The organism is Streptomyces sp. YGL11-2, assembly GCF_050054615.1.
Lineage (GTDB): Bacteria > Actinomycetota > Actinomycetes > Streptomycetales > Streptomycetaceae > Streptomyces.
On the sequence record NZ_JBNHIN010000010.1, the window covers coordinates 140,944 to 198,212 of the forward strand.

A 57,269-nucleotide genomic window follows, 5' to 3' on the forward strand; every position below is an offset into this window, starting at 1 on the left:
CCACGACGCGCTGCTGGCGCGGCTGCGGGAGCACTTCGGCGACGCGGGCGGCCGGCCCGCGTCCCCGACTCCCCTGCGGATCATGGCCAATTCGGGGCCCCGCGGGCTCTCCGCGGGGCGCAACACCGGTATCGCCGCGGCCACCGGCGACGTCATCGCGTTCCTGGACGACGACGCGGTGGCCGAGCGGCACTGGCTGCGGCACTTCGCGGCGGCGTACGCGGACCCGGCGGTGCAGGCGGTCGGCGGGCGTACCGAACCGGTGTGGGCGTCGGGGCGCCGGCCGCGGTGGTTCCCCGCCGAGTTCGACTGGGTGGTGGGGTGCACCTACCGCGGACTGCCGCCGGGGAAGGTGCGGGTGCGCAACGTGCTCGGCGGCAACGCGTCGTTCCGCACCCGGGTGTTCGACCTGGTCGGCGGGTTCACCACCGGCATCGGCCGGGACGCCGGGCGGCGTCCGCTGGGCGGCGAGGAGACCGAGCTGTGCATCCGGATCACCCAGGCGCTCCCGGACGCGGTGCTGCTGATCGACGACCGGGCGGTCATCCACCACCGGGTGCCCACCGAACGGGAGCGCTTCGGCTACTTCCGCGGTCGGGCCTACGCGGAGGGGCTGTCCAAGGCGCTGGTGGCGCGGAGCGTCGGCGCGCGGGACGGGCTGGCGGCGGAGCGCCGCCACACGGCCCGAGTGCTGCCCGCGGGGGTGCTGCGCGGTCTGGGGGACGCCCTGCTGGGACGGCCCGGCGGGCTCGGCCGGGCCGGTGCGATCGTGGCGGGGGCGACGGCCGCGGCGGGCGGCTATGCGGTGGGCAGGCTGCGGTACCGGTCAACGGCGGTCCCCCGTACGGGAGTCGGGGGACCGCCGACCGCTCCGTCCGCCCCGACCGCGCCGGCGCACGGGGAGGCGGCGGCATGAGACCCCCCGGCGCGGGAACGGACTCCACCGGGGCAGCCGACACCACGACCCCGGTGCCGATCCTCATGTACCACGCGGTGACCCTCGCCCCGGTGCCCGCCATGAGGGAGCTGTCGGTCACCCCCGAGGCGTTCGCGGACCAGATGGCGGTGCTGGCCGCCCGCGGCTTCACGCCGCTGACCACCGGCGCGCTGGCGGCGGCCTGGCGGGACGGCGGCCCGCTGCCGTCCCGGCCGGTGCTGATCACCTTCGACGACGGTTACGCGGGCGTCCACCGCCATGCGCTGCCCGTCCTCGCCCGGCACGGCTACCCGGCCACCCTCTTCGCCGCGACGGGCTGGCTGCGCGGCCGGCACGCCACCGGGAGCGCGCCGGACACCATGCTCGGCTGGGACGAGATACGGGAACTGGCCGCGGCCGGCGTGGAGATCGGCGGGCACAGCCACCACCATCCATCGCTGGACGCGGTCGGCGAGGAGCGGCTGTGGCAGGAGGTGGCGCGCTGCCGGGAGATCATCGCCGAGGAGACCGGGACGGCGCCGGAGTCGTTCGCGTACCCGTATGGCCACTCCAGCGGGCGGGTGCGGCGGACGGTGCGGGCGCTGGGCTTCCGGCAGGCGCTGGCGGTGCGCAACGCGCTCGCCGAGCCGCGGCAGGGGCCGTACGCGCTGGCGCGGCTGACCGTCCGGCGGCACACCGGCATCGAGGAGTTCGCCCGGCTCGTCGAAGGGCGCGGGATCGGGCGGGCGTTCGCCCGGGACCGGGTGCTCACCAAGGGGTACGCGATGGTGCGCCGCACCCGGCAGGCGGTCCGGCGTGACTGACACGACCACGTGTGCCGAGGAGCGCACCGGCCCGGAGCGGGCGGGCGACGGGCGCGCCGCAGGGCGGGGCGGGCACGGCCCGCTCTTCCGCAACGCCTATGCGCTGATGCTGAACACCGGTGTCTCCGGGCTGCTCGGCCTCGGGTTCTGGCTGGTCGCCGCCCGTTACTACACGGCGGACGCGGTCGGCCAGGGCTCGGCGGCGATCGCCGCGATGAAGCTGCTGGCCGGGCTGACCGCGGTGACGCTGACCGGCACGCTCGCCCGCTTCATCCCGGTCGCCGGGCACACCACCGCCCGCCTGGTGCGGCGCAGTTACGCCGGCAGCGCCGCCGTGGTGGCCCTCGCCGCGGCCGCCTTCCTGCTCACCCTCGACGAGTGGGGCCCGTCCTACCGCTTTCTGCACGGGCCCTGGGGCGGCCTCGGCTTCACCGCGGCGGTGGTCGCCTGGTCGCTGCTGACCCTTCAGGACGCGGTGCTGACCGGGCTGCGCAGCGCGCTGTGGGTGCCGGTCGGCAACGTCGCGTTCTCGGCGGTGAAGCTGGGGCTGCTGGTGGTCTTCGCGGCGGCGCTGCCGGCCGCCGGGGTCTTCGTCTCCTGGGCCGCGGCGATCGCGGTGTCGGTGCTCCCGCTGGGCCGGCTGGTCTTCCGGCGGCTGATACCCGGGCACGTACGGGCCACCGGGCCGGGCGCCCGGCCGCCGACGCTGCGCCAGATGGCCCGCTTCCTGGCCGGCGACTGCACCGGCTCGCTGTTCTCGCTGGCCGTCGTCTACTTCGTTCCGGTCCTGGTCGCCGCGCAGGTCAGCGCGGCGGACAACGCCTACTTCTACATCACCACCACCATCGCGGGCACGGTCAACCTGCTCGCCCTCAACATGGGCGCCTCGCTGACCGTCGAGGGCGCCCACGACCCGGCCCGGCTGGCCCACAACACCCGGGCCGCGCTGCGCCGGATGACCCGGATCATGCTCCCGGTCTGCGTCGGCCTGTTCGTGGGCGCGCCCCAGGTCCTGGGGGTCTTCGGCCCGGAGTACGCCGAGGCGGCGACCCCGCTGCTCCGCTGGTGCGCGGTGGGGGCCGCGCTGCGGGTCGTCATGGAGGTCCACTTCGCGGTGCTGCGCGCACAGAACCGGACCTCCGGACTGGCCGGTCTCCAGGGCCTGTTGTGCGTCCTGGTGCTCGGCCTGACCGTGGTGCTGCTGCCGCGGACGGGCCTGACCGGCGCGGGGCTCGCCGAGGTCACCAGCCTGACGGTGATCGTCGCGGTGGCCGGTGTGCGGCTGCGGCGGGTGCTGCGCGGGGAGGCGGGTGGCGGGCTGGACGGGCGGCCGAGGGCGGCGGTGGTCCGGGCGCCGGTGCAGGCGGTCGCGCCGGACGGGGACCTGGCAGACCTGGCGGTGTACGGGGACCAGGGGGACGGGCCGTCCTGGGACGCGCCCCGGGCCGAGCCGGAGTCGACGCCCCACAAGCCGCGCGGCGACCGGGGGCGCCTGCTGCCGCTGGGCGTCGCGGTGCTGGCGGGCGCAGCCCTCGCGCTGTACTGGCTGCCGCTCGACGGTATGGGCGACGCCGATCTGGACCGGATGGGCGGCCTCGGGCCGCTCTCGGTGCTGCCGGCCGCCTCCCTGGCCGGTGTCGCCCTGCTGATCGCGGCGTACGGCTGCGCCCTGTGGCTGCCCCGGCCGCGCCCCGTGCTGCTGACCAGCGTCCTGCTGCTCACGGTGTTCTCGCTGCACGCCCTCCCGGCCGTACTGGAGAGCGTGCCCCGCTTCCCCACCGCCTGGCAGCATCTGGGCTTCCTCGACTACCTGGGGCGGACCGGCACCGCCGTACCGGACCTGGACGCCCGCTGGAGCTGGCCGGGGTTCTTCGCCGGGGCCCGGTTCCTGGCCGGGGCATGCGGCGTCACGGACTTCACCGAGGTGCTGCGCTGGTGGCCGACGGTCCTCGAACTCCTCTACCTGGCACCGCTGTTCCTGCTCCTGCGGGCCGTACGGGCGAGCTGGCGGGCGAAGTGGTGCGCGGCCTGGCTGTTCGCGCTGTGCGGCTGGGTCGGCCAGGACTACTTCTCACCGCAGGGCTTCACCTATCTCCTCTACCTGGTGTTCACGGCGATCCTGCTGGTGTGGTTCCGCGCGCCGGGGCCGCCGTCCCCGGGGGACCGCATCCCGGGCGAGGCGGCGACCGCCCCGGCCGGCCGCGGCCGGCGGGTGACGCTGCTCGCGGTGCTCGTCGCCCTCTTCGCCGCCGCGGTCGCGGGCCACCAGCTCACCCCCTTCGTCATGCTCGGGGTGCTGACCGTGCTGGTGCTCGCCGGCCGGTCGGAGCTGCGCGGACTGCCGCTGCTGTGCGGGGTGCTGGTCGCGGCGTGGGTGGGGTTCCTGGCCGAGCCGTACTGGTCGGGGCACTTCGACGAGCTGTTCGGCGGCCTCGGGGGCGTCGGCGGCAACGTCGCCTCGTCCGTCACCGACCGGATCGGCGGCGACCCCACCCACCAACTGGTGCTCTACACCCGGGTGGCGCTGGCCGGCGGCGTGCTGGCGCTGGCCTGCTGGGGGATACTGCGCCGGCGGGCGGCGGGCTATGCGGACCGCTCGCTCCTCGTCCTGACCGCCGTGCCGTTCCTGGGCTTCGGCATGCAGTCCTACGGCGGCGAAATGGCGCTCCGGGTCTTCCTGTTCGCGCTGCCCGGCGCCTGCGTGCTGGCGGCCCTGGGACTCTTCCCGCGCGATGCCGGGGCGGCCCACGGCGGCCCGCGCGCCGCCCTCGGTCCGCTCGCCGCCCTGCTGACGGGACTGCTGCTGGCGTTCGGCTTCCTCGTCGCCCGCTGGGGCAACGAGCCGTTCGAACGCGTCAGGCCCGGCGAGGTCGCGGCGATGGACTACGTCTACGCCCACGACCGGCCCACCGCCCGCCTGCTGTGGCTGAGCCCCGACCCCGCCACCAGCGTGACCCCGGAACTCCCCTGGGGCGCACGGGACATGGAGCGGGTCCAGTACCAGCCGGTGCCGGCCCCCCGCGACCCGTCCCGAGTAGCCCCCGTGCTCGACGCCCTGCGGAGGGCCGGCCCGCAGTCGTATCTGGTCGTCAACCACGCCCAGGCCGAGTCGCTGCGGCTCGACTCGGGCTTCGGGGAGCACTGGGAGCAGCGGCTGCGCGCCGCCTTGGACGCCCGCCCCGATCTCCGCCGGGTGGTGTCCAACGCCCATGCGGCGGTCTACGAGTTGACCCGCCGGCCGCCGGGTGTGGTCCCCTCCCCCCGCCCCGGCCCGGCCGGACCGCTGGTGACCTGGACACCGTGGTCGGTGCTCGGCGCGCTGGCGGCGCTCGCGGTGGTCCTGCTGCTGTCCGCCCGCGAGGTGCTGCGGATCGCCGCCCCGCCCGGCGAGCGCCGGCTCCACCGGCTCCAGGGCCTGTTCTGGTTCGCCCTGCCCCTGCTGGTGGTGTTCCTGGCGTCGCTGGTCCAGCGCTTCGCGACGATGTCGTAGCCGTCGCGGCGGGCGCCGGGGAGGGACACCGGGGGTGCGGCGAGGGGGTCAGGAGCGGCGGTCGAGCCAGCGCACCGCGTAGGCGTCGAGCGTCACCGTCCGCCCCTCCACCGTCACCGTGGCAGGCCGGTCCGCGGTGTTGACGAGCATGACCGTGTGGTCGCCGCCGAGCACCAGGACCGCCGGGTCCGCTTCCCCGCCGCGCACCGTGCGGACGGGCGGGCGCACCCGACCGTCCGGCGGGAAGGCCCGGGAGAACCGCATCAGCAGGTCCAGCATCGGCAACTCCCGCCCGCCGCCGTCCTTTTCGGTACTGCTCCACAGGCAACCGGGACACGGGGCGTCGGAGTCCTCGCTCTCCGGGTTCCAGTAGAGCCCGCTGGTCGCGCCCCCGGCCGCCATCTCCATCAGCGCGGCGGCCCGCACCGCGAGCCGCTCGGGCCCGCTCCATCCGGGGTCGTGCCGGGCGCCCTCCTCCTCGCCCACCTCCACGTACCACTCCGCCCACCACAGCGGCAGCCCGGTCTCCTTGCGCACCCAGCGCCCCACGTCGGCGAACTTCCGGGTCGCCAGGAAGGGGTCGTCCTGCGCGTAGTGCCCGTCCTTGGTGTAGCTGGAACCGTCGACGACGACGTAGTCCGCCCCCGCCCTGTGCCGGTTCCAGTAGCGGAGCGCGTCGACCGTCCGCCGGTCGAGGCTCCCCCAGGGGCCCTGGACCTCGGACGCGTACGTCCGGTCCCCCGGCAGGTAGCTGTCCATCACCAGATACGGCCCGCCCACCTGGATGCCCTTGTCCACCCCTTTCAGCTCCCGGTAGACGAGGTTGTACAGCCGGGTGTAACCCTCGTAGTCCCAGCGGCCCTTGTGGTCGTCGAAGAAGCCCTTGAACTCGTTCCAGACCAGGTAGTGCCGGACCTCGGGATACCGGCGGGCGATCTTTCCCGCCAGCGCGGCGAAGTCGGCGTAGTGCGCCGGATCGGGGGCCTGCTCCAGCCTGCTCCAGTCGGTGCTCCCGGACCGGCCGCCCTTCATCCAGTCGGGGGCGCCGCACAGCGTCAGCACGGGCGTGCCGCCGGAGCGCCGGATCAGCGCGATGCGACGGTCCAGATCGGCGAAGTCGTAGTGTCCGGGGCTCGGTTCGGGGCTGTCCGCGCCCCACCCCATGATGTGCTGGTTCTGCGGCATGGGGGTGCCGGACAGCAGCCGGGTGACCCGGTCCGTGGCGGTGCCGCTCCCCCGGTCCGCGCTGAACTGGGTATGGGTGAAGCCCCATCCGACGACCGGCCCCGCCGCCCGTTGCGACATCCCGCGCTCACCGCCCCTCCCGCACATCACCAGCAGCAGCGCCAGCGCCGCCAGCCCGACCACCACCGCGACCCCGACGGCCGTACCCCGCCGCCCGTGCAGGGCCGCACCGGCCCGTAGGCCGATCCGACGGAGCCGGCCGCGGTGCGCCGGATGCCCCGGGCGGCCCTGACCTTCCCCAGCACGACGTCGCACGACGGACCACAGTAGGGCGGCCGGGTCCGGCGCGGCCAGGGCGCACCGAGGGCGTATCCGGCGCCGGATCCGCCGTATTCGGACGGACATTCGGCCGGGTGCCCGGCGGTGCGGCACGTGCCGGGCAACGCCGGATAATCCATGTACGCGGCGGCCCGTGGTGGCGGATCATGGCGGCATGTGTGCCGATCACGTCCAGCCCTCCCCCACCGAGGCATCGCTCCCGCTCCGGCTCACGATGGACGACAGCGATTCGCCGTCCGACGTCGTCGACGCGCTGTTCCTGGGGCGCTTCGCCAACGGCGAGCAGCCGTACGCCCGCAGCCGGTCGGTGGACCGGGTCAGGGCCGGGCTGACGCTGCTGCCGCCCGGCGTCCGGATCCTGCGCGCGGCGCGCGACGACGACCGCAGCGCCACACTCGCCGAGGGCGACGGCTTCACGCTGCTGGTCTCCCGCTGGAACCGCGGCGCCGACGTCACGGTCACCGCCGTCACCGACGCGCTCGCCGAGAAGGTGCTGGCGCAGGCCGCGGACGGCGCCGAGGACGAACCGGAACCGCAGCCGGAGAACGTCCCGATGGGCTTTTGGTACTTCTCCCCGCGCCGCGGCCCGCACCGCACCTCCCGCCAGATCACCGCCGGCACGTGGGAGGAGATCCGCCCCAACTACACCGCGCCGGTGGCCGACGCGATGGACCGGCTGATGAAGGTGGCGCCCGAGGAGATCGCCGGCCGACTGCTGTTGCTGCACGGCCCGCCCGGTACGGGCAAGACCTCCGCGCTGCGGACGCTCGCCCGGTCCTGGCGCGACTGGTGCCAGGTGGACTGCGTACTCGACCCGGAGCGGCTCTTCAACGACGTCGGCTACCTGATGGACATCGCCATCGGCGAGGACGACGTCACCGGCCGGAGCCGCTGGCGGCTGCTCCTCCTGGAGGACTGCGACGAGCTGATCCGCGGCGAGGCCAAGCACACCGCGGGCCAGGCGCTCTCCCGGCTGCTCAATCTCACCGACGGCCTGCTGGGCCAGGGCCGCAACGTCCTGGTCGGCGTCACCACCAACGAGGACCTGGAGCGGATGCACCCCGCGGTGGTCCGCCCCGGCCGCTGCCTGGCCCGTATCGAGGTCGGTCCGCTGACCCGCGGGGAGGCCGTCGGCTGGCTGGGCACGGAGGAGGGCATCGGCCGCGACGGCGCCACCCTGGCCGAGCTCTACGCGCTGCGCCGCGGCACCCGGCCCGCCTCGGTCCCGGCCCAGGACACGGGCGCGGACGCAGGGCTGTACCTCTAGCGCGGCGGCGGCCGTCCCGGGCCTTCGCCCTGTCAGCCCCCGTACGGCTCCCCGGCGCTCCGGGTGATCGCCAGGATCGCCATGTCGTCGTCGCGGGGGCCGCCGGTCCAGTGCTCGACGTCGCGGAGGAGGGCGTCGATGGCCTGGTCCGGCCGGCGGAACGGGCCCCGGCCGCCGAGTCCGGCCGCCGGTTCGTAGAACTGTCCGGAGCGGTTCCTGGCCTCGGTCACGCCGTCGGTGATCAGCAGCAGGGTGCCGCCGGGCGGGAACGGCCAGGTGTCCGGCTGCGGCCGCGGCACGCCCAGTCCGCTCATGCCCAGCGGAAGGCCGGGGTCGGCCGGATCCAGCGCGCACACCGCGCTGCCCCGGAGCAGATAAGGCGCGGGATGGCCGCAGTTCAGCAGCCGTACGCGGTCCGCGCCCGGGGTGATCTCACCGAGCAGGGCCGTGACGAACCCCTCCGTCCGGACGGCCTCCTCGCGGTGCGAGCCCTCCTTGAGCAGGGCGTGTTCCAGGGCCCCGGCCAGCGCCGTGAGGTCGGGCGCCCGGTCCGCCTCCACGCGGAACGTGCCGAGCAGTACGGAGACCACGCCGACCGCGCCCATCCCCTTGCCCCGCACGTCCGCGATCAGCAGCCGGGTGCCGTAGGGCGTGTCCTGCACGGCGTAGGCGTCCCCGCCGATCTGCGCCTCGACCTCCGCCGCGTGGTAGACCGCCGCGACGGTCAGCGGGCCGATCCGCGCCGGCGGCTGGGGCAGTACGGCGCGCTGGGCGGCCTCCGCGACGGAACGGACCCGTTCCAGTCGGCGCCCGTAGTGGGCGACCACCCGGTTCACCCCGACCCCGACGAGCGCGATGAGCACCACGTTGATCAGGGTGCGGGTGCCGACCGGGCGGCCGAAGTACCCGTCCCTGATCGTCAGTACCACCTCGATCAGGACCATGGCCGCGCCGGCGGCGATGGTGCGCCGGAGCGAGAACAGGGCGCCCGTCACCATGACGCCGGCGGACAGCAGCGCGTCCCCGGCGTACTCCGTCGGTGTCAGGGCGTCCCCGACCGCCCCGGCGACGATCAGCGCGACCGGCACGGTCGCGACGTACCAGGGCAGTCTCCTGGAGGAAGGGTCCATCCGCGTCCCCTGTCCGACGCCGGCCGGGTCAAGCCCTGTCAGCGATCATATGCACCGTTTCCGCAGCGGGCCCGCCGGCTCTCAGGCGTACAGGTCACGGAGACGTACGGACAGGCAGGTCACGCACCCCTCCAGCTTCTCGAACTCGCCGACGTCCACGGGCACGGGCAGGTAGCCGAGGTCGGTGAAGAGCCGCGCGGTGCGGGGCGCCGAGGCGGCCATCAGGAGCCGGCCGCCGCCCAGGAGGACGACATGCGCACCGGCCTCCTCCGGGACGGGCCGGAAGCGCGGGAACGCGGCGGGGTCGTCGACCAGCGGCGGGTAGCCGATGACGGTGCCGTCGGGCAGGGCGGTGACGGCGGACTTCAGATGGAGCACCCGGCTGACCGGCACGGCGACCACCCGGGCACCCAACGGCTCGAAGACGGCACGGAGTTGGCGCACCCCCTCGGCGTTGGTACGGCCGCCGCGGCCCACGTACACGGTGTCGCCGACCTTGAGGACGTCGCCGCCGTCGAGCGTGCCGGGCGCGCGGATCTCGTTGAGCGAGCAGCCGAGCGCCTCGGCCGCCGCACGGGCCGCGGCGACCTCGGGCTTGCGGGAGTCGGCGCCGGGGCGGGCGAGCAGGGCGACATTGCGGAACACGACCATGGTGTCCTCGACGAAGACCGCGTCCGGGCAGTCGTCGGCGGGGTCCACCTCGGTGATCCGCCAGCCGTGGTCGCGCAGCACCCGGACGTACTCCTCCCACTGGGCGAGCGCCCGCGCCGGGTGCACCGGCCGCCGGTCGACATGGGTGACCAGGCCCTCGGCGAGGCGGGGGCCGGGGCGGCGGACGAGGGCGTGCCGGCTGGGCATGGGCGGGTCCTTCCGTCAGGAGGCGCGGCGCGGCGCCCGGCGGGCGCCGCGTCAGGCATCGGCTCCGTACGCGGCGCGCAGTGCGTTCTCGACGGCGGTGCGGGCGGCATGCCGGTCCAGGCCCAGGCGGTGGGCGCGGCGGGCGTAGGCGTCGGCCGCCGCGGCGGCCTCCCGGTCGGCGGCGTCACCGGCCGCCGCGACGAAGCTGCCGTTGCGCCCGCGGGTTTCGATGACGCCGTCGGTCTCCAGGGCGCGGTACGCCTTGGCGATGGTGTTGGCGGCCAGCCCCAGTTCTTCGGCCAGGCCGCGGACGGTGGGGAGTTTGTAGCCGACCGGCAGACCGCCGTCCCTGGCCTGGTCGGCGATCTGGGTGCGTACCTGCTCGAACGGGGCCTCGGCCGCCGCCGGGTCGATGGTGATCGTCAGGGTCTGCGGGGACACGGTGGCACTCCTGGTACTCGTGGTGGCGCGGGCGGCGGGTGCGCGGGCCCGGGCTCGCGGGGTGCGCGGTTTTGTGGCATCCATTGTGCGTCAGGAGCGGCCACCGTGCCGTGAGGTGGGACGCCTCGGCCTGCCTACAGCTCCAGCGTCGTGCCGGTGGTCCGCAGCCAGGTGTTCATGCCGAGGGCGAGTTCGGCGCCGGGGCGGATGTCGTTGCGCGCGCCGTCGGCGGTGGCCTCGGCCAGCGCTCCGGAGTCCAGCAGCGGGCGGACCGGGGCGTCCCGGTCGGCGGCCAGGTCCTTCAGCTCGGCGCGCAGCGCCTCGTTGTAGTGCGGGTCCTGGGTGCTGGGGTAGGGGCTCTTGACGCGGTCGGCGACCAGGTCGGGCAGGACGTCGCGGGTGGCGGCGCGCAGCAGCGACTTCTCGCGGCCGTCGAAGGTCTTCATCGACCAGGGGGTGTTGAAGACGTAGTCGACCAGCCGGTGGTCGCAGAACGGGACCCGGACCTCCAGGCCGACGGCCATGCTGGCGCGGTCCTTGCGGTCCAGGAGGATCTGCACGAAGCGGGTCAGGTGCAGGTAGCTGACCTCGCGCATCCGGCGCTGGTGGCCGGTGTCGCCGTCCAGGTACGGGACTTCGGCGAGCGCCTCGCGGTAGCGGCGGTGCTCGTACCCGGGCAGGTCGAGCCGTTTGAGGAGGGCCCGGTCGAGCAGCGCCTCGCGGACCGCGTCGCCGCCGGCGAACCGGCCGGAGACGCCGGCGGCGACCCAGGGGAAGGTGTCGGCGTTGACCGACTCCGGGTCGTGGAACCAGCGGTAGCCGCCGAACACCTCGTCCGCGGATTCGCCGGAGAGGGCGACCGTGGACTGCTCACGGACCGCCTTGAACAGCAGGTAGAGGGAGGTGTCGCCGTCGCCGAAGCCGTTGGGCAGGTCGCGGGCGGCGAGCACGGCGCCGCGGTGGCCGGGGTCCATCAGGGCGGCGGTGTCCAGCACGATGTCGTGGTGGTTGAGCGGACGTGCTCGGCCAGCGCGTGCGCGTACGGGCCGTCGGGGGTGCCGCGCAGGTCGTCGGGCGTGAAGTTCTCGGTGTAGCCGGTGAAGTCGACGGCGAACGAGCGGACCGGGCCGCTGCCCTGGGCGGCCAGCGCCTTGGCGGAGAGCGCGGTGATGGCGGAGGAGTCCAGGCCGCCGGAGAGCAGGGTGCACAGCGGGACGTCGGCGATCAGCTGGCGGGCGACGATGTCGTCGAGCAGCTCGCGGACGCGGGCGACGGTGGTGTCGAGGTCGTCGGTGTGCTCGCGGGCCTCCAGGGCCCAGTAGCGGCTGACGTGCACGCCGTTGCGGTCGACCCGGACGAGGTGGCCGGGGCGGACCTCGTGCAGGCCCTTGTAGACGGCGTGGCCGGGCGTCTTGGTGAAGGTGATCAGTTCGGCGAGACCCTCGGCGTCGACGGCCGGGCGTATGTCGGGGTGGGCGTGGACCGCCTTGGGTTCGGAGCCGAAGAGGACGCCGTCGCGGGTGGGGTGGTAGAAGAGCGGCTTGATCCCCATCCGGTCGCGTACCAGCAGGAGTTCCTCGGTGCGCGGGTCCCAGAGGGCGAAGGCGTACATGCCGTTGAGGCGCTGGGCGAACGCCTCGCCCCACTGGAGGTAGGCGTGCAGCACGACTTCGGTGTCGCTGCTGGTCCGGAAGGTGTGGCCGAGGGTCTCCAACTCGGCGCGCAGTTCGCGGTAGTTGTAGACCTCGCCGCTGTACGTCGTGACGATCAGGGTGCGGCCGTCGCGGTCGACCTGCATGGGCTGTCTGCCGCCGTCGATGTCGATGACGGCGAGCCGGCGGTGGCCGAGCGCGGCGTGGGTGTCGAGCCAGACGCCGCCGGCGTCCGGGCCGCGGCAGGCCATGGTCCGGGTCATCGCCTCAAGGGTGGGGCGCTGCGTCGTCAGGTCGTTGTCGTAGGAGATCCATCCGGTGATTCCGCACATGGTCGCGGCTCCTCCTTCGGTTGCGGCCGGCCGCCGCACTCCCGTCGGCGGCCCGCGTGATCACCGTACGCCCGGTTAGTTGCAGTGGCCACCTATGTAGGTGTGCGACCGTCCGGAACGCGCCAGATACGCACCGTTCACCGGATCGGCACCGGTGCACCCCCCTCGCGGACCGGCAAACCGGCGGCAACCTCGCAGGGCGGAGGGCTAAAAGGAGAGGCACGGCGGGGCGCCGCGGCGTACCGTGCGCGACCATGACGCTTACCGTGCGCGACTTCCGACCCGCGGACGCCAAGGCCGTCGCCGACCTGCGGCGGGCGGTCCTGCCGCATCTGATCTCGACCCCGCAGGGCGTCGCCCGGCAGGTCGCCGGCGCTCCCCCGGCGAAGCGGCTGCGGGTGTTCGTCGCCGAGCTGGCCGGCCGGGTGATCGGCCAGATCAGCGCGCAGCTCGTGCACGAGAGCAGCGTGCCGGGGCAGGCGGCGGGCACCCCCGTCGTCCACCCCGGCCACCGGCGGCAGGGCGCCGGCGGGGCCCTGCTGACCGCGGCCGAGGAGCATCTGGCCGCGGTCGGCGCCGAGCACCTCCTCGCCTGGGCCGTCGACGAACCCGGCTCGCTGGCCTTCGCCGCGCGCCGCGGCTACCGCCTCACCCGCCGGGCCGGCTTTCTCCGGCTCGATCTCGCGGGCACCGCGCCGCCCCCGCTCCCCGCCCCCTTGCCGCCCGGCGTCCGGCTGTGCACCGGCGCGGACTTCGGGGCCGATCCGTATCCGCTGTTCGCCGCGGAGGCGGAAGCCGCCGCGGACGAGCCGGGCGATGTCGCCATCGACGCCATGGACTACGAGACCTGGCTGCGCACCACCTGGGAGCACCCCGACATCGACCTGGACCTCACCTCGGTGGTGACCGTCGACGGCGAGGTCGCCGCCTTCACCCTGGTCGCCACCGACGGCCTCGGCCGCTGTGTCTCGGCGATGACCGGCAGCCGGCGCGCCTTCCGCGGCCGGGGCCTGGCCCGGCTCGCCAAGACCGACTCGCTGCGGCGCGCCCGGGACGCCGGGTGCACCGAAGCCTTCACCGGCAACGACGACGGCAACGCCCCGATGCTGGCCATCAACCGCGCCTTCGGCTACCGGCCGTTCACCGCCCAACGGCGGTGCGTACGGGACCTGGTGCAGGGGTGAGGGGGGCGGGGCCAGGGAGTCAGGGGTGGTCAGAGAGGCAGGGGGTCACGGGACCAGGGGGTCAGGGGCTGTCCGGATGGACGATCAGGGCGTACCGCTCGTCGCAGACCTCCCTCCCCCACAGCGCCGGCTCGTCCGACAGCTCGAACAGCTCCGTACGCGACGCCAACGGGGCGGCGAGCGCCGCGAGTTCGGTGGCGCGCAGGCCGATCGGGGCGGCCTCGCCCCAGCGGCCCTCCACCAGGACCAGCCGGCCGCCGGGGGCCAGCAGCCCCGCCCACCGGCGCAGCACGGACGCCGGATCGGGCAGCGCCCACAGGACGTGGCGCACCAGGACGGCGGCGAACCGGCGCTCCCCGACGGGCGGTTCGGCGGCCTCGCCCACTATGAACACCGCGTCGCGTCCCGCGAGCTTGTCACGGGCCAGCGCGACCATGGCCGGTGAACGGTCGACGCCGGTGACCCGGTGGCCCTGCTCGGCGGCGAGCAGCGCCAGGCTGCCCGTGCCGCAGCCCAGATCGAGGATCTCGGCGGGCGCGGCGGGCAGCCAGGAGCGCAGCCGGGCGGCCCAGGCGGCGCGGAGGGCGGGGTCGCGCAGGCCGTGGTCGGGCTCCTCGTCGAAGGTCGCGGCGGCGGCTTCCCAATAGGCAGCGTCCGCGTCGGGCAGGGGCGATTCCGCCTGGTCGGCGGGGGTGTTGGCAGTCATGCGTCCATGGTGCCCGCCGCCACTGACAACGGCCGGGGACCGCCGGGCGCGCGGCCGTGGACTGCGGCCGGGCGGGGCGGGAGAGTACCGTGGAAAGCGCTGGTGGTAGCCGGTGGCGGCCCGCGGCGGAGGGCCGCGGACGCCGGGCGTCGCACCGGCATGGGACCGGTCGTAGATGAGCGCATTCCCGAGCAGCCGCCTCACCGGAGACGGAGTCCTCGACTTCACCCGGACCGCCGTGGTGCTGGCCGATCGCACGGGCGTGGTGCAGGGCTGGACCGAGGGCGCCGAACGGCTCCTGGGGTATCCGGTGTCCCGGGCCGTCGGTCGGCCGCTCGCGGAGGTCTTCGGCGGGGCCGACCCCCGTCAGCCGTCGCAGGACGGCGCCTGGCGGGACCGGCTGGCGGCGGCGGACGGCTGGAGCGGGCTGGCCGCGGTACGCCGCGGCGACGGGCGCCGGCTGGACCTGGAACTGCGCGTGCTGCCGGTGCTGGACGCCGACAAACGGCCCTTCCGGCTGGTCCTGGCCGCCGAGATGATGCGGACCCCCTGGTCGGGGCTCGGCCGTTCGATGCTGGACGGGATTCTCGGGATGTCGCCGGTCGGGGTGGCCATGCTGGACCCCGATCTCCAGTACGTCTGGCTGAACGACGCGCTGGAGCGGATGGGCGGCTCGCCGCGCGCCGAGCGGGTCGGGAAGCGGATCGGCGAGGCGCAGCCGGGGCTGCCCGCCGAGTCCATCGAGGCGGAGATGCGCCGGGTGCTGCGGACCGGCGTCCCGTCGGTGGGCGTCGAGTACCTGGGCCGCCCGCGGTCCGATCCGCAGCGCGAGCACGCCTACTCGACGTCGTTCTTCCGCCTGGAGGACGAGGCCGGCCATGTGCTGGGCGTCTGCTACATGGTCCTGGACGTCACGGAGGGCTATCGCGCCCGGCAGCGGATGGCGCTGCTCAACCGCGCCGGGGAGCGGATCGGCAGTTCGCTGGACGTCTGGCAGACGGCGCAGGAGCTGGCGGACGCGGCGGTTCCGGACCTCGCCGACTTCGTCACCGTCGACCTGCTCGACGCGATGGTGTCCGGTGAGGAGCCCTCGTCCGGGCCGATCGACGCCGGGACCCTGTTCACCCTGCGCCGGGCGGGCCAGCGGTCCGTACGGGAGGGCTGCCCCGAGGCGGTGATCGCCGTCGGGGAGCCGGCCGCCTATGCCCCGTCGGCGCCCGTCGTCCTGAGCCTGACCGGGGGCGACTCCCTGCTGCTGCCGGCCCTGGACCTGGACAGCGGCAGCGACTGGCCGGCCGACGACCCGGTCCGTGCCGCGCGCCTGAGGGAGCTGGGCTTCCACTCGCTGATGGTGGTGCCGCTGCGGGCCCGGGGCGTCTTCCTGGGCGCGGCGACGTTCGCCCGCTGGCAGCCCACCGGGCCGTTCCAGCCCGATGACCTGGTGCTGGCCGAGGAGTTCGTGACCCGTGCGGCGATCTCCCTCGACAACGCCCGCCGGTTCACCCGCGAGCACGCCGCGGCGCTCACCCTCCAGCGCAGTCTGCTGCCGCGCGATCTGCCCGTACAGAGCGCGGTGGACGCGGCGTACCGCTATCTGCCGGCCGATTCGTCCACGGGTGTGGGCGGCGACTGGTTCGATGTGATCCCGCTGTCCGGAGCCCGGGTCGCGCTGGTGGTCGGCGACGTGGTCGGGCACGGGGTGCACGCCGCGGCCACGATGGGGCGGCTGCGGGCCGCGGTGCAGGCGCTGGCCGATCTGGACCTGGCGCCGGACGAGGTGCTGGCCCACCTGGACGACATGGTCAACCGGGTCGCCCATGACGCCAACAGCGACGACGGGGTGATCGGCGCGACCTGCCTGTACGCGGTCTACGACCCGGTGAGCTGCTGCTGCACGCTGGCCCGGGCCGGGCATCCGCCGCCGCTGCTGGTCAGCCCGGCGGGCGCCTGCCAGCTCGTGGAGCTCCCGACCGGCCCGCCGCTGGGGCTGGGCGGGATGCCCTTCGAATCCGCGGAACTCCCGCTGCCCGAAGGGAGTTTGCTGGCGCTTTACACGAACGGTCTGCTGCTGGGCAAGGCCCTCGACCTCGACGGCGGGATCACCCGGCTGCGGACCGCGCTGGCCGATCCGCAGGCCCCGCTGGAGGACATCTGCGACTCCGTCATCAGCAGCCTGCCCGGCGCCCGGCCGGTCGACGACGTGGCCCTGCTGCTGGCCCGCACCCGGGCGCTGCCGAAGGAGCAGCTGGCCGTGTGGGACATCGCCGCCGCCCCGTCCGCGGTCGGCGAGGCCCGCCGGTCCGCCGCCGGGCAGCTGGCCCGATGGGGGCTGGAGAAGCTGGAGTTCTCCACCGAGCTGATCGTCAGCGAACTGGTCACCAACGCCATCCGGCACGCCTCCGGGCCGATCAGGCTGCGGATGATCCGGGACGGGACGCTGATCTGCGAGGTCTCGGACGGCAGCAGCACCGCGCCGCATCTGCGCCACGCCAGGACCACCGACGAGGGCGGCCGGGGGCTGTTCCTCATCGCCCAGTACGCCGAGCGGTGGGGCGCCCGCTACACCGCCGACGGCAAGTTCATCTGGGCCGAACTCCCCCTGGAAACGGTGGCCGAGACCGTACCGGCGAGCGCCCTCATCGACGCGTTCGCCGACCCCGACGACCGGTGACCCCGCTCCCCGACCCCGACGGCCGGTGACCCGGGCGGCACCCGCCAGCACCCCAACCCCCGTTCCCCGGACCCCTGATGCCCGTTTTCCCCGGGCTTCCTGTGCCCCTGCTTAGAGCCGGCTTAACGCGACCATAAGGATCGCCTGGATCGGCCTCCGGGCGCCGAATCCGCTGCTCAGCGCGGCTAGCGTGCTGCTCGCAAGGCGGGTTCGGGTACCCGCCGGTGCCGTTCACCGGGGGGCGGCACCGCGGCGCCCGCGTCCCGACCCCCCACCTCCGCCTTCGCTCCCCCACCCCCGGACCCGACGCACCTGTTGAAGGAGCCCCCCACGATGACCGTTCGTCGCAAGGCCACCGTGTTCGCCCTGGTCGGCGTCGCGCCCCTGGCGCTCACCGTGCTCGCCGCCGCCCCGGCCGCCGCGCACGGGACGATGTCGGATCCGGTCAGCCGGGTCGCGGCCTGTTACGCGGAGGGTCCGGAGCACCCCAAGTCGGCGGCGTGCAAGGCGGCCGTGCAGGCCGGCGGCACCCAGGCGCTCTACGACTGGAACGCGGTGCGGGACGGCAACGCGGGCGGCAGGTCCAAGGAGAAGATCCCGGACGGCCGGTTGTGCGGCGCCGGCAACCCCGAGTACAAGGGTCTGGACCTGCCGCGCGCCGACTGGCCGTCCACGAAGATGCAGGCGGGCAACCACACCTTCCACTACAAGGCCACCGCCCCGCACAAGGGCTCCTTCGAGCTGTACCTCACCAAGGACGGCTACGACCCGACCAAGCCGCTGAAGTGGTCGGACCTGGAGTCCCAGCCGTTCGTGAAGGTGACCGACCCGACGCTGACCAACGGGGAGTACGTCTTCGACGGCAAGGTGCCCGCCCGCTCGGGCCGCCACCTCGTCTACAGCATCTGGCAGCGCTCGGACAGCCCCGAGGCGTTCTACACCTGCTCCGACGTGGTCTTCGGCAAGGACAGCGGCGGCGCCGGGTCGGCGACGCCGGCGCCCACCGCCTCCGCGCCGACCGACCGCCAGATAGCGGCGGGCGCCGGCAGGTCGTCGATGGACATGAGCGGGCACGGCCACATGGCCGGCGGTTCGGGCCGGCCGGCGGCGGCCGCGGGTGCGGACGCCGCGTCGGTGGCCGGCGGTGCGCACCCCGACGGCGCGGCGCGGCCCGTCGACGGCCGCCGGCTGGCCGAGACCGGTGGCAACGCCGCCACCGCCCCACTCGCCATAGGCGGCGCCGCGGTACTCGCCCTGGGCGCCGGGGTGCTGTTCACCACCGCCCGCCGCAGGGCCGTCCGCAACCACGGCTGAGCCGCTCCGGCACCGCGGCCGATCGCCCCGGGCCGCTGCCCCCGTCAGGCCGTCAGGCCCGTTCGGGCGGCAGCGGCTCGATGATGTCGTTGGCGACGTGCTGGTAGACGACCGAGCTGCGGCAGTCGACGACCTCGCGGCGCTTGAAGACCTGGTCCATGAGCAGGGCGTGCAGCCGGTCGACGTCCGGGACCGCGACATGGACCAGGAAGTCGTCGCCGCCCGCGACGACATAGACGTTGAGCACCTCGGGCAGCGAGGTCAAAAACGCCTTGAAGCGCTCGATGACCTCCCGGTTCATGGGCCGGATGCGGACCGTGAGCAGCGCCTGCACGGGGCGGTTGAGGGCGCGCAGGTCCACCGTGGCGCGGTAGCCGGTGATCACGCCGCGGGCGCGCAGGGCACGGACCCGCTCCAGGCAGGTGGAGGGGGCGATGTTCAGCAGGCGGGCGAGTTCGCGGTTGGTCTGCCGTGCATCGCGCTGGAGTTCACGGACAATCGCCGAATCAATGTCGTCCATGGGCCCCATAGTGCCGCACCCACCGAATTTCGTTCGGCGGGAGCTCAATGTGACCAATCGAACGGCTACCGTCAGCGCCCGTGTCCGTACAAGAATCATCCCTTTCCGCTTCCGCACGGCCGGATGTACGGCGGCTGGGCATCGGCAGCGGCACCGCGCTCTGCGCGGGCGCCGTCCTGGGCCCGGGTGTCCTGACGCTGCCGTCGCTGGCCGCCGCCGCGGCCGGCCCCGCCTCGATCCTGGCCTGGGTCGTCCTGTTGGCCATGTGCGTCCCGGTCGCCGCCTCCTTCGCGGCGCTCGGCGCGCGGTTCCCCGACGGCGGGGGCGTCGCCACGTACGTGCACCGGGCGATCGGCCCGCGGGCCGCGGCGGTGGTCGGGTGGTGGTTCTACGGGGCGGTGCCGATCGGAGTGGTCTCGGCCGCGTGGATCGGCGGGAAGTACGTGGCCGACGCGGTGGGCTGGGGCGACGCCGGCGCGGCCGCGGTCGGCGGGGCGGTGCTGGCCGGGTCGCTGGTGTCCAACGCGGTCGGGCTGCGGATGTCCGGGCGGGTACAGCTGCTGCTCGGCGGGCTGCTGGCCGCGGTGCTGCTGTGCACCGTCCTGGCCGCCGCCCCGCAGGTGTCCACCGCCCACTTCACCCCGTTCATGCCGGGCGGCTGGGTGTCGGTCGGCTCGGCGGCCGCGGTGCTGTTCTTCGCGTTCGCCGGGTGGGAGGCGGCCAGTCACCTGTCCGGTGAATTCGCCGATCCGGCGCGGGACCTGCCGCGGGTGACCCGGCGCACCCTCGCCGTCATCACGGTGCTCTACCTGGGGCTCGCGGTGGCCACCGTCGGCGTGCTGGGGCCAGCCGCCGCGGACACCGACACCCCGCTGACCGCGCTGCTCACCCGTAGCGTGGGCGGCGCGGCCCGTCCGGTGGCCGCCGCGGCGGCGCTGCTCCTCACCTTCGGGACGGCCAACGCTTATCTGGCCGGGGCCTCCCGGCTCGGCGCGGCGCTCGGCCGGGACGGGGCGGCGCCCCGCTGGCTGGCCAAGGGCGGGGCGCCGGGCGAGGTGCCGCGCCGCTCGCTGGCGGTGCTGGGCGCGGCGTCGGTCGTGCTGGCCGTGGCCGCCGGGTCCGGCGGCACCGATCTCGATCTGCTGATGCGGGCCACCGCCACCTGTCTGGCCGCGGTGACCCTGGCCGGGCTGGCCGCCGCGCTGGTGCTGCTGCCGCGCCGCACCCTCCTGTGGTACGGCGTGCTGGCCAGTTCCGTGCTGACGGCGGGGGTGCTCGCCTTCTCGGGGTGGCTGCTGCTGATCCCGGCGGCGCTGGCGGCCGCGTCCGGCTGCTTCCTGACACTGCGCCGGCCGGGGCGCGGCAACGGCTGACGTACCGCGGTGGACGGCCCGGCCGGCACCGGGGGTGCGGGCCGGGCCGCCGCTGTCCGCCGGCCGGGCCGGCCGCCGGTCAGGAGACGCAGGTGGTCGGGGTGGCGTGCGCCGGGTCCAGCGCGTTGGCCGTCTCGTGGAAGGCGGCCCGGTCGACCGTCCCGATGGCGACGTGCTCGGAGAGGTCCACCGGGCACAGGTCCTGGAGCAGCACGTTGTGGACGTCGGGACCGTTGAGGTAGCCGGATGTGTAGGGCGTGACGACCTCGTCGTACTTGGTCGCGATGACGGTGTAGTGGACGCCGGGGAGGGTGTCGCCGCCGGCGTTGAGGCGGTTGAGGATGTCGGAGCCGACGGCCTGGTCGGTCAGCCCCGGGGTGAACTTGTCGATGTACTGCTTGGCACCGGGGAAGAGGTTCAGCAGGTTGGTCAGCCCGTCCAGGGTGGTGCCGTGGTTGTCGGGGGCCAACCCGACCAGCGTGTTCACCTTGTCCGCACCGCCGTGGAACTTCATGTAGACGCGCGCCATCATGCCGCCCTGGGAGTGCCCGACGAGATCGGCCTTGGGCGCGCCGGTGGCGGCCAGCACCCGGTCCACGTAGGTGGCGAGTTGCTGCGCGGAGCCGTCGACCGGGCCGAGCCCGTAGAAGACCGGGACGCCGGGCAGCTGACCGTAGTCCAGGGAGAAGACGCAGTAGCCGCGGTCGACCAAGTAGGGCGCGAGACCGAGCCAGTTGTCGGTGCCGTTGCCGAGGGTGCCGTGCACCAGGACCACCGGGCGGGGGTGGGCGGCGGAGGGCTTGCAGGAGAAGTTGTTCCAGCCGCTGGTGACAGTGGGGGCAGCGGCGGCAGGGGTGGCGGTGGTGATGCCCATGGCCAGGGCGGCGACCGGGAGGAGGGCGAGCCTTCTCGGCCGGCGCATGCGTGACCGGCGCAGCTTCATACGATGCTCCTTGCGAGATGAGGGGACTCCGAAGTGCTCGGTGAGCCGTTCACCTGCGATCCGGATCGCAAGGGCCAACGTGGTAACTGACAAGTAAGTTACGGCCGGGTAAGCAGGACGTACCAGCGGTATGACGGTGAAGGAAACCGCACACAACCCTCACCGAACGCCCGGGTGCGAAACGCCGGTTGCGTGTATTTGGGCAGACTTCACGCGCCGTATGCCGATACGCCGCGCCCGAGAGGGCGCTTCCCTCTCGGGCGGGGTGGACGGAGCGGGGGGTGGGTGCAGGGACTAACTGCCGGACGGATCCAAGGGGTTGCCCGCCGGCCATGGGGCCCGGCGGCCGGTGGTGCGGGCCGGGCCGGGAGGCCCGGACGCCGGGGCGGTGCCGGTTCCGGGGGCCGGGCCGAGCGTGGCCGCGGGGCGTACGGAGCCGGTACCGAAGCGGGCCCTGGCGCGGTCCACGGCCGCCTCGATGCGGTGCGCCTTGTCGTCGGCCGGGTCGAAGGTCAGCTGGTGCGCGGCGAGTTCGGCGCGGCAGAGGTCCTCCGCGCGCAGCGCCAGGGACCGCACCCGCGCCCGCTGGAGGCCGAGCGCGGCGTGCAGGGCGTAGGCCGCCTCGGTCAGCGCGGGGCCGTGCGCGGTCGGCTCCTCCAGCCGCCGGGTGCGGGTCGTCGTGGAGCGGTCGGCGTAGCGGACGGTGAGGGTGAGCGCCCGGGCCACCTGCCCGCTCGCGCGCATCCGGGCGCCGAGTCCGTCGGCGAGCGAGAGCAGCGCCCGGCGGCGCCGGACGGGGTCCAACTCGTCGTGGGCGAAGCGGTGTTCGGCGCCCATCGAGCGGGCGGAGGCGTTGGGGGTGACCGGCGTCGGATCGATACCGCGGGCCCGCTCGGAGACCGCCCGGCCGGCCTTCGCGCCGAGGATCCGCTGGAGGGTGGCGGGCGGCGCGGCGGCGATCCGGCCGACGCTGTCGAGCCCGTACGCGCACAGGGCGCGCGCGGTCGCCGGCCCGACGCCGTCCAGCGCCGCGGCCGGGCGGCGGTCGAGGAAGGCGGCGACCTCCCGGGGGTCCGCGGGAACGGCCCGGATCCCTCCGGGCGGCGCTTCCCGGGCCGCCATACGGGCCAGCAGCGGATTGCCGCCGATCCCGATCGTGCACCGCACCCCGTGCCAGGCCAGCGCGCGCAGCCGGATCAGCTCGGCGATCCCCACCGCGTCCCGGTCGAAGTAGCGCAGCGCCCCGCGGACGTCGGCCAGCGCGGCGTCCGGCGGCAGCGCCTCGACCGCCGGGGTGAACCGGCCCAGCAGGCGCAGCAGTTGCTCGTACTGCTCGGCGCCGACCGGCTCGCCGTCGGCGGTCCGGAAGCGTACGTGGAGCATGCCGGCCGGCCGCGGGGCACCGGAGGGCTCCGGTGGTACGGCGGCGGGCGGCCCCGGTGCCGTGCTCATCCCGCACTCCCGGGGCTGGAGTGCCACAGCTTGCGGCCGGTGGCGGCGCGCTCGCCGGGCGGCTGGAGGTCGGCCCAGGGGTGCATCTCGTAGCCGGTCTCCAGGCGGATGGTGCGCCCGGCGGCGACTGGCTCGGGCTCCGGCGCGGTGCCGCCTCCGGCGCCCGCCTCGGTCGCGTCCCCGGCCGGCCGGTCCGGTGCGGCGGCGAGCCGGGCGGTGACCGCCTCCAGGCCTCCCTCGCGGCGCAGTTCGGCCAGTTCGGCGAGGTTCCAGGCCGCCGCGCCGACCACGCTGAGGCTGCGCGGCCCGCGCCGCTGGACCGTACCGCGCACCAGCAGCAGCCAGGAGTGGAAGACGGTGTGGGCGCACCTCTCGTGGCTGTCCTCGAAGAAGGCGCAGTCGACCAGGCCGGTGCTGTCGTCGAGGGTGGTGAAGATGACCCGGCGGCCGGAGCGGATAGGCGGGGTCTGGGTGGCCGCCTTGGCCCCGGCGACCAGCACCGTCTCGCCGTGCCGGGCGGTGCGCAGCAGCCGTGCCGGCACCGCGCCCAGCTCGGTGAGGAACTCCCGGTGGTCGGCCATCAGATGGCGGGAGGCGTCCATGCCGAGGACGCCCAGCTCGGCGCTGAGCCGTTCGGCGTCGCCGAGGTCGGGCAGGCCCGCCGGCGCGATCCGGTCGGGCGCGTCCTGGTCCGTGTGCAGCGCCAACTGGCCGCCGGAGGCGCCGCGTTGCCGGTGGTGCAGCTCGGCGATGTGCAGCAGCAGATCCCGCCGGTTGGCGCCGAAGGCGTCCAACGCGCCCACCCGGGCGAGGCGTTCGGCCACCGGGCGGCCCGGCCGGGCCCGCTGCCACAGGTCCTGGAGCGAGCGGTAGGGCTGCCCGTCCACGATCCGCCGCGCCTCGGCCTCGCTCATGCCGTGCACGTCGCAGAGCGCGAGCCGCAGCCCCCAGACACCGCGGGAACCACCGTCACCGGACACCAGTTCGATTCTATGGCGGACCGCCGACCGGTTCACATCCAGCGGCAGCACCGGCACCCCGCGCCGCCGGGCGTCCGCGAGCAGCAGCCGCTTCGGGTACATCCCGGGGTCGTGGGTGAGCAGCCCGGCGTAGAAGGCCGCGGGGTGGTGCGCCTTGAGCCAGGCGGACTGGTAGGTGGGCACCGCGAACGCCACCGCGTGCGCCTTGCAGAAGCCGTACGCGCCGAACGCCTCGACGATCTCCCAGGTGTGCGCGATGACTTCGGGTGCGTATCCGCGCCGCTCGGCCCGCCCGGCGAACCAGGCGCGCACCCGGCCCTGCTTCTCCGGGTCCGACAGCGCGCGCCGCTGCTCGTCCGCCTCGTCCCGCCGGCACCCCGTCATGATCCGCAGGATCTCGATGATCTGCTCGTGGAACACCACCACGCCGTAGGTCTCGCGCAGCGGTTCCGCCAGGTCGGGATGCGGGTAGCGGACCGCCGCGCGGCCGTGCCGGGCCTCGATGAAGGGCCGCACCATGTCGGCGGCGACCGGCCCCGGCCGGAACAGCGAGATGTCGACGACCAGGTCGTGGAAGGTGGCGGGCTGGAGCCGGCCGACCAGGTCGCGCTGGCCGGGCGACTCGATCTGGAAGCAGCCCAGCGTCTCGGTCGAGCGGATCAGGTCGTAGGTCGCCGGGTCGCCGGGCGGCACCTGCGCCGGGTCGTCCAGGTCGAGCCGGACCCCGGTGGCCCGACCGATCTCGGCGACGGCGTGCGCCATCGCGGACTGCATCCGCACCCCCAGCACATCGAGCTTGAGCAGCCCGAGGTCCTCCACGTCCTCCTTGTCGAACTGGGACATCGCGAACCCCTCGCCGCTGGTCGGCACGACGGGCGTGCGGTCCAGCAGCGTGGCGTCCGAGAGCAGCACCCCGCACGGGTGCATGGCGATCCCGCGCGGCAGCGCGTCCAGCGCCTCGACCAGCGGCCACAGCCGCTCGTCGGAGCTCTCCCGGACGCCGCGCAGCTCGGGCAGCTCGGCCAGCGCGGCCCGCGCGTCCCGGGCCCGGATGTGCGGGAACGCCTTGGCGAGCCGGTCCACCCGGGCCGGATCCATGCCGAGGGCGGCGCCCACGTCCCGTACGGCGTGCCGTACGCGGTAGGTCTCCGGCATCGAGACGGTCGCCACCCGCTCCGCGCCGAAGCGGTCGAAGATCGCGTGGTAGACCTCCAGCCGGCGGGCCGACTCGACGTCGATGTCGATGTCCGGCAGCGCGGCCCGCCGCTCGGACAGGAAGCGCTCCATCAGCAGCCCGTGCTCGACCGGGTCGGCGTGCGCGATGCCCAGGAGGTGGTTGACCAGGGACCCGGCGCCGGACCCGCGGGCCGCGACCCGGATGCCCCGCTCCCGCACGTCGTCGACGACCCGGGCGACCGTCAGGAAGTACGAGGGGTAGCCGAGCCGTTCGATGGTGCGCAGTTCGTCGTGCAGCCGGGCCCAGCGCATACGGTCGCGGTCGTAGCCCCGCAGCACCATCGCGGCGGCGCAGCGGGAGCGCAGCACCCGGGCGGCGGTGCGGTGTTCCGCGCCGACCAGCCGGGGCTCGGGGAAGTGGATACGGCCCAGCCCGATGTCGTCCTGCGGGTCCACCAGGCACTCCCCGGCGGCCTCCTCGGTCATGGCGAGCAGCCGGTGGGCGACGCCGCGCCGGAAGCCGGCCGCCTCGGCGATCCGGTCGGCGGTGCGGCTCATCGCGGCGGTGTCCTTGAGCCAGCGCTCGCCGCTGTCCCAGGTCTCGGGGCGGTGCCGGTCCACCGGCACCAGCCGGCGGGCGGAGTCCAGGACGTCGGCGACCGGACCCTGACCGGGGTCGGCGTAGCGGACCGCGTTGGTCAGTACCGCGCACACGCCCTGGTCGACGGCGAAGCCGAGGGTACGGGCGGCCAGCCGCAGCGAGCCGGGGCCGCTGCCCGGGCGCCCGTGGTCGACGGCCTCCAGGCGCAGCGCGTCGCCGTACAGCTCGCGCCAGGGGGCGAGGAGCCGGGCGGCGCGGTCCGGGCGGCCGGCGGCCAGCGCCCGGCCGACGTCGGAGTCCGGTCCGAGCAGCACGGTCAGCCCGTCCGTGGCGGATTCCAGGGCGTCTTGGGGAAGTACGGGCTGCTCGCCCCGGCCCGCGTGGGCGGCCGAGACCAGCCGGCACAGGGCGGCCCAGCCGGCGGCGCCGTCCCGGGCCAGGAAGACGGCGCGGGCGGCGGACTCGTCGAGGAAGGCGCCGCCGCGCACCGGGGTGCGGCGGCGGGCGGTGGGCCGGGGCGCCGGTTCCCGTTCCGCCACGGCCAGTTCGGCGCCGAACAGCGGGCGGATACCGGCCCCGGCGGCGGCCTTGGCGAACCGTACGGCGCCGGAGAGCCCGTCCCGGTCGGTCAGCGCGAGGGCGTCCATTCCGCGCTCGGCGGCGCGCTCGGCCAGCCGCTCCGGGTGGGAGGCGCCGTAGCGCAGGGAGAACCCCGAAGCGGTGTGCAGATGCGTGAACCCGGGCATCCGCACCTCCTGCGCCTCATCCGCCCCCTGGCCGACTCCGTGTCCCTCGTTTCACTCCCTCCACCATAACGCCAACTCGAACACTCGTACGAACGCGCGTCTCGGGAAGCCGCCCGCACCCATCCGTCGATCAGCCCACCCAATCTGCACGGCCCCACCACCGACCGGAAGATGTGGCCATAAAGCCCGGAAAACAGGGCCGGAATCCCGGAACGGAGCGGCGCATGGCCACGACCGACGGCGGCACCCGGATCACCTTCCTGGAGGAGGTGAAGAGCGCGGTGACGCCCCGGGCGGCGCTGCTGGTGATCGGTGTGCTGGGCCTGATGGTCGCGTTCATCACGTCGTACACCGGCGCCTTCCACCACCCGAAGCCGGACCGGGTGCCGCTCGCGGTGGTCGCGCCCGGCCCGGCCGGCGGGCAGCTGGTGCGCCAGCTGGACCGGCTGCCCGGCGCACCGCTGGACCCCCGCCCGGCCGCCTCCGAACAGGCCGCGCGGCGCCGGATCGACGACCGGACGATCGACGCCGCGCTGATCGTCGATCCACACGGCCGCACCGACCGGCTGCTGGTCGCCGGCGGCGGCGGGGCCTCGCTCTCCCAGGCCGTCGAGGCGGTCGTGGTCAAGGCGGAGCTGGCCCGGCAGCGGGCCGTCCGCACGGAGGACGTGGCGCCGGCCGCCGCGGGCGACAGCCGCAGCCTGTCGTCGTTCTACCTGGCCGTGGGCTGGTGCGTGGGCGGCTATCTGTGCGCCGCGATCCTGGCGGTCAGCGCCGGGGCCCGCCCGACCAACGGGCAGCGGGCCGTCATCCGGCTGGCCGCGCTGGCGCTGTACGCGATCGCCGCCGGACTGGCCGGGGCGATCGTGGTCGGCCCGGTCCTCGGCGCGCTGCCCGGCAGCCTCTTCGGACTGTGGGGGCTGGGCGCGCTGGTCGTCTTCGCGGTGGGGGCCACGACGCTGGCGTTCCAGGGGCTGCTGGGCGTCATCGGTATCGGCCTGGCGATCCTGGTGATCGTGGTGTTCGGCAACCCGAGCGCGGGCGGCGCCTATCCGTATCCGCTGCTGCCGCCGTTCTGGCACGCGATCGGGCCCGCGCTGCCGCCGGGCGCCGGCACCTGGGCGGCGCGCTCCCTCGCGTACTTCAACGGCCGGGCGCTGACCGGACCGCTGCTGGTGCTCGCCGCCTGGGCGGTGGGCGGGACCCTGGCCACCCTCGCCCTCGCGACGCTCCGCGGAACGGACGGCGAGCGGGCGGACGGCGAGCCGGGGAGCGGGGAGCGACTGCCTGCGTAACCGGGAGCGAACGGTCCGCGGACGGACCCGGCGCCCCGCGCCTGCCGCGCCCCTCCCGACGCGGCACGCACGGGGCTCCGCATCCCGCAACACCCCCTGACCACAGGGGCGTTGGGCGTCACATGTGCGTACCGCCGTCGATCCGGATCTCCGTGCCGGTGATGAACGCGCCGTCCTCCGAGGCGAGCATCGCGATGACGCCGGCGACGGTCTCCGGGCCCGCGAAGCCCTGCCCGATGGCCGGGGCGAGCTTCATGAACAGGCTCATGTCGGCGTCCTCGGGCAGCCCCGGGCCGCGCCCGGTGGTCATGTTGCTGGCGATGGAGCCCGGCGCCACGCACACGGCGCGCAGCCCCTGCTTGCCGTACTCGCTCGCGATGGCGTGCGTCATGGACTGGATGCCGCCCTTGCTCGCCGCGTACGCCGACATGTACGGGTGCGCGAACGAGGCGGAGGTGGAGCTGAAGTTGACGATCACCGGCGCCACGCCCGCCAGGAGGGCGGGCAGCGACTCGCGGATCATCAGGAAGGTGCCGGTCAGGTTGACCGAGATGATCTTGTTGAAGAAGTCCAGGCTGGTCTCGTGGGTGTGCGAGGAGCGCAGGATGCCGGCCGCGTTGACCAGGACGTCGAGCCCGCCGAGGCGCTCCACCGCGGCGGCGACGCCGGAGCGGACCGCGGCCTCGTCGGATATGTCGAGCGCGGCGGTCTCCAGGCGCCCGGCGGCGCCGTCCGCGGTGGCGCGTTCGGCGGTGGCCGCAAGGCCCGCGGTGTCGACGTCCACCGCCACGACCCGGCCGCCCTCGGCGAGGATCCGGTGGACGGTGGCCTGCCCGATGCCCGAGCCGGCTCCGGTGATCAGTACGCGGCGTCCGTCAAAGCGGTTCATGGTGCTGCTCCGTTCTCGAAGGCCCCTTCGCTGGGGTACGTCCGCACCGTACGCGCACTTGGCACGTTGTGCCAGATTCACATGTCATGCCGTTCTGTCACCGCGCTCCGTAAGCTGGCCCCATGCCCACCGCACCCCACCCCGAGCCGCGCCCCCGCCCCTCCCTCACGGAGCGACGCAAGGCCGAGACCCAGCTGGAGATCGCCCGCACCGCGGCGGCCCTGTTCGCGGAGCGCGGCCCCGGGGTCACCGCCGACGAGATCGCCCGCGCCTCGGGCGTCGCGCTGCGCACCTTCTACCGCTACTTCCGCACCAAGGAGGACGCGGTGGCGCCGCTGCTCGCCGTCGGCGTGCGGCAGTGGATCGACGACCTGGCCGCGATGACCGCCGGACCGGACGCGCCGCCCGTCCGCGAGGCACTGGAAGCGGCCGCCCGCCGGGCCCTCACCCCGGCCGGCGAACCGGCCGCCGAGGCGCTGCGCTGGACCCGCGGGCTGCTGCGGGCAATGCCCGGCGACCCCGGGCTGCGCGCGGTCTGGCACCGCGTCCACCACGACTCCGAGGAGGCACTGCGGCCGGTCCTCGCGCGGCTGACCGGCGCGGACCCCCTGGCGGTACGGCTGGCCGCCGCTGCCGCCAACACCGCGATGCGGGTCGCGGTCGAGGAGTGGGCCGCGGGCGAGGAGCGGCCCGACGGCCCGCACGGGCCCGGCGAACTGGTCGTCCGCGGGATGCGCGCGCTGACCGCGGGACTGCCGGAGCTGAACAAGTGTCACAAGTAGCCGGGCGCTTCACAACTGGCCCAGACCTTCGGCCAATCGCCGGAGATCGAATACCTCCCGAACGACCGGTCGGTGGCCGGATTCCCCCCTCCCTGACCCACCCGCACACCCGGCAGGGACACCAGCCCGGCCGCATCCGCACTGGCAGCACCCCGCCGCCCCCGCACCCCACCTCCAACACCCCGGCCTGATCGCGCCATTACCCTCAGCTTTCACCTAACGACCGAAAGTGAACGCCCCGCGTGCGTTTGAGATGCGGTTGGGCCAGACTCCCGTCCGGTATCTGAAACCTACGAGCAAAGGAGCTCGTTATGCGGTACATCACTGGTGCGATTGCGCTCGGCGCGGCGCTGGTCCTGGGGTCGCTCGCCACCACCGCACAGGCCGCCGCCGCACCGGTGCAGCCCGCGCGGACCGGCGGACTGTACGCCCAGAGCGAGTTGGTGCTGACGGTCGGCCAGGGCGACAGCCGCGAGACCGCCACGGCACTGCGCGCGGCGACCCTCAGCTGTATGCCGGGCGCGTCCGGCTCCCACCCGTACGCACGGGCTGCCTGCACCCAACTGCGCACGGCGTCCGGCGACTTCACCGAGGTGACGGCGACCGAGAGCGGCCGGATATGCCCCCAGATCTGGGACCCCGTCGTGGTCACCGCGGACGGCGTCTGGCAGGGCCGCCGCCTCTCGTACACGCACGTCTTCCCCAACGCCTGTGAGATGGCGGACCACGGCTCGGTCTTCGAGTTCTGACCGACCGCCCCGCGCCATCCATGACACAGGCCCCCGGACGACGCAACCGTCCGGGGGCCTGTGCTTCATCGTACGTGCGGGGGTCAGCCGATCTTGGTGCCGGTGGCCTGGAGGGCCGCCGGAACGGGCTGGAAGAAGGTCTCGCCGCCGTTGGTGCAGTCGCCGCTGCCGCCGGAGGTGAGGCCGAGCGCCTTCTCGCCGTCGAAGAGGGCGCCGCCGCTGTCACCGGGCTCGGCGCAGACATCGGTCTGGATCAGACCGTCGACCGTGCCTTCCTGGTAGTTGACGCTGGCGTTCAGCGCCTTGACGGTGCCGTCGTGGACCTGGGTGGTGCTGCCGCTGCGCTTCACCTTCTCGCCGACGGTGGCGTCCGCCGCCCCTGTGATCTTCTGGGTGCTGCCGTTGTAGAGGTCGACCTCGCTGGGGTGGTCGATGCTGGCGGCGCTGCCGGCGTACTTGGCGATCGAGTAGTCGTTGCCCGGGAACTTGGACGTCTCGGTGCTCGCGATCGTCTGGCCGCCCTGCTGGTCGGACCAGTCCTGGACGGCGTTGCCGCAATGGCCCGCGGTCAGGATGTACGGCTGGCCGTCCTTGGTCACGTTGAAGCCGAGCGAGCAGCGGGCGCTGCTGCCCCAGATCGCGTCACCACCGGCGATGAGGGGCTTGAACTCCCCCTTGGTCTGGCGGAGTTCGACCTTGTCGCCGAGGCCCTTGGCGACCTTGGTGAGCTGGGCCAGCTTGGCGCCCTTGACCGTGCGGTCGGCGGTCACCACGACCTTGTTGCTCTTCGGGTCCACGCCCCAGGCGGTGCCGGGGATCGTGGCCCTGGCCTTCAGCGTCTGCCGGGCCGAGTCGAGCTGGGCGAGCGAGTACTTGACGAGTCTGGCCTCCGCGCCCTTGGCCCGTACGGTCTTGGCCGCGGCCTGGTCGACGACGTTGACGACCAGCTTCTGGGCCTGGGCGTCGTAATACGCGCCGGCCGCGCCGGTCTTGAGCTGGGACGCCAGGGTGGTCGCCGCGGCCGGGGTGAGCTTGGCCACCGTGGGGGTGGGGGCCGGGGCGGCGTTGGCGTTGGCGAGGGTGACGGTCGCGGTGGTGGCGAGGGCGAGCGCGCCCGCGCCGGCCAGCATCGCGCGGCGGTTGGGTATGCGTCGGTGCTTCAACTCAGAGCCTCCCGTGGGGGGATGGGCCCGGACTGAGGGGAGCGCACGGGCCCGAGAGTGGGGAATCGGAGCACAGACGGCTCGGCCCCGCAACGGCACCTCGGGGAGTCGCGTCCATGCCAACGTGCGGAGCCGAGTATTCCCACCCGCCACACTCGTGCACAAGACCGAGTTCCGGTCTTGGGTACGGGAGTTCACCTTTTCGTCACACGACACTCACACCGATATCCGCACGCGCCGATCCCGAGTGCGGACATCAGAGGGCGTGCCGGGCCGCCGGCGGCGCGGGAAGTGTGAGGGTTGCCAATGTCCGGAAAACGACGGCGCGCAGCGCGCCAAATCGCCGTACGCGCGCCCCCTACGAGGACGGGTACGTACGGCGATCAGCGGGGGCGGCGGGGCCTACGACAGTTTCTCGGCCTCCGGGAGGTCCTCCAGCAGGGGCAGTTCACCGTCGGCGGCGCCGTTCTCCACCGGAGCCGGAGCCGGGGACGGGGACGGAGCCGTAGCCGGGGACGGGGCCATAGCCGGAGTCTCAGGCGCGGCCGGACCCGTCGCGCGCGCCCGTTCGGTCTCCGCCTCCGCCTGGGCGGTCTGCGCCTGGGCCTGGAGCCCGGAGCGCTCCAGGAACCGCAGCAGCTCCACGGGGAACGGCAGGACCAGGGTGGAGTTCTTCTCGGCGGCTACCGCCACCACGGTCTGCAGCAGCCGCAGTTGCAGCGCCGCGGGCTGGTCGGACATCGCCGCGGCGGCCTCGGCCAGCTTCTTGGACGCCTGGAGTTCGGCGTCCGCGTTGATCACGCGGGCCCGCCGGTCCCGGGTCGCCTCCGCCTGGCGGGCCATCGAGCGCTTCATCGTCTCCGGCAGTGAGACGTCCTTGATCTCGACCCGGTCGACGCTCACGCCCCAGCCGATGGCCGGGCTGTCCATCATCAGCTCCAGGCCCTGGTTGAGCTTCTCCCTGTTCGACAGCAGGTCGTCCAGTTCGCTCTTGCCGATGATCGAGCGCAGCGAGGTCTGCGCCATTTGCGAGACCGCGAAGCGGTAGTCCTCGACCCGGACGACCGCGTCGGCGGCGTCCACGACCTTGAAGTAGACCACCGCGTCGACCCGGACCGTGACGTTGTCGCGGGTGATGCCTTCCTGGGCGGGCACCGGCATCGTGACGATCTGCATGTTGACCTTACGCATCCGGTCGATGCCGGGGATGATCATGTTGAAGCCCGGTTCGCGCACCTCGCTGGTCAGCCGCCCCAGGCGGAGCACCACGCCGCGCTCGTACTGCTTGACCACCCGCGCCGCCGCCATCAGATACACCGCGCCCGCGGAGGCCAGCGCCACCCCGGCCGCGACCAGTTCTTCGACCATCACGGCTCCCTGAAGTGTGCCGTTGCGTCGCCCGAGTCGCTTTTGTCTCCCATGGTAGGCCCGGCCCGGGAGGCGGTCGAGGCTCGCGGCGGGCCCGCGGCCGGGCCGCCGCCCGCCGGCATACGGGGCCCGGTCCGCGCGTCAGCTGGTCAGGAGACGGTCACACCGTGCGCACCGAGCGCGGCGGGTGCGGGGCGCGGGGTCGGTCGGCGGTCCCGGGCAGGTCGGGCGGATTGACGCGCGAGGTCGCGACGGCCTCGCCGGACAGCCCCCAGCGGGCCAGGCCCTTGGCATGGCGGCCGTCGAGGATGACCTTCCGGAGCGCGGCGGCGTACGCCTCCACCAGGCCGCTGTCCTTCCTCGTGGTGGCGGCGATCTCCCCCTGGACGGTGGCGCCGCCGCCCGAGAAGGTCCCGTGATCTCCGTCTGCCCGGTGGCCACGTGGTGGGCGACGGACGGGTCGGGGCCGAAGTAGCCGTCGGCACGGCCCGATTGGAGTGCCAGGTAGACGTCCGACGGCTTCGGGAAGTACGTGATGTCGACCGGCTCGCGGCCGGCCTTCTCGTCCTGCCTGCTCCGGTCGACCAGGATCGTCTCCTGGTTGGTGCCGGAGCCGACCGCGACGGTCCGCCCCGCGACGTCCCGGGCGCCGCGGACCTTCCAGCCGCTGCCCTTCCTGGCCTCCATCGCCGGCTTGTCGAGCCCGGTGGGTGGCGAGGACGGCGGCGAGCGTGCGGTGGATCGACGCAGGTCTCCTCGTGGGCGGGGTGGGGTGGGGTGGGGTGGGCGGGTGCCGGGGTCAGGGTCAGGGGTCGTCGGGGTCACAGGACCTTGGAGAGGAAGGCTCTGGTGCGCTCGTGGCGCGGGCGGTCCAGGACCTCCCCGGGCGGGCCCTGTTCGACGATCCGCCCGCCGTCCATGAAGACGACGGTGTCGGCGACCTCGCGGGCGAAGCCGATCTCGTGGGTGACGACGATCATCGTGGTGCCCCGGCCCGCCAAGTCCTTGATGACGTCGAGGACTTCACCGACCAGCTCCGGGTCGAGAGCGGAGGTCGGCTCGTCGAAGAGCAGCAGATCGGGCTCCAGGGCGAGCGCCCGGGCGATGGCGACCCTCTGCTGCTGGCCGCCGGAGAGCTGCCCGGGGTAGGCGCCGGCCTTGTCGGCGAGCCCGACCCGGTCGAGCAGCCGCTCGGCGGTGCGCACCGCCGACGCCTTCGGTCGGCGCAGCGCGGAGACCGGCGCCTCGGTGATGTTCTCCAGCGCCGTCAGATGCGGGAAGAGGTGGAAGTCCTGGAAGACGAAGCCGATCCGGGTGCGCTGCTTGAGGATGTCGCGCTCCCGCAGCTCGTACAGCCGGTCGCCGGAGCGCCGGTAGCCGATCAGCGCGCCGTTGACGCTGATCCAGCCGCTGTCGACCTTCTCCAGGTGGTTGATGGTGCGCAGCAGGGTGGACTTGCCGGAGCCCGACGGACCCAGGACGACGGCGACTTCGCCGGTACGGACCTGGAGGTCCACCCCCTTCAGCACGTCGAGCGAGCCGAAGCTCTTGTGGACGGAGCGGACCTCGACCATGGCGTTCACCGCGCGGCTCCCTTGGTGTAGTGGCGTTCGACGTAGTGCTGGAGGACGGAGGGCACGGTGGTGAGCAGGATGTACCAAGCGGTGGCCGCCATCAAGCAGGGGCACCGCCCGGCCGTTCCGTCCGTAGATGACCTGGACCTGGTAGCAGAGTTCGCCGATCGCCCTCACGGAGACGATCGAGGTGCCCTTGCAGAGCGAGATCGCCTCGTTGCCGGCGTTCGGCAGGATCGAGCGCATCGCCTGCGGCAGCACGATCCGGCGCAGCCGGGGGATGCCGAGGGCGGCCGCCGCCTCCACCTGCCCGCCGTCCACCGCCAGCACCCCGGCGCGGACGATCTCGGCGGCGTACGCGGCCTGGTGCAGCGCCGGCCCGAGCACCCCCGCGCCCATCGCGCCGACCAGCCCCATGGTGTCGAGGTGGAAGACGCCGGGGCCGAAAGGGATCCCGAAGTCCAGCCGCTGGTACGCAGCTGGACGACCTGCGGGGCGGGCGTCCCGGCGAGGGCGGAGCCGGCGGGCGGATCACTGGTCAGCGGCATGGGGGGCCTCGGGGGTGAGTGCGGGGACGGGTACCGGCGGGGCGGTGCGGTCCCGGAGGAAGGTGAGCAGGGCGCGCGCGCTCGCGTCGTTCTGCCGGAAGGCGGGCGCGTTGGTGCGGGGGCGGGTGAAGGCCCCGCCGGCCCGCGCGTCGGTGTGCGGGCCGAGGGCGAAGCGGCGCGGATGCGGGCGGCCGGCCCGGTCCAGGATGCGGCCGTCGGCGGGGTCGACGGCCAGCAGGCCGGCGGGCGTCGCCACCGCGCCCTCGGCGTACAGGGCGTGCAGCAGCCGGTCCCGGGTGTGCGCGACGGTCGGCTCCGGCAGCCGTGCCTCCACCAGTGCGCGTGCCGCGACCGACTCCCCGGGCACGCTCGCGCCGGTGGCGCGGAACACCCCGTGGGTCTCATCGGCGGCGACGGTGAGGCCGGCGCCCAGGAAGCGCACCAGCCCGGCCCGGGAGAGCGCGAGCAGCTGCCGCAGCCGCGGTCCCGGCGGACCGGAGGCGAGATAGCTGAAGAAGCCGTGCCACCAGGGGCCGCGGTCGCCTATCCGGACCAGCTGCCCGTAGACCGACAGCAGCGCGAGGAAGACCGCCAGGTCGGGGCTGTGCGCGGGGTCGTGGCGGCGGGCGAGGTCGGCCTCGATGTAGCCGCGCAGCCCTTCCTGGAGGGCCGCGCCGTCCGCGTAGCGCACCCCGTCCAGCGGGTGGTCCAGCGCGTCCAGGTCGAGCCGGTCGGCCGGGTCCGGGACCGCGGCGGCGACCAGGGCCCGGAGTGCGGCGCTGCCCGGGTCGGCGGCGGCGTACTTCTCCTCGAAGTCCGGCCGGTGCATCCGGGTGCGTTCGGGGTGCGCGGTGAACAGCCGGTGGTAGTGGGCGAAGCCCAGCTCCTTGTCGATCAGCGGCCAGACGTCGCGCCGGAAGTCCGGGCCGCCGGGCCGGGCCAGCAGCTCGTCGACCTGCCGCGGCCCGAAGAACCGGGGCAGCGGCGGCCGTTCGCCGGACAGCCGGTAGCCGATCTTGGAGTGGTAGGGCACCCCGCGCCGCGATCCCACGTACAGGACCGGCTCGCGGCCCGAAGGCCGGTACGTCAACTTCCCGTCGGCGCCCGTGGTGTACGTGCCGCCGCGCCCCTCGGTCAGCAGCACCATCAGGTCGACGAAGGCCAGCCCGAAGCCGCGCACCAGCACCGGCTCGCCCGGCCGCAGCGCGCTCAGATCGCTGTCGGCGGTGAACGCCGGCGGCAGGTACGTCAGCCCGTGCCGGTCCGCGAAGCCGCTCAACTCCCGCTGCTCCTCGGAGAGTTCCGACTCCAGATGGCCGAGCGCCAGGACGACCAGGTCGGCCCGCAGCGGGGTGGGGCGGCCCGCCAGCCACACCTGCTGGCGCCCGTCGCGCGGCCCGGAGATCCGCAGCGCGGTGCGCCGGTGCTCGTGCACGGCGACCCGCGGCGGCAGCGCGGCCACCGCCTCCTCGTACACCCAGCGCAGATAGGCGCTCTGGAGCCGCCGCCCGGCGAAGTCCTGCGGCCCCAGCGCCGCGACGCCGCCGGCCACGTCCGGCGCGACCGGGATCTCGCCGGCCCGCACCGCCCGCGCCCACTCGGCGAGCGAGGGGCCGGGCCGCACCGGCCCCGCCAACTCGACGCTCTCGTCGGTGAACATGGTGACGTCCTCGGACAGGGAGTTCATCCACAGCAGCGGGGACTGGTCACGGCGCCAGATCCGGCCGCCGCCGGGCGGATGCGGATCGACCAGGTGCAGGTCGAGCGGCGTATCGCCGTACAGCTCGGGGGCGTTGGCGGCGATCCGTTCCAGGATCCCGGTGCCCCGCGGGCCGGCGCCCACGATCACCACCGACGGCCGTACGGCGCCGCGCGTGGCCGGCCTCACCGGGCACCGGCCGTACCGCGGGCGTAGTGCCGCTCGACGTAGTGCTGGCCGACGCCGAGGACGGAGGTGACGAGGACGTACCAGAGGGTCGCCACCAGCAGCAGCGGGACGACCTGGTAGGTCCGGTGGTAGACCAACTGGACGGAGTAGAGCAGGTCCTGGACCGCGATGACGCTGACGATCGAGGTGCCCTTCAGCGTGCCGATGAGCATGTTCCCGGCCGGCGGCACGATCGACCGCATCGCCTGCGGCAGCACGATCCGGCGCAGCCGCCGCCAGGGCCCGAGCCCCAGCGACTGCGCGGCCTCCAGCTGCCCCTTGTCGACGGACAGCACGCCGCCGCGGACGACCTCGGCGGCGTACGCGGCCTCGTGCAGGGTGAGCCCGATGACGGCGACGGTGACCGGGCCGAGCAGGTCGACCGTGCGGACGCCGAGGACGACCGGGTACAGCGCACCGATGTTGAACCAGAACAGCAGCTGCACCAGGATCGGCATCGACCGGAACAGCCAGACGTAGCCCCGGGCGACGCCGCGCAGCACGGGGTTGCCGGACAGCCGCAGCACCGCGAGCAGGGTGCCCAGCGCGAAGCCGAGCACCATCACCGCGGCGGTCAGCCAGAGGGTGAGCCCCAGACCGCGCAGCACCGCGCCGGTCAGGAAGTAGTCGGCGACCACGCCCCATTGGAAGGCGGGGTTGCGGACCACGGACGTGACGGCCAGGGCCGCGACGGCGAGGACGAGGACGGCCGCCGCCCACTGGCCGGTGCGGCGCCGCGGCACGATGCGCGGTACGGCACCGTCCGGTGCGCCGGGCGGGGCCGCGGGGGGTACGGCGGGGGCGTCGAGGGTGTCGGAAGACATGCGAAGGCTCCGTGGACGCTGTCGATCACGGGAGTCGCACGCCTTCACACGGGCGGAACGGGCCGCGCCCCTCAGCACGACCGGTCCTTGAGGCTATGGGGTGAACACGGCCCGCTGTCAAGGGTGGTTGGCCCGCCGTCCGCGCGGTGAGCGATGGATCACTTGGCGGTTGACGCGGAAACGGATGCCTGTTCCACTTGGTCCCATGCGTCCATGGCAGCGGCTGGTCACCCGCGACCACATCGACTTCGGTCGTGTGTGGTCCGCGTCCTGTTGAGCTGATCCCCTGCCCTGAAGCCCGCCGCCCCAGGCCGGGCCGTTTCGCGGTTCTCCCGGTCCCTGCGGCCCTCCCGGCCGATCCGGACCCCCCTTCCCGACGCGCGCCTTCACACCCCGCGCCCTCGTAGGGCGCACCCCTCCCCTCGCTCCATCCCGTTGCCCCGTCCCGCCCCCGCACTCCGCTCCCGGTTTCCCCCGTCCCGTAACTTCCCTTCCCCGGCGCGCTCGTACGCCGTCGAGCGGCGCCACCGGCCACGGAGGCGACTCGATGACCGCCGCGCCCCGGCCGCCGCGCACGGCCCGCCTGACGATCCGTCACACCACCGTCACCGACCCTCCCCCGGCCCGCGGCCGGGGGACCCCCAGCCCGCCCCCTGCTGGACGGGCTCACCCACGAGTACGGCACCCGCTACGACAAGCCCGTCGACCTGAGCCTGGAGTACCCGGCCGAGGAGTTCACCCCGCCCGGGGGCGCGTTCCTGCTGCTCCTGGAGGACGGCAGCCCGGTCGCCGGCGGCGCCTTCCGCCGCCACGACCCGGACACCGCCGAACTCAAACGGATCTGGACCCACTCCGCGCACCGCCGGCGCGCACTGGCCCGGCGCGTCCTGGACGCCCTGGAGCGGCACGCCGCCGACCGCGGCCACACCCGCGTCCACCTGACCACCGGCCCCCGCCGGCCCGAGGCCAAGGGCCTTTGTCCCGCCGCCGGTTACCGCCCGCTGTTCGACCTCACCGCGGCACCGGAGCCGATCGGCCCGCTGCCGTTCGAGAAGCATCTGGAGATCCCCCGACCATGACCACCCGCAGCCCCCGGGCCCGCCGACCCCTCCCCCACTCCCGGCTTCGCTCGAACAGGGGGACTCCCCTCCTCGCGTCCCGTACCGCAGCCCTGCTGGCGACCGCGGCGCTGGCTCTCACCGCCTGTGGTGCGGGCGGTGCGGCGTCCGGTGCCAGGGACGCCGGACCGGCCGCCGCCGACGCCCGCATCCCCACCGCGGACGTGGTCTCCGCGGTCCACAAGGACCCGGCCGCGGCACGGCTGCTGCCCGCCGGCGTCCGCGCCCGCGGCACCCTCTCCCTCGCCGCCGCCGTCGGCACCCCGCCCGGCGCCACCTACCTGCCCGACGGCACGACCCTGGCCGGCCAGGACATCGACTTCGCGGACGCGGTCGGCAGGGTCCTCGGCATCCGGCTCCACCGCGAGGTGGCGAGCTTCGAGGCGATCCTCCCGGCTCTGGGCAGCGGCAAGTACGACGTGGGCACCGGCAACTTCGGTGTCACCGACGAACGCCGCAGGACCATCGACTTCGTCACCTACGTCGACGACGGGCAGGGCTTAGCGGTCCGCGCCGACAGCCCGCTGAAGAAGATCACCGCGCTGACCCGGCTGTGCGGCCTGACCGTCGCCACCGGCGCCGGCACCACCTTCGAGACCACGCTGGAGGAGAACGCACACCGCTGCGGGGACGCCGGGAAGAAGCCGTACGTCGTCACGACCTTCGCCGAGCAGGGCGCGCTGTGGATCTCGCTCCGGCAGGGCCGCAGCGACGTGGTGATGAGCACCGTCAACGGGCTGCGCTACGCCGTGAAGCAGCAGCCGGGACTGAGGTTCCTCAACGAGTTCAGGCGCCTGGACGTCGGCTTCGCCTTCAAGAAGGGGACACCGCTGGCGCCCGCATTCCAGGCCGCGGTCAACCAGCTCAAGAAGGACGGGACCTACGACCGGATCCTGGAGAAGTGGGGCACCACCCCCTCGGCCATCGCCACCTCGCGGATCAGCCCGCCGGAGATCCGCTGACGACGGGGGCGGGCGGGCTGCCGGACCGCCCGCCCCCATGGGGCGGTACGCCCGGCGCCCCGGCTCGCCCGCCGGTCCGCGTCGACGAGCGGAGCGGTTTCCGCCGCGGTGTCAACGACACTCCTCTGGGTCAGTCACCCGATCATCGGGCTTACCCAGACCTGCGACCAAGACCGCCGACATATGCCCTTGGCCCACCCGCGCGCTCCCCGCAGATCCGAACCTGTCGACTCCGGCCACCTGCCGACATCCGCGGACTGGTACCGACCGTGACCCCCGTCGTACTGTCAGTTCACCACCGGGGCACGCAACCTGACGGTGCACCACCCTCTTTGCACCAGATATGTCACGAACCCCCCGTGCGGCGGCTATCCACTTGGCACACACTCGGCCTCATGAACGACGATAGGGGCGGACAGAACACAGACACCGCGGGTGAGAGGAGGCGTCAATGGGATCGGTGCGCAAGGCGAGTGCCTGGCTTGGCCTCGTGGACGACAACGATGACGAGCGCTACTACGACGACGACTACGCCGAGGGACCCGAGTCCGCGGACTCGGGTGGCAGCCCCTGGGTGACCGACCCCCGGGTCCGGGTGGCCGACGAGGCCGCCCAGGACCAGGGCACCCGCATCGCCACGGTCACCCCGGCCTCCTTCCGGGACGCCCGCAACATCGGCGAGCTCTTCCGGGACGGCGTTCCGGTGATCGTCAACCTGACGGCCATGGAGCCCGCCGACGCCAAGCGCGTGGTCGACTTCGCCGCCGGCCTGACGTTCGGCCTGCGCGGCTCCATCGAGCGGGTCGCGACCCGGGTGTTCCTGCTGACCCCCGCCGACTACAAGGTGGTCTCCGGCGAGTCCCGCGCGCACCGCAACGGCGGCTTCTTCAACCAGAGTTGACCGGCGTGGGGGTTTCGGCCGGGGGCCCGGGCGCCGGGCGCCCGCGGCACCGTTCCCGGCAAGGGCGGTTCCCACGAGCGGCGGCAGGGCCGCTCACCGGAAGGCGTCGAGCCCGGTGAGCGCCTTGCCCAGCACCAGCTGGTGCATCTCCGCGGTGCCCTCGTAGGTGAGCACCGACTCCAGGTTCGTGGCGTGCCGCATCACGGGGTAATCGAGCGAGATCCCGTTGGCGCCGAGGATGGTCCGGGACGTGCGGCAGATCTCGATCGCCTCCCGGACGTTGTTGAGCTTGCCGAAGCTGATCTGCTCGGGGCGCAGCTTCCCGGCGTCGAAGCGCCGCCCCAAGTGGTGGGCGAGCAGCACCCCTTTGTGGAGTTCCAGCGCCATGTCCGCCAACTTGGCCTGGGTGAGCTGGAAGCCGCCGATGGGCCGGCCGAACTGCTCGCGGGTGCGCGCGTAGTCGAGGGCCGTCTCGAAGCAGCTGCGCGCCGCCCCCATCGCACCCCAGACGATCCCGTAGCGGGCGTGGCCCAGGCACCGCAGCGGGGCGCCCAGCCCGGTGGCGCCGGGCAGCACCGCGTCGGCGGGCAGCCGCACCTCGTCCAGGACCAGTTCGCTGGTGACCGAGGCGCGCAGCGACCACTTGTGCTTGATCTCGGGGGCGGAGAACCCCGGGCTGTCGGTCGGTACCGCGAAGCCGCGGATGCCGTCGTCGGTACGCGCCCAGACCACCGCGACACCGGCCACCGACCCGTTGGTGATCCACATCTTGCGCCCGGTCAACACCCAGTCGGACCCCTCGCGCCTGGCGTGGGTCCGCATGCCCGCCGGGTCGGATCCGTGGTCCGGCTCGGTCAGCCCGAAGCAGCCGATGATCTCGCCGGACGCCATCCCCGGCAGCCAGCGCTGCTTCTGCTCCTCGGAGCCGAACCGCCAGATGGCGTACATGGCCAGCGAGCCCTGGACGGAGACCAGTGAGCGGATACCGGAGTCGGCGGCCTCCAGTTCCAGGCAGGCGAGCCCGTACTGGACGTGGGAGGCGCCGGCGCAGCCGTATCCGGTCAGGGACATGCCGAGGGCGCCGATCGAGCCGAGTTCGCGGGCGAGTTCGCGGATGCCGGGGAGTTCGCCGCGCTCGTACCAGTCGGCGATCTGCGGCAGTACGCGGTCGGCGGCCCACCGGCGGACGGTGGCGCGGACCGCGCGGTCCTCGTCGGTGAGCAGATCGTCGATGCCCAGGGGGTCGCCCGGGTCGAACGGCGGAAGCGAGGACGGCGTTGCGGACATGGCGGGGCCTCCGGCGGGCTCGGCGCGAAAAACTAGCAGTGGTAGTTACGCGCGTCCGACGGTACGGCCCCGGGCGCCGCGCGGGCAAGGGTCACCACCGCGCGGCAGGGCGTGCCGGGGCAGCGGCGGCCGGACCTCAGCGGCCGGTGCTCGCCGGGGCCGGCGCCCCCTCGCGCCCGGCGGCCGGCGCAGTGTCGCCGGCGGTGGTCTCGCCCTCGGCCCGTTCGGTGGACTCCGCGGCCCGGCGCGGCAGCCGCAGCGCGATCCCCGCGCCGACGAGCAGCAGCAGGGCGCTGGCGACGAGGGTGACCCGCAGCCCGTGGATGAAGGAGTCCCGGGCGGCCAGCCGCAGCGCGTGCCGGGCGTGCTCGCCCAGTCCGGCCGCGACCTTGTACGCCTCGCCGAGCGAATGCGACGCCGAGTGGGACGTCTTGGTGCTGACGCCGTCGACCCGGTCCAGGCCCGGTGCGTACGCGGCGTTCATGACACTGCCGAGCAGTGCGACGCCGATCCCGGCACCGAGCTGGTAGGCGGTCTCGCCGAGCGCCGCGGCACCGCCCGACTGCTCGGCGGGGGCCTCGCTCAGCATCGACTCGTACGCGCCGAACAGCGTCGACTGGAAGCCGAAGCCGAGCAGGACGAAACCGAGCGCCAGCTGCCAGAAGCGGTCCTGGCTGCCCAGCGCGGTCAGCGTCAGCACCGCGGTCGCGGTCAGCGTGAAGCCGCCGGCGACCATCGCCCGCGGGCCGAGCGCCTGGAGCAGCTTCGAGCCGGTGAGCCCGGCGGCCATCGCGGAGAAGACCAGCGGCAGCATCCGCAGGCCGGTCTCCAACGGGCTCAGCCCCAGGACGAGTTGGAGGTACTGGACGGCGATCAGCTGGAGCCCGACGAGGGCGAGCATGGCCAGCACGATGCAGCCGATGGAGGTGCCGAACGCGGGCCGGGCGAACAGCCGCATGTCGATCAGCGGATGCTCCCGGCGGCGCTGGCGGCGCACGAAGAGGATCAGCAGCAGGGTGCCGAGGGCGATCGGGAGCAGGGTGGTCGGACCCACCACGGGCGCACCGCTGCCCAGCCGCTTGACCCCCAGCACGATGCCCAGCACGCCGAGGGCCGCGACGACCGCGCCGACCACGTCCCAGGGGCCGTTGCGCTCACCCCGCGACTCCGGCAGCAGCCAGCGTCCTATCAGGAACATCGCGGCCATCATCGGGATGTTGATGAGGAAGACCGAGCCCCACCAGAAGTTCTCGACGAGGAAGCCGCCGAGCACCGGGCCGACCGCGGCGCCGACCGCGGCCACCGCGCTCCAGACGCCGATGGCGACCGCGCGCTCCCGCCGGTCGGGGAAGACCTGGCGCAAAATCGACAGCGTCGCGGGCATGATCATCGCGCCGCCGATGCCGAGCAGCGCGCGAGCCGTCATCAGGATCTGCGGATTGGGCGCGAGCGCGGCGGCGGCCGAGGCCAGTCCGAAGAGGCCGTAACCGAGAAGCAGGATGCGGCGCCGGCCGACGCGGTCGCCGAGCGTGCCGAAGAGGATCAGCAGCGACGCCGCGATCAGCGGGTAGATGTCGACGATCCAGAGCAGCTCCACCGGTCCGGGCCGCAGGTCCTCGGTGACGGAGGGCACCGCCACGTACAGGATCGTGGTGTCCAGCGCGACGAAGAGCAGGCTGACGCAGAGCACGGTCAGCACGGTCCAGCGGTTCACGCCGCCGCCTGTGTGCCGGGGAACTCCCCCCGTCCGCCCCCTGCCGGACGCGGTCGTCCCTGACATCCAGTACCTCCTGTCATGCGCTCGCCGTCATGCGCTCGCGGCCACGGACCGGGGCGCGAAGACGCCCCGGGGAAACCGGTGGCACGGGCGAGTGGAGACGTCAGACTACGCGAGTCCACCTGGGGCCCGCGTGGCCCACCTCACGGTGAGACGCTCCTCGCAGCCCCTGACGTTGCGCGACCCGCCCGGGTCGGGCGCTCTTTCGCCACCTGGATAATCGTCCCGATGAACGATCTTGCCTCAACCGCCGCCCCCGGCCGCACGCTGTGCCCGCCCGCTGTCCGGGCCGCGCTGCGCCGCGCCGCCCCCGGGCTGGCGGCGTACGCGGCGGTCCGGCTGCTGGGCCTGGCCGTGCTCATGGTCTGGTCGGCCGCCGACGGCAAGGACTGGCACACCCTGCTGACCGCCCGCTGGGACTCCCTCTGGTACACCGGGATCGCCGAGCAGGGCTACGGCCACACCGTCCACCTGGCCAACGGCGCCGTGCACTCCAACCTCGCCTTCTTCCCGCTGCTGCCCTGGCTGGAGCGGGGCCTGTCGGCGATCACCCCGCTGTCCGCGGCGGACGCCGGGATGGCGGTGGCCTGGCTGACCTCGCTGGCGGCGGCCTGGGCGCTGTACGCGACCGGGGAGCGGCTGCACGGACCGCGGGCCGGGGTGGCGCTGGCCGCGCTGTGGGCCGCGCTGCCGGTCGGGATCGTGCAGTCGATGGCGTACTCGGAGTCGCTGTTCACCGCGCTCGCGGCCTGGGGCGTGTACTGCGTGCTGACCGGCCGCTGGGTGTGGGCGGGCGTGCTGGCGTCGCTGGCCGGGCTGACCCGGCCGGTGGGCGCCGCGGTGGTCGCCGCGGTGTGGGTCACCGCGGCGGTGACGGTGGTGAACGAGCGGGCCGGCGGCGTCCGCTTCCGCGCCCTCCTCCGCGGCCGGCACCGCCGGATGCTGCTCGGCGTCCTGCTGGCGCCGCTCGGCTGGTGCGGCTACTTCCTGTGGGTCGCCGCCCGGCGGGGCTCGCTCACCGGCTATCTCGACGTCCAGAGCGGCTGGGGCAACGGCTTCGACGGCGGAATCGCCTTCGGCCACTTCATCGGCCGCCAGCTGACCGGGCCCGCGTTCGCCGCCGGCCTCGGGCTGCTGATCGGCGTCGCGCTGGTGGTCTGGCTGTATCTGCACGGCGTACGGCGGGGCCAGCCGCTGCCGCTGGCGGTGTACGGCGGGACGGTGCTGCTGCTGGCGCTCACCGCCAGGGGCTACTTCGGCTCCAAACCGCGGCTGATGATGCCGGCCTTTCCGCTGCTGCTGCCACTCGCCGCGGGGCTGGCGCGGTGGCGCCCGGCGCGGTCGTGGCTGGTCATCGGGCTGATGGCGGCCGGCTCGGCGGTCTACGGCGCGTTCTGGCTCAACGGCTCCGGCCCGCCGTGACCGGGAAGATCCCGCTCCGCGATCACCACCCCGGGAAAACGTGGCGCGACACCCGTGCGAATCGCGGATAAACTCCGCCGGCGAAAAACAGATAAGCATGCACGGCGCCGACACGCGGATGGCCGGAAGGGAATCCAGCGGCCCGGGAATTCTCTTCGAAATCCAGGTCACCGAACGGTGATTGAGACCCATTCCACATCACATCGTCATTACAAAGCGCACGGTTTGACCAAGTGCATACATCACACGCGGTAACGTCGTTTGAGTGCGTACCGATGACAAGCTCGACCAGATGGAGGAGCAGCTCCCGACCGATCGCGTCAAACCGCCCCGCATGACCCGGACCCGCCTGTGGCTGCTCTGGGGCACGCTGGCGGTGTACATCGCGATCGTCGCCGGAGTGCTGGCCAACACCTATCTGGTCACCCTCGACTGGCAGGTCATGTTCTTCCGGCCCTATAAGCAGTGGCCGTCGATCCATGCCTTCCTCGACTACTTCGTCGTGCTGGGACAGCGCGGCCCGACCGCGGTGGCGGTGGCCGCCTGGCTGGGTTGGCGCTGCTGGAAGCAGCGCAACCTCCACCCGCTGCTGGTGCTCGGCGCCTCGCTCCTGCTGCTGAACATCACCGTGGGTGCCGCCAAGCTCGGCATGGGCCGGCTCGGCCCGCACTACGCGACGACCGTCGGCTCCAACGAGATGTGGCTCGGCGGCGATATATTCCCCTCCGGTCACACCGCGAACGCCGTGGTCACCTGGGGTGTGCTGGCCTACATCGCGACCACCCCGCTGCGCCGCCGGACCCTGTCGGTGATCGCCGCGCTGGGCGCCCTGGGCGTCGGCATGACGACCGTCTACCTCGGTACGCACTGGGTCAGCGACGTGCTGCTCGGCTGGGCCGCGGGCCTGCTGGTGCTGCTGGCGATGCCGTGGGTCGAGCCCGGCATCACCTGGGTCGAGGACCGCCTCATGGGCATCCTGCTGCGGCTCTGGCTGCGGCTGCGCCCCGATTCGCTGCGCGGTCCGCTGCCGGCCGGCGTGCTGGTCCCCGGGCTCTCCCCGCAGCGGGTCGCCCCGGACGGCGAGGTCCTGGTGCGCGAGGCGGTGGGCGTCGCCCACGCCACCCGCGCCCCGGACGGCTGGCCGCACCACCCGTCGCGCCCGCACACCAGCCGCGCGGAGCGCAGCCCGGTCACCCCGACGGGCAGCCGCCGGCCGCCGCACGCGGACCGCGTCCCGCGCGGTGCCGCGCCGTTCACCCCCGCCACCGGCCGCGGGCGCAACGGCACCGGCTGACCGCCCCCGCGCCGCGGGGCCCGGTACGCACACCTGCTGCCCCGCACCGAAGGCCCCGGCCGCTCCTTCCGGAGCAGCCGGGGCCTTCGCCGTGTCCAGGGTCCGCCGGCCCGGTCAGCCCTGCCAGCTGCGGTGCACCACACCGTCCCGGACCTCGAAGTTGATCCGGCCGGTGAGGTATTCCATCGTGATCACCGCGCCCGGCGGCAGCGCACGGACGGTGGTCCAGCCACGGGCCCGGGCCCGCTCCTCCGCCTCCTGCCGGCCGAGGCCGACATACGCCTCGACCTCGTCCTGGATGTCGTCGCGGTCGCCGGGAAGGTTCGGTACGGGTGCCATACCGGCCACCGTAGGCGGCCGGGCCGGCGCGCGGAAGGGCCGTCCGCCGCACACCGCGGCGACCTGCCGGTCCGTCATTGGTCACACTTGTGTCACGGTGAACGCTCCGGCGATTGCCGGAACGGCCCTCACCCTTACGCGCCGTGCGCTGCCGCAACCGGGTGGAAAACAAAGCGGCCGGAATTCCCTCTTGATCACATACGGAACGCCGTGCCGCCACTTCGGGCAAATCCGGGCAGCAGGCGGAAATTAATCGCCCACGCGTCCCGCATTCCCTTTACCCGACCCTCTTTTTCAGCCGCCCGGAAATTGGCCAACGAGACACATTCCACACACATTTCCCGCACATCGCCCGGGATGCCCCGGCCCGCCCGGCTCCCCGCCGCGGTCTGCGGGACGCCACCGGAACGGACCGGAGCGTCCCCTCGCTCTGCGCCCCGCGCGCGAGCATCATGACCGGCGCCCCCGAACAACCCCGCCGAACGAGGTGCAGCCGATGGTCAGCGAGATCTCCCGGGAGAGCGCCCGGCCGGCCGGGGGGCGGCGCCGCGGCACGGTGCTGGCCGACTGGCTGAGCACCACCGACCACAAGAAGATCGGGCACCTCTACCTGATCACGTCGTTCGGCTTCTTCCTCGTCGGCGGGCTGCTGGCGCTGCTGATGCGCGCCGAACTGGCCCGGCCCGGGCTCCAGATCATCAGCAACGACCAGTTCAACCAGGCGCTGACGATGCACGGCACGATCATGCTTCTGCTGTTCGCCACCCCGGCCTTCGCCGGCTTCGCCAACGAGATCATGCCGCTCCAGATCGGCTCCCCCGATGTCGCCTTCCCCCGGCTGAACATGCTCTCGTACTGGCTCTACCTCTTCGGCGGCCTGATCGTGCTGAGCAGCTTCCTGACGCCCGAGGGCGGCCCGGCGTACGGATGGACGGCCTACGCCCCGCTCAACTCCGCGGTCCGCTCCGACGGCATCGGCCCCGACATGTGGATCATGGGGCTGGCGCTGGCCGGTTTCGGCACCATCCTCGGAGCGGTCAACTTCATCGCGACGATCATCGCGCTGCGGGCGCCGGGCATGACGATGTTCCGGATGCCGGTGTTCACCTGGAACATCCTCTTCACCTCGATCCTGGTGCTGATGGCGTTCCCGGTGCTGGCCGCGACCCTGCTCGTGTTGGAGGCGGACCGGCGGTTCGGCGCGGTGGTCTTCGACGCCCGCTGGGGCGGCGCGCTGCTGTGGCAGCACCTCTTCTGGTTCTTCGGCCACCCCGAGGTCTACATCATCGCGTTGCCGTTCTTCGGCATCATCACCGAGATCATCCCGGTCTTCTCCCGCAAGCCGATCTTCGGTTACGTGATGCTGATCGGCGCGACGATGGCCATCACGGCCCTGTCGGTGATGGTCTGGGCGCACCACATGTTCGCGACCGGCGCGGTGCTGCTGCCGTTCTTCTCGCTGATGTCGTTCCTGATCGCGGCGCCGACCGGGGTGAAGTTCTTCAACTGGATCGGCACCATGTGGCACGGCTCGGTCTCCTTCGAGACCCCCATGCTGTGGTCGGTCGGCTTCCTGGTGAGCTTTCTGTTCGGCGGGCTGACCGGCGTCATCCTGGCCTCACCGCCACTGGACTTCCAGGTCACCGACTCGTACTTCGTCGTCGGCCACTTCCACTACGTCGTCTTCGGGACGGTGACCTTCGCGACCTTCGCCGGCTTCTACTTCTGGTGGCCCAAGTTCACCGGCAAGATGCTGGACGAGCGGCTCGGCAAGGTCCACTTCTGGTTGCTGTTCGTCGGCTTCCACACCACCTTCCTCGTCCACCACTGGCTGGGCGTGGCCGGTATGCCCCGCCGCTACGCCGACTACCTCCCCGCCGACGGCTTCACCGCGCTCAACACCGTCTCCACCGTCGGCGCGTTCCTGCTCGGCGCCTCCACCCTGCCGTTCCTCTACAACGTGTGGCGGACCACGCAGCAGGGCACCCGCGTCGCGGTCGACGACCCCTGGGGCTTCGGCCGCTCCCTGGAGTGGGCCACCTCCTGTCCGCCGCCGCGGCACAACTTCACCACGCTGCCCCGGATCCGCTCCGAGTCGCCGGCCTTCGACCTGCACCACCCCGAGATGTCCGCGGAGACCGCCGTCAGGCCAGTGCCCGGGAGAGCCGGTCCCTGATCTCCCGTACCCGGCCGGCGAGTTCGGCCGGCTCACGGATCTCGAAGTCGAAGCCCAGCAGCACGATGTGGAACACCAGCACGTCGAGGCTGTGCGCCCCGGTGCGCAGCAGGCAGCTGTGCGCGTCGACCGCCTCCAGCACCCCGTCGTACGGGCCGACGCGCTCCGCGGCACGCTCCAGCGGCACCCGCAGCAGCACCGTGGCCTGCGTCCGGAACGCCCGCCCGGAGACACCCCGGGAGACATACGTGGCGAGGTCCTCGGCGGGCGGGGTACGGGGGGTGAAGCGCGGGCCGTGCGGCGGGGCGGGGGTGATCCGGTCCACCCGGTAGGTGCGCCAGTCCGCGCGGTCCACGTCCCAGCCGACGAGGTACCAGCGGCACTGGGCGGAGACCAGGCGGTGCGGCTCGACGATGCGGCGGGTGACCGCCCCGTCGTGGTCGGCGTAGCGGAACCGCAGCCGCTGGAAGTCCCGGCAGGTGTGCGCGAGTTCGGTGAGGACCCGGGGGTCCACCCGGGGGCCGCCGGGCCTGCCGAGCATCGGGACGGTGGCGGCGGTGAGCGCCCCGACCCGGTGGCGCAGCCGGTGCGGCAGCACCTGCTCCAGCTTCGCCAGCGCCCGTACGGAGGTCTCCTCGATGCCCTCGACGCCGCCGGCCGCGGCGCTGCTCAGTCCGACCGCGACCGCCACCGCCTCCTCGTCGTCCAGCAACAGTGGCGGGAGTTCGGCGCCGGCGCCGAGCCGGTAGCCGCCGGCCGTGCCGGGCGCGGAGTGGACGGGATACCCCAGTTCGCGGAGCCGGTCGACGTCCCGCCGGACGGTGCGCGGGGTGACGCCGAGGCGGTCGGCGAGATCCGCCCCCGACCACTCGCGGTGGGACTGCAGCAACGAGAGCAGACGCAGCAGACGCGCCGAGGTGTCCAACATGCCCCGAGTCTCCCAGCCTTCGGGACCGCCGCGCACGACCGGCTGGTCGGCTCACTCACCCGTCGCGGCCGAGCGCGCCGACCAGCCAGTCGTGCGCGGCCCCCATCGTCGGACCGCCGCCTCCGGTCACCTCGTCGACATACCGCCAGTACGCCCGCATCCCCAGATCCTCGCCGGCCGCCGAGACCGCCCGCAGCCCGGCGCGGAACGCGGGGCTGTCCCGGCTGCGGTACGCGCGGGCATGCGCGGCCACGAAGGAGTCCAACTCGTCACCGGGCCCGGGCGGGCGGCCCGCGGCGAGCGCCGCGGCGGCCAGTGCGTACGCCTCGCCCAGCCCCCGGTAGAGCGCCACCGGGTCGCTGTCCCCCACCAGTGCGGCGGGCGCCCGGCGCACCCGGCGGCAGCGCTCGGCCAGGCCCCCGGTGCCGGCCGTGGTGAGCGCGTGCAGCCGGGCGTAGCCGACGACCTGAGCCGGTTCAGGGTCCGCGGGCAAGACCGGCACCGCCGCGTCGACGACCGCATCGCGCAGCGCGGACGGCAGCGCGCGGGGCAGCTGCCGGCGCCAGAAACGCACCGCGCCGTCGCCGGTCGGCGGCAGCGGAAGTCCGCCCAACAGCCGCAGCAGCGCCGGGCGTTGGTCCGCGGACGCCTCGGTGAGGGCGCGCAGCGCGGCCTGCTGCCAGCGCAGCGCGGTGAGCTGCCCGCCGACCGCGGCGAGCCGCCCGGCCAGCGCCCGCTCCAGGGAGCCGCCCGCCATCGCCTCGGCGACGTCGGGCAGCGGCATCCCGAAGGCGCGCAGGTCCCGGATCCGCCGCAGCCGGTCCAGGGCCTCCGGGTCGTAGCGCCGGTGCCCGCCCGCGCTGCGGCCGGCGTCCGGGAGCAGCCCCTGGTCCGAGTAGTGGCGCACGGTCTTGACCGTCACCCCGGCCCGGCGGGCCAACTCCCCGATGCTCAGCGGCGCCCCGCCGGGCTCCTCCGCCGCCACGGGCGCTACGTGCCCTCGGCCGGGCCGGTGACGCGGACGGCCAGGTCGTTGTCGAGCGTGTAGTACGGGCCGATCCGCAGCTCCCCGGCCGTGGTCCGCACCGTGAGCGCCGGGTAGCTGAACACCTGCTTCTTGTCCGCGACATCGTCCAGGAGGCGGGCGATGCGGACCGGCCGGGCGCCCTCGGCGGGGCGCAGCCACAGGTCCCACGGCCCGCTGCCGGGGCGCCAGCCGGCGGCCAGCTCGGTGTAGGGGACGGTGAAGGTGAAGTCCGGGCCGTCGACGGCCGACGGGACGGTGACGGCGGCCGGTTCCGCGTCCGCGCCGCGCACCCGGGCCTCGGCGCGGGCGCCGTCCGCCGGACTCGCCCCGTAGAGGCGGCCGGTGACCGTCATGCCCTCGGGGGCCACGAGGATGTCGCCGGCCTCGGCGTGCGGTCCGCGCAGCCAGCTGCGCAGCGCGAGGTTGCCGACCTTGGTCGCGTACGGGATCCGTACGCCGAGCCGGCCGATGCCCGCCAGCGGCCGGCGGTCCACCAGCGAGCGCAGGTCGTTGACGCCGGGCAGCAGCCGACGCGGGTCGCGCCCGTCGCCGAGGTCGGCATAGGCGTTCCAGCGGCCCTCGGCGAGCGCGACGGTGCTGGGCAGTACGGCGCGCAGCCGCCCGGCGCCGTTCGGCCCGAGCGGGAGCCGCACCTCGTCGTCGGTGCCGTCGGCCCGCGCACCGCCACGCAGCCGCAGCACCAGGGCCGCGCTCCAGGAAGTGCCGGTGCCCTGAGGGACATTCAGATCGAAGGTGAGGCCGCCCGCGGAGTCCGCGATGCAGTCGGCCCTCAGGTCCACCGGCACCGGCGGTTCCCCTCCCGTTGCCGTGGTCCGCCGCTCCCCCGGCCGGCCGCTGTCGGGTCTGTGGGCCGGGCGCCCGGCCGCGCCGGGTCCGGTGACGGTGGACCGCGTCGAGGCGTTCATGCCGTGCGCACCCCTCTCACCGCGGCGCGGGCCGTGTGCTCGGCGGCGTACTTGGCGGCGTAGGCACCGCCCACCAGGGCCCCCCTGGCGCGGTGCAGGGAGCCGCGCAGACTGCTGTCGCGCCGCACCGCGAGCAGTTCGTCGAAGAGCGCGGCATGGCGTGCGGCGACCGCGGCCGGGTCGAAGCGGGCGGACGAGGCGAGCGCGGCGGCGCCCATCCGCCTGCGGGCGGCGTCGTCGCCGATCAGTGCGAGCAGCGCACCGGTCAGCGCCGCCGGGTTCCCGGCCGGCACCAGCCTGCCGTCCACCCCGTCCGCGACGATCTCGCCGGGCCCGCCGGGGCAGTCGGTGGCGACGACGGGCAGTCCGCAGCGCATCGCCTCGGCGGCGGTCGTCGCGGACGGCTCCCGGCCGGCGGTGACCGCGGCGATGGAGCCCTTGGCCCACTCGGACTCCAGGGGACCGGCCGGGCCCATCAGGAACACGTGGTTGTAGAGGCCGAGTTCGTCGATCAGGGCGCGCAGCGCGGCCTTCTCGGCGCCGCCGCCGTAGATCCGCAGCCGCCAGTCGGGGCGCGACGCGACGACCCCGGCGAAGGCCCGGACCAGGATGTCGAAGCGGGTGGCCCGAGTCAGCCGGCCGGCCGCCACCACCCACTTGCCGCTGCCGTCGGCGGGCGCCAGGCGCGGCGCGGGCACCCCGCTGGGCAGCGCCTCGACGCGGACGCCGGGCAGCCGCAGCCCGCGGCGCCAGGCGCGGGCGTCGGCCTCGCCGGCGGTGAGGACGGCGTCCAGTCGCGGATAGGCCCCGCGCAGCGCCGACTTGAGCGCCCGGCCGTGGCCGTCCAGGCCGATCCACTCCTGGCCCACCCGGAGCGGGCCGCGGCGGGTCTGTCGGGCGACGTGCACGTTCAGTCCGGGCCGGGTGCCGACCACCACGTCCGCCGCGGTCCGGCGCAGATACTGCGCGATCCGGCGGTCGGTGAGTTCGCTGTACTGGCCGGAGCTGCTGTCGGCGGCCGGGAAGACCCGGGCGGGGCGGGTGTGCGCCGGGTCGGCGCGGTCGCGGGCGGGGCCGTGCGCCCGGAGGTCCACGAGATGCCGCAGCGCGACGCCGGGGGCGAGCGCCACGGCCGGGGCGTCGCGGTACCGCAGCGCGGAGACGATCTCGACGTCATGCCGCTCGGCGAGGGCGCCGGCCAGGCCGAACGTCGTACGGACCGCCTCTCCGGTGCCATAGGCATGGTGAATGAGGAATGAGATGTGCATCCGTCCCCGCGTCCCCTGGTCTCCGCTCGTCCCGGTCCCCCCGCGGACCACGTCGCCCGCCCCCGACGGCCTCCTGTGTCCGGCTGTTGAAGAGTAAGACGGCCGAACGGCCTTCGCGGTTGGGGGTGTTCGCCAACTCGTGCCGCAAAGGTTAGGGCATCGGTACCGGGATCCGGGAACTCTGGCGGAAACGGAGCGCTCAGGCGGGGCTTCCGACGCGCGTCACCGGAAGCTCCGGCCGGGGCCCCACCGTCGGCCGCTCCGGACGCTCGCCGACGGCCCCGTGGGCGGAGCTGGGGAGATGCGTCACCGGAAGCTCCGGCCGGGTCCCCACCGTCGGCCGCTCCGGACGCTCCCCGACGGCCCCGTGGGCGGAGCCTGGGACATGCGTCACCGGAAGCTCCAGCCGGGTCCCCACCGTCAGCCGCTCCGGACGCTCCCCGACGGCCTCGCGGTTGGCCTTGTACAGCGCCCGCCAGCCACCCTTGACGTGGTACCGGTGCGCGATCCGGGAGAGGGTGTCGCCGTGCCGTACGACATGGAAGCGGTCCTTGATCAGCCCGTAGCGCCTGGCGCACACCGGCCAGGCACCCCAACCCTGGACGGCCTGCACCCTCTTGGCCACTTTGATCTGCTCGTCCCGGGTCGCGAGGTCGGCGCGCTGGGCGTAGCGGAGGCCGCCGAACGCCTCCCAGGTGGGCTGCCAGAACTGGAGGCCGCCGTAGTAGTCGTTGCCGGTGTTGACGTGCCAGTCGCCGCTGCTCTCGCACTCGGCGAGGCAGCCCCACGGCCACTCGTCGTCGGCGCAGGCGTACGGGGGCCGGCCGCCGCCCCCGCCCCCTCCCCGGCCGCCCGGCTCGCCGTCGGCGACGGCGCCGCTGGGGAAGCACAGGACCAGGGCAGCGGCTGCCGCGGTGAGCAGCCCGACGGATTCCGCGATGCGCCGCGGCGCCGAAGAATTGTCCGACATAGCCGGTGACGGTAAGCAGCGGACCGCCGGGCGCCACCGCGCCGCGCCCTCCGCACCGCGAACCCACCCGGTCCGGTGTACGGATCGCCGCCACCTGGGCCACGTTCTGCACGGGAATTGGCGGTGTGCGACCGGTTCCCGGACCTCTTTCCGCCGATTCCCGCTGTGCGTCGATTGGTTCGATTCTGTTCCCGTCCGCGCGTGACTCTCCCGATGGTCGCCCGTTGTCCTTGTACGAGCCGGGAGACCGCCCGGCAGCCGCTCAGAGATCGAGGAGCCACCCGTGCCGCGCATGCTCGACGTCAGCGACGACGTTCGCGCCGAGATCGGCGACGAAGAAGCCGACCGCCTGCTGGCCGGTGACGATGCCCCCGGCAGCTACGACTGCACCTCCTGCCGGACCCCCGGCGACAGCGAGCAGGAGCGGACCAGCACCGTACTCTTCGTCGGCGAGGAGACCGCGGTCCTCGCGTTCGCCCACGCCACCTGCATCCCGTCGCAGGTCGTCCCGGTGTCCGAGGAACAGCTCCGGGGGGCCGTGCGCTCGATCACCGGCGAGGACGCCGCGCCCCGCACCCCCGGCTCGGAGCCCGCGCCGCCCGCCCCGATCCCCACCAACGACCGCCAGGCGACCCTCGGCATCACCTGCGGCCTGGTCCTGGTCAAGGAGGAGCTGCACCCCGCCCTGGTGGTGGAGCCCAACGGCCCGATCGCCCGCCCCGGATCGGCCGGCCTGGAGGACGACTTCCTGCCGCTGCTCATCGAGCACGGCTTCGCCCTCGTGACGGACATGAACGCGCTGCCCGACCCGATCGCCGGCTGGTCGGCGCTGCTGGCGATGGGCAAGCTGCACGCCGTCCTCCAGCCCGGCACCGCCGGCAGCCAGTCCGCCTGGTGGCAGGCCCATCAGCCGCTGGCTGTCTCCGACGGCTGGCGCACCGCGGCCAACAAGGCGCAGACCGTGCTGATGTACGCCGCACCCTCCGGCACCATCGGCCACCAGCCGCGCGAGGACCTCATGCGCCAGGCGCTGGAAAAGGCCGCCCGGGACGGCAAGCTGGTCGCCGCGTCGATGCCGCTGGCCGGGACCTGACCGGAGGTTCCCCCGATCGCGGGAGTATGACTGCCCGATGTGGCGGGATTGCTCCTGCGATCAGCCATTTCCGACCGAAAGCCGCATCTCGGGGCGATCGGGTTCGTTGGCACCTACGTGCACGCATACGACCCCTCCCCCCGCGCCCCGTACCCCCACTCGATCCCCGCGATGCGGCCGTCCCGCGAACACCGGACGCCGCACCCCACCGACCGCGGCTCCGCCACGCCGATCTACGACGCGTTGTACGCCGAGTACCGCCGCTCCTTCCGGGCGCTGCCCGGGGACCGTACGGACGAGGTGGAGGTACCGGAATCGCTGCGCGGCAGTGCGAGTTGGCGCCGCACCACGGCGTCGACGGGCCAATGGGAGGCCGTCGGCCGGCAACCGTTCCAGCCCCGGGGGCAGATGCAGGCGCTGCCGCCGGGGCAGCGGGACTCCTCCCGGCCCCCCGGCAGCCACTGACGCCTGCCGACCGCCGCGGGGGAAAGAGCCGCTTCCGCTCCGCCGCTTCTGCTACTTCTTCTTGCTGTTGCGCTTCTCGCGCACCCGCACGGAGATGTGGATCGGCGTCCCCTCGAAGCCGAACTCCTCGCGGAGCCGCCGCTCGATGAACCGGCGGTAGCCGGCCTCCAGGAAGCCCGAGGCGAAGAGCACGAAGCGCGGCGGCTTGGTGCCGGCCTGGGTGCCGAAGAGGATGCGGGGCTGCTTGCCGCCACGGATCGGGTGCGGGTGGGAGGCCACGATCTCACCGAGGAAGGCGTTCAGCCGGCCGGTGGGGATCCGGGTCTCCCACCCGGCCAGTGCGGTCTCGATCGCCGGGACCAGCTTCTCCATGTGGCGGCCGGTGCGCGCGGAGACGTTGACCCGCATCGCCCACGGGATCTGCACGAGGTCCCGCTCGATCTCGCGCTCCAGATAGAAGCGGCGCTCCTCGTCGAGGGTGTCCCACTTGTTGTAGGCGATGACCAGGGCGCGGCCGGCCTCCACTGCCATGGTGATGATCCGCTGGTCCTGGACGCTGATGGACTCCCCGGCGTCGATCAGGACGACCGCGACCTCGGCCTTCTCCACGGCCGCCGCGGTGCGCAGCGAGGCGTAGTAGTCGGCGCCCTCCTGGAGGTGCACCCGGCGGCGGATACCGGCGGTGTCCACGAACTTCCAGGTCTTGCCGCCCAGTTCGATCATCTCGTCGACGGGGTCGCGGGTGGTGCCGGCCATCTCGTTGACCACCACCCGCTCCTCGCCGGCGACCTTGTTGAGCAGTGACGACTTGCCGACGTTCGGGCGGCCGATCAGCGCGATCCGGCGGGGGCCGCCGACGGTGGCGCCGAAGGTCTGCGCGGGCGCCTCGGGCAGCGCCTCCAGCGCGGCGTCGAGCATGTCGCCGGTGCCGCGGCCGTGCAGTGCGGAGACCGGGTGCGGCTCGCCCAGGCCCAGCGACCACAGCATGGCGGCGTCCGCCTCGCCGGACGGGCCGTCGACCTTGTTGGCGACCAGGACGACCGGCTTGCCGGCGCGGCGCAGCAGCTTGACGACGGCCTCGTCGGTGTCGGTCGCGCCGACCTTGGCGTCCACGACGAAGACCACCGCGTCGGCAGCCTCGATGGCGAACTCGGCCTGCATCGCCACGGAGGCGTCGATGCCGAGCACGTCCTGCTCCCAGCCGCCGGTGTCGACGACCTTGAAGCGGCGGCCGTTCCAGTCGGCCTCGTAGGTGACGCGGTCGCGGGTGACGCCCGGCTTGTCCTCGACGACCGCCTCGCGGCGGCCGATGATGCGGTTCACCAGAGTCGACTTGCCGACGTTCGGGCGGCCGATGACGGCGAGGACGGGCAGCGGGCCGTGCCCGGCCGCGGCGATGTCGCCCTCGACCTCCGTCAGGTCGAAGCCCTCTTCCGCGGCGAGCTCCATGAACTCCGCGTACTCGGCGTCGCCAAGCGCACCGTGCTCGTCGCCGGTGTGGATCTGCTCGTTCATGAAGTCCGTTCCTCGTTCATCCATGTGGTCGGTGGGCCGCGCTCGTGGCCGGCCCACTACTCAAGTGTCGGTCAGCGCCCGGTAAGGCGCCGGGCCTGTGCCAGGTGGGCGGTCAGCCGCTCCTGGATCCGTACGGTCGCCTCGTCCAGCGCCTTACGGGTGCGCCGCCCGCTGCCGTCGCCCGCGTCGAAGGCGTCCCCGAAGACGACGTCGATGCGACCGCGCAGCCGCGGCAGGGCCGGGGTGAGCCGGCTGGGGTGGTCGGTGCTGCCGAGCACCGCCACCGGGACGACCGGGGCGCCGGAGCGCACCGCGAAGTACGCGAGCCCGGCCCGCAAGGAGGCGAAGTCGCCCTCGCCGCGGGTGCCTTCCGGGAAGATCCCCAGCACCCCGCCGGCGGCCAGCACCCCGAGCGCGTCGGTGATCGCCTTGCGGTCGGCGGACTGGCGGTCCACCTTCAGCTGCCCGATGCCCCGCAGGAACGGGTCCAGCGGGCCGACGAAGGCTTCCTTCTTGATCAGGAAGTGCACCGGTCGCGGCGCGGTGCCCATCAGCATCGGGCCGTCGATGCCGTGGGAGTGG

43 protein-coding genes and 4 pseudogenes (1 of these 47 running past the window's edge) are annotated in these 57,269 nt (G+C 73.9%); 19 read left to right on the forward strand and 28 right to left on the reverse strand.

The window, feature by feature from the left end; genetic code table 11:
* The 3 genes from ACO1BR_RS14230 to ACO1BR_RS14240 form a co-directional block, all read left to right on the forward strand.
* A partial coding sequence (locus ACO1BR_RS14230; RefSeq protein ID WP_426795421.1) for a glycosyltransferase family 2 protein occupies positions 1–916 on the forward strand: 916 nt, incomplete at its 5' end.
* Entirely contained in the window at positions 913–1,740 is an 828-nt protein-coding gene (locus ACO1BR_RS14235) for a polysaccharide deacetylase family protein (RefSeq protein WP_426795422.1), read from the forward strand. The genes ACO1BR_RS14230 and ACO1BR_RS14235, both read left to right, overlap by 4 nt.
* Complete coding sequence (locus ACO1BR_RS14240; RefSeq protein ID WP_426795423.1) at positions 1,733–5,230, forward strand: lipopolysaccharide biosynthesis protein; 3,498 nt, start codon at positions 1,733–1,735, stop codon at positions 5,228–5,230. Before ACO1BR_RS14235 ends, ACO1BR_RS14240 begins: the two co-directional genes overlap by 8 nt.
* A 48-nt stretch (positions 5,231–5,278) precedes the next feature.
* Here ACO1BR_RS14240 and ACO1BR_RS14245 read toward each other — a convergent pair whose 3' ends face one another.
* Positions 5,279–6,730, reverse strand: a complete 1,452-nt coding sequence (locus tag ACO1BR_RS14245) for a xylan 1,4-beta-xylosidase (RefSeq protein ID WP_426795424.1) — start codon at positions 6,728–6,730, stop codon at positions 5,279–5,281.
* A gap of 178 nt (positions 6,731–6,908) precedes the next feature.
* On the opposite strand from ACO1BR_RS14245, the gene ACO1BR_RS14250 reads away from it, so the two are divergent.
* Positions 6,909–8,021, forward strand: a complete 1,113-nt coding sequence (locus ACO1BR_RS14250; protein ID WP_426795425.1) for a DUF5925 domain-containing protein — start codon at positions 6,909–6,911, stop codon at positions 8,019–8,021.
* Positions 8,022–8,053: 32 nt separating this feature from the next.
* Here ACO1BR_RS14250 and ACO1BR_RS14255 read toward each other — a convergent pair whose 3' ends face one another.
* From ACO1BR_RS14255 to asnB, 4 genes and pseudogenes are all read right to left on the reverse strand, one after another.
* Positions 8,054–9,151, reverse strand: a complete 1,098-nt coding sequence (locus tag ACO1BR_RS14255; protein WP_426795426.1) for a PP2C family protein-serine/threonine phosphatase — start codon at positions 9,149–9,151, stop codon at positions 8,054–8,056.
* Positions 9,152–9,232: 81 nt separating this feature from the next.
* A complete protein-coding gene (gene ddaH / locus ACO1BR_RS14260; RefSeq protein WP_426795427.1) occupies positions 9,233–10,009 on the reverse strand; it encodes a dimethylargininase in 777 nt (258 codons plus the stop codon).
* Between the two features lie 51 nt (positions 10,010–10,060).
* Entirely contained in the window at positions 10,061–10,450 is a 390-nt protein-coding gene (locus tag ACO1BR_RS14265; RefSeq protein WP_426795428.1) for a GntR family transcriptional regulator, read from the reverse strand.
* A gap of 134 nt (positions 10,451–10,584) precedes the next feature.
* A pseudogene (gene asnB, locus ACO1BR_RS14270) lies at positions 10,585–12,434 on the reverse strand (asparagine synthase (glutamine-hydrolyzing)).
* 254 nt (positions 12,435–12,688) lie between these two features.
* Between asnB and ACO1BR_RS14275 the strand changes: the two are divergent.
* Positions 12,689–13,618, forward strand: coding sequence for an N-acetyltransferase family protein (locus ACO1BR_RS14275; protein WP_426795429.1), 930 nt, complete (start codon positions 12,689–12,691; stop codon positions 13,616–13,618).
* Positions 13,619–13,679: 61 nt separating this feature from the next.
* Here the strand turns inward: ACO1BR_RS14275 and ACO1BR_RS14280 are convergent, their stop codons facing one another.
* Entirely contained in the window at positions 13,680–14,324 is a 645-nt protein-coding gene (locus tag ACO1BR_RS14280; protein WP_426795430.1) for a class I SAM-dependent methyltransferase, read from the reverse strand.
* A 175-nt stretch (positions 14,325–14,499) separates the two neighbouring features.
* On the opposite strand from ACO1BR_RS14280, the gene ACO1BR_RS14285 reads away from it, so the two are divergent.
* Both ACO1BR_RS14285 and ACO1BR_RS14290 read left to right on the forward strand, forming a co-directional pair.
* A complete protein-coding gene (locus ACO1BR_RS14285) occupies positions 14,500–16,995 on the forward strand; it encodes a SpoIIE family protein phosphatase (RefSeq protein ID WP_426795431.1) in 2,496 nt (831 codons plus the stop codon).
* Between the two features lie 333 nt (positions 16,996–17,328).
* A complete protein-coding gene (locus ACO1BR_RS14290) occupies positions 17,329–18,309 on the forward strand; it encodes a lytic polysaccharide monooxygenase (RefSeq protein WP_426795432.1) in 981 nt (326 codons plus the stop codon).
* A 52-nt stretch (positions 18,310–18,361) separates the two neighbouring features.
* Here ACO1BR_RS14290 and ACO1BR_RS14295 read toward each other — a convergent pair whose 3' ends face one another.
* A complete protein-coding gene (locus ACO1BR_RS14295) occupies positions 18,362–18,829 on the reverse strand; it encodes an Lrp/AsnC family transcriptional regulator (RefSeq protein WP_159504600.1) in 468 nt (155 codons plus the stop codon).
* Between the two features lie 80 nt (positions 18,830–18,909).
* Between ACO1BR_RS14295 and ACO1BR_RS14300 the strand changes: the two genes are divergently transcribed.
* The gene (locus ACO1BR_RS14300; RefSeq protein WP_426795433.1) at positions 18,910–20,202 is read left to right on the forward strand and encodes an APC family permease; all 1,293 of its coding nucleotides are present in this window, start codon (positions 18,910–18,912) and stop codon (positions 20,200–20,202) included.
* A gap of 79 nt (positions 20,203–20,281) precedes the next feature.
* Here the strand turns inward: ACO1BR_RS14300 and ACO1BR_RS14305 are convergent, their stop codons facing one another.
* The 3 genes from ACO1BR_RS14305 to ACO1BR_RS14315 all read right to left on the reverse strand — a co-directional run bounded on the left by ACO1BR_RS14305 (position 20,282) and on the right by ACO1BR_RS14315 (position 26,100).
* A complete protein-coding gene (locus ACO1BR_RS14305) occupies positions 20,282–21,145 on the reverse strand; it encodes a lipase family alpha/beta hydrolase (protein WP_426795434.1) in 864 nt (287 codons plus the stop codon).
* A 294-nt stretch (positions 21,146–21,439) separates the two neighbouring features.
* Positions 21,440–22,597, reverse strand: coding sequence for a DNA polymerase Y family protein (locus ACO1BR_RS14310; RefSeq protein WP_426795435.1), 1,158 nt, complete (start codon positions 22,595–22,597; stop codon positions 21,440–21,442).
* Positions 22,594–26,100, reverse strand: coding sequence for a DNA polymerase III subunit alpha (locus tag ACO1BR_RS14315; protein ID WP_426795436.1), 3,507 nt, complete (start codon positions 26,098–26,100; stop codon positions 22,594–22,596). The genes ACO1BR_RS14310 and ACO1BR_RS14315 overlap by 4 nt, the downstream gene beginning before the upstream one ends.
* A gap of 224 nt (positions 26,101–26,324) precedes the next feature.
* On the opposite strand from ACO1BR_RS14315, the gene ACO1BR_RS14320 reads away from it, so the two are divergent.
* Positions 26,325–27,395 (forward strand): DUF3533 domain-containing protein, encoded by a 1,071-nt coding sequence (locus tag ACO1BR_RS14320; protein ID WP_426795437.1) that lies wholly within the window; start codon positions 26,325–26,327, stop codon positions 27,393–27,395.
* Positions 27,396–27,513: 118 nt separating this feature from the next.
* Here the strand turns inward: ACO1BR_RS14320 and ACO1BR_RS14325 are convergent, their stop codons facing one another.
* The gene (locus ACO1BR_RS14325) at positions 27,514–28,284 is read right to left on the reverse strand and encodes an SDR family NAD(P)-dependent oxidoreductase (RefSeq protein ID WP_426795438.1); all 771 of its coding nucleotides are present in this window, start codon (positions 28,282–28,284) and stop codon (positions 27,514–27,516) included.
* Positions 28,285–28,406: 122 nt separating this feature from the next.
* Between ACO1BR_RS14325 and ACO1BR_RS14330 the strand changes: the two genes are divergently transcribed.
* Both ACO1BR_RS14330 and ACO1BR_RS14335 read left to right on the forward strand, forming a co-directional pair.
* Positions 28,407–29,066, forward strand: a complete 660-nt coding sequence (locus tag ACO1BR_RS14330) for a TetR/AcrR family transcriptional regulator (protein WP_426795439.1) — start codon at positions 28,407–28,409, stop codon at positions 29,064–29,066.
* A 311-nt stretch (positions 29,067–29,377) separates the two neighbouring features.
* Positions 29,378–29,815: an SSI family serine proteinase inhibitor gene (locus tag ACO1BR_RS14335; RefSeq protein ID WP_426795440.1), complete on the forward strand. Its 438-nt coding sequence runs from the start codon at positions 29,378–29,380 to the stop codon at positions 29,813–29,815.
* Positions 29,816–29,898: 83 nt separating this feature from the next.
* Here the strand turns inward: ACO1BR_RS14335 and ACO1BR_RS14340 are convergent, their stop codons facing one another.
* From ACO1BR_RS14340 to ACO1BR_RS14370, 7 genes and pseudogenes are all read right to left on the reverse strand, one after another.
* Entirely contained in the window at positions 29,899–30,945 is a 1,047-nt protein-coding gene (locus ACO1BR_RS14340; protein ID WP_426795499.1) for a S1 family peptidase, read from the reverse strand.
* 435 nt (positions 30,946–31,380) lie between these two features.
* Positions 31,381–32,346, reverse strand: coding sequence for a slipin family protein (locus ACO1BR_RS14345; RefSeq protein WP_426795441.1), 966 nt, complete (start codon positions 32,344–32,346; stop codon positions 31,381–31,383).
* Positions 32,347–32,506: 160 nt separating this feature from the next.
* Positions 32,507–33,048 (reverse strand): annotated as a pseudogene (locus ACO1BR_RS14350) (ABC transporter substrate-binding protein); the annotation flags it as partial.
* 119 nt (positions 33,049–33,167) lie between these two features.
* Positions 33,168–33,920, reverse strand: a complete 753-nt coding sequence (locus ACO1BR_RS14355) for an amino acid ABC transporter ATP-binding protein (RefSeq protein ID WP_426795500.1) — start codon at positions 33,918–33,920, stop codon at positions 33,168–33,170.
* A gap of 5 nt (positions 33,921–33,925) precedes the next feature.
* Positions 33,926–34,394: pseudogene (locus tag ACO1BR_RS14360) on the reverse strand (amino acid ABC transporter permease); the annotation flags it as partial.
* A 57-nt stretch (positions 34,395–34,451) separates the two neighbouring features.
* On the reverse strand, positions 34,452–36,356 hold the full coding sequence (locus ACO1BR_RS14365) for an FAD/NAD(P)-binding protein (protein WP_426795442.1): 1,905 nt from the start codon (positions 36,354–36,356) through the stop codon (positions 34,452–34,454).
* Positions 36,353–37,219: an amino acid ABC transporter permease gene (locus ACO1BR_RS14370; RefSeq protein WP_426795443.1), complete on the reverse strand. Its 867-nt coding sequence runs from the start codon at positions 37,217–37,219 to the stop codon at positions 36,353–36,355. The genes ACO1BR_RS14365 and ACO1BR_RS14370 overlap by 4 nt, the downstream gene beginning before the upstream one ends.
* Positions 37,220–37,977: 758 nt before the next feature.
* On the opposite strand from ACO1BR_RS14370, the gene ACO1BR_RS14375 reads away from it, so the two are divergent.
* From ACO1BR_RS14375 to ACO1BR_RS14385, 3 genes are all read left to right on the forward strand, one after another.
* The gene (locus ACO1BR_RS14375) at positions 37,978–38,298 is read left to right on the forward strand and encodes a GNAT family N-acetyltransferase (protein WP_426795501.1); all 321 of its coding nucleotides are present in this window, start codon (positions 37,978–37,980) and stop codon (positions 38,296–38,298) included.
* On the forward strand, positions 38,295–39,299 hold the full coding sequence (locus ACO1BR_RS14380; protein WP_426795444.1) for an ABC transporter substrate-binding protein: 1,005 nt from the start codon (positions 38,295–38,297) through the stop codon (positions 39,297–39,299). The genes ACO1BR_RS14375 and ACO1BR_RS14380 overlap by 4 nt, the downstream gene beginning before the upstream one ends.
* A 451-nt stretch (positions 39,300–39,750) precedes the next feature.
* Positions 39,751–40,200: a cell division protein SepF gene (locus tag ACO1BR_RS14385; protein WP_159504585.1), complete on the forward strand. Its 450-nt coding sequence runs from the start codon at positions 39,751–39,753 to the stop codon at positions 40,198–40,200.
* A 93-nt stretch (positions 40,201–40,293) separates the two neighbouring features.
* Here ACO1BR_RS14385 and ACO1BR_RS14390 read toward each other — a convergent pair whose 3' ends face one another.
* A complete protein-coding gene (locus ACO1BR_RS14390; protein WP_426795445.1) occupies positions 40,294–41,487 on the reverse strand; it encodes an acyl-CoA dehydrogenase family protein in 1,194 nt (397 codons plus the stop codon).
* 136 nt (positions 41,488–41,623) lie between these two features.
* Positions 41,624–43,267: an MFS transporter gene (locus tag ACO1BR_RS14395; RefSeq protein ID WP_426795446.1), complete on the reverse strand. Its 1,644-nt coding sequence runs from the start codon at positions 43,265–43,267 to the stop codon at positions 41,624–41,626.
* A gap of 225 nt (positions 43,268–43,492) precedes the next feature.
* On the opposite strand from ACO1BR_RS14395, the gene ACO1BR_RS14400 reads away from it, so the two are divergent.
* Positions 43,493–44,686 (forward strand): hypothetical protein, encoded by a 1,194-nt coding sequence (locus ACO1BR_RS14400; protein WP_426795447.1) that lies wholly within the window; start codon positions 43,493–43,495, stop codon positions 44,684–44,686.
* Between the two features lie 265 nt (positions 44,687–44,951).
* Positions 44,952–45,980 carry a phosphatase PAP2 family protein gene (locus ACO1BR_RS14405; RefSeq protein WP_426795448.1) on the forward strand — a complete coding sequence of 343 codons (1,029 nt, stop codon included), beginning with the start codon at positions 44,952–44,954 and terminating at the stop codon, positions 45,978–45,980.
* Positions 45,981–46,094: 114 nt separating this feature from the next.
* Here ACO1BR_RS14405 and ACO1BR_RS14410 read toward each other — a convergent pair whose 3' ends face one another.
* Complete coding sequence (locus ACO1BR_RS14410; protein ID WP_426795449.1) at positions 46,095–46,319, reverse strand: I78 family peptidase inhibitor; 225 nt, start codon at positions 46,317–46,319, stop codon at positions 46,095–46,097.
* A 496-nt stretch (positions 46,320–46,815) separates the two neighbouring features.
* On the opposite strand from ACO1BR_RS14410, the gene ctaD reads away from it, so the two are divergent.
* A complete protein-coding gene (ctaD, locus tag ACO1BR_RS14415; protein WP_426795450.1) occupies positions 46,816–48,495 on the forward strand; it encodes a cytochrome c oxidase subunit I in 1,680 nt (559 codons plus the stop codon).
* On the opposite strand, the gene ACO1BR_RS14420 is transcribed toward ctaD, so the two are convergent.
* The 5 genes and pseudogenes from ACO1BR_RS14420 to ACO1BR_RS14440 all read right to left on the reverse strand — a co-directional run.
* Positions 48,464–49,423: a helix-turn-helix transcriptional regulator gene (locus ACO1BR_RS14420; protein WP_426795451.1), complete on the reverse strand. Its 960-nt coding sequence runs from the start codon at positions 49,421–49,423 to the stop codon at positions 48,464–48,466. The genes ctaD and ACO1BR_RS14420 overlap by 32 nt on opposite strands.
* Before the next feature lie 55 nt (positions 49,424–49,478).
* The gene (locus tag ACO1BR_RS14425) at positions 49,479–50,408 is read right to left on the reverse strand and encodes a MerR family transcriptional regulator (RefSeq protein WP_426795452.1); all 930 of its coding nucleotides are present in this window, start codon (positions 50,406–50,408) and stop codon (positions 49,479–49,481) included.
* 5 nt (positions 50,409–50,413) lie between these two features.
* Positions 50,414–51,376: a hypothetical protein gene (locus ACO1BR_RS14430; protein ID WP_426795453.1), complete on the reverse strand. Its 963-nt coding sequence runs from the start codon at positions 51,374–51,376 to the stop codon at positions 50,414–50,416.
* Complete coding sequence (locus ACO1BR_RS14435; protein WP_426795454.1) at positions 51,373–52,644, reverse strand: glycosyltransferase; 1,272 nt, start codon at positions 52,642–52,644, stop codon at positions 51,373–51,375. Before ACO1BR_RS14435 ends, ACO1BR_RS14430 begins: the two co-directional genes overlap by 4 nt.
* A gap of 394 nt (positions 52,645–53,038) precedes the next feature.
* Positions 53,039–53,614: pseudogene (locus ACO1BR_RS14440) on the reverse strand (transglycosylase family protein); the annotation flags it as partial.
* 292 nt (positions 53,615–53,906) lie between these two features.
* Here ACO1BR_RS14440 and ACO1BR_RS14445 point away from each other — a divergent pair.
* Entirely contained in the window at positions 53,907–54,707 is an 801-nt protein-coding gene (locus ACO1BR_RS14445) for a hypothetical protein (RefSeq protein ID WP_426795502.1), read from the forward strand.
* A gap of 171 nt (positions 54,708–54,878) precedes the next feature.
* On the forward strand, positions 54,879–55,172 hold the full coding sequence (locus ACO1BR_RS14450; RefSeq protein ID WP_426795455.1) for a hypothetical protein: 294 nt from the start codon (positions 54,879–54,881) through the stop codon (positions 55,170–55,172).
* 51 nt (positions 55,173–55,223) lie between these two features.
* On the opposite strand, the gene der is transcribed toward ACO1BR_RS14450, so the two are convergent.
* Complete coding sequence (gene der / locus ACO1BR_RS14455; protein WP_426795456.1) at positions 55,224–56,687, reverse strand: ribosome biogenesis GTPase Der; 1,464 nt, start codon at positions 56,685–56,687, stop codon at positions 55,224–55,226.
* A gap of 71 nt (positions 56,688–56,758) precedes the next feature.
* Positions 56,759–57,269, reverse strand: partial view of a lysophospholipid acyltransferase family protein gene (locus ACO1BR_RS14460; protein ID WP_426795457.1) — the 3' portion only. The gene runs 146 nt beyond the window's last position; 511 of the gene's 657 nt are visible here — the last part of the coding sequence; its start codon lies beyond the right edge, outside the window; the stop codon is at positions 56,759–56,761.

What these genes read in the sequence shown, in the direction of transcription:
- ACO1BR_RS14235 (WP_426795422.1), top strand. Translation starts at nt 913, where the DNA reads ATGAGACCCCCCGGCGCGGGAACGGACTCCACCGGGGCAGCCGACACC.
- ACO1BR_RS14250 (WP_426795425.1), top strand. Translation starts at nt 6,909, where the DNA reads ATGTGTGCCGATCACGTCCAGCCCTCCCCCACCGAGGCATCGCTCCCG.
- ACO1BR_RS14255 (WP_426795426.1), bottom strand. Translation starts at nt 9,151, where the DNA reads ATGGACCCTTCCTCCAGGAGACTGCCCTGGTACGTCGCGACCGTGCCG.
- ddaH (WP_426795427.1), bottom strand. Translation starts at nt 10,009, where the DNA reads ATGCCCAGCCGGCACGCCCTCGTCCGCCGCCCCGGCCCCCGCCTCGCC.
- ACO1BR_RS14275 (WP_426795429.1), top strand. Translation starts at nt 12,689, where the DNA reads ATGACGCTTACCGTGCGCGACTTCCGACCCGCGGACGCCAAGGCCGTC.
- ACO1BR_RS14280 (WP_426795430.1), bottom strand. Translation starts at nt 14,324, where the DNA reads ATGACTGCCAACACCCCCGCCGACCAGGCGGAATCGCCCCTGCCCGAC.
- ACO1BR_RS14285 (WP_426795431.1), top strand. Translation starts at nt 14,500, where the DNA reads ATGAGCGCATTCCCGAGCAGCCGCCTCACCGGAGACGGAGTCCTCGAC.
- ACO1BR_RS14290 (WP_426795432.1), top strand. Translation starts at nt 17,329, where the DNA reads ATGACCGTTCGTCGCAAGGCCACCGTGTTCGCCCTGGTCGGCGTCGCG.
- ACO1BR_RS14295 (WP_159504600.1), bottom strand. Translation starts at nt 18,829, where the DNA reads ATGGACGACATTGATTCGGCGATTGTCCGTGAACTCCAGCGCGATGCA.
- ACO1BR_RS14305 (WP_426795434.1), bottom strand. Translation starts at nt 21,145, where the DNA reads ATGAAGCTGCGCCGGTCACGCATGCGCCGGCCGAGAAGGCTCGCCCTC.
- ACO1BR_RS14310 (WP_426795435.1), bottom strand. Translation starts at nt 22,597, where the DNA reads ATGAGCACGGCACCGGGGCCGCCCGCCGCCGTACCACCGGAGCCCTCC.
- ACO1BR_RS14315 (WP_426795436.1), bottom strand. Translation starts at nt 26,100, where the DNA reads ATGCCCGGGTTCACGCATCTGCACACCGCTTCGGGGTTCTCCCTGCGC.
- ACO1BR_RS14320 (WP_426795437.1), top strand. Translation starts at nt 26,325, where the DNA reads ATGGCCACGACCGACGGCGGCACCCGGATCACCTTCCTGGAGGAGGTG.
- ACO1BR_RS14325 (WP_426795438.1), bottom strand. Translation starts at nt 28,284, where the DNA reads ATGAACCGCTTTGACGGACGCCGCGTACTGATCACCGGAGCCGGCTCG.
- ACO1BR_RS14330 (WP_426795439.1), top strand. Translation starts at nt 28,407, where the DNA reads ATGCCCACCGCACCCCACCCCGAGCCGCGCCCCCGCCCCTCCCTCACG.
- ACO1BR_RS14335 (WP_426795440.1), top strand. Translation starts at nt 29,378, where the DNA reads ATGCGGTACATCACTGGTGCGATTGCGCTCGGCGCGGCGCTGGTCCTG.
- ACO1BR_RS14340 (WP_426795499.1), bottom strand. Translation starts at nt 30,945, where the DNA reads ATGCTGGCCGGCGCGGGCGCGCTCGCCCTCGCCACCACCGCGACCGTC.
- ACO1BR_RS14345 (WP_426795441.1), bottom strand. Translation starts at nt 32,346, where the DNA reads ATGGTCGAAGAACTGGTCGCGGCCGGGGTGGCGCTGGCCTCCGCGGGC.
- ACO1BR_RS14355 (WP_426795500.1), bottom strand. Translation starts at nt 33,920, where the DNA reads ATGGTCGAGGTCCGCTCCGTCCACAAGAGCTTCGGCTCGCTCGACGTG.
- ACO1BR_RS14370 (WP_426795443.1), bottom strand. Translation starts at nt 37,219, where the DNA reads ATGTCTTCCGACACCCTCGACGCCCCCGCCGTACCCCCCGCGGCCCCG.
- ACO1BR_RS14380 (WP_426795444.1), top strand. Translation starts at nt 38,295, where the DNA reads ATGACCACCCGCAGCCCCCGGGCCCGCCGACCCCTCCCCCACTCCCGG.
- ACO1BR_RS14385 (WP_159504585.1), top strand. Translation starts at nt 39,751, where the DNA reads ATGGGATCGGTGCGCAAGGCGAGTGCCTGGCTTGGCCTCGTGGACGAC.
- ACO1BR_RS14390 (WP_426795445.1), bottom strand. Translation starts at nt 41,487, where the DNA reads ATGTCCGCAACGCCGTCCTCGCTTCCGCCGTTCGACCCGGGCGACCCC.
- ACO1BR_RS14395 (WP_426795446.1), bottom strand. Translation starts at nt 43,267, where the DNA reads ATGTCAGGGACGACCGCGTCCGGCAGGGGGCGGACGGGGGGAGTTCCC.
- ACO1BR_RS14400 (WP_426795447.1), top strand. Translation starts at nt 43,493, where the DNA reads ATGAACGATCTTGCCTCAACCGCCGCCCCCGGCCGCACGCTGTGCCCG.
- ACO1BR_RS14410 (WP_426795449.1), bottom strand. Translation starts at nt 46,319, where the DNA reads ATGGCACCCGTACCGAACCTTCCCGGCGACCGCGACGACATCCAGGAC.
- ctaD (WP_426795450.1), top strand. Translation starts at nt 46,816, where the DNA reads ATGGTCAGCGAGATCTCCCGGGAGAGCGCCCGGCCGGCCGGGGGGCGG.
- ACO1BR_RS14420 (WP_426795451.1), bottom strand. Translation starts at nt 49,423, where the DNA reads ATGTTGGACACCTCGGCGCGTCTGCTGCGTCTGCTCTCGTTGCTGCAG.
- ACO1BR_RS14430 (WP_426795453.1), bottom strand. Translation starts at nt 51,376, where the DNA reads ATGAACGCCTCGACGCGGTCCACCGTCACCGGACCCGGCGCGGCCGGG.
- ACO1BR_RS14435 (WP_426795454.1), bottom strand. Translation starts at nt 52,644, where the DNA reads ATGCACATCTCATTCCTCATTCACCATGCCTATGGCACCGGAGAGGCG.
- ACO1BR_RS14445 (WP_426795502.1), top strand. Translation starts at nt 53,907, where the DNA reads ATGCTCGACGTCAGCGACGACGTTCGCGCCGAGATCGGCGACGAAGAA.
- ACO1BR_RS14450 (WP_426795455.1), top strand. Translation starts at nt 54,879, where the DNA reads ATGCGGCCGTCCCGCGAACACCGGACGCCGCACCCCACCGACCGCGGC.
- der (WP_426795456.1), bottom strand. Translation starts at nt 56,687, where the DNA reads ATGAACGAGCAGATCCACACCGGCGACGAGCACGGTGCGCTTGGCGAC.